Raw genomic sequence first — 56,512 nt, forward strand, 5'->3', positions numbered from 1 at the left:
CTGTGTCGGTAGCCGCGCAATGACCGGCGCATTGACGGCGGATATGCTCGATTTTAGCGAGCCCGGCGGCGAGCGTCTGGGCGACGCCATTCGCCGGGTAGGGGGTACCCCGGAGGCCCTAAATACGCCTTTACGCCGGCAAGGGGATATCGCCGCTTTTTTAGAGCTTCATATCGAGCAGGGCCGCGTGCTGGAAGAGAGCGAGGTGCCGATCGGCGTGGTCAGCGATATCGTCGGTATTCAGCGTTTCGATATCCAGGTGTTGGGCCAAGCCGATCATGCTGGCACTACGCCGATGGCGCTGCGCCGGGACGCGCTGGCCGAGGCCGCAGGGTTGATCAAGGCGATCCAGACGGCGGCGTTTGACGAAAGTGGCGGCGAGCACTATCTCGTGGCGACGGTTGGGCGCCTCGAGGTCTTTCCCAATGCGGCCAACGCGATTGCCGAACGCGCCGAGATGGTATTGGAAGTACGGAGCAACGATGCGCTCCTGCTTGAAAACTTCTTCGCGCCGGTTCTCGAGAAAGCCCGGCGCGAGGCCCAAACGCGAGGACTAGAAATTATCGCGACCCGGCTGAGTGAGGGCCTGCCCACACCCTGTAGCGATTTCGTTCGCGCGAGTATTCAGGAGGCCGTCCAGGCGGTTGGCTTAACCTCTATGAGCGTGACCAGCGGCGCAGGGCACGATGCGGTCTATATGGCAAGCATCGCCCCCATGGGCATGCTGTTCGTTCCTTGCCTTGAAGGAAGAAGCCACTGCCCGGAAGAAAGCATTACCCCGACCCAGGCGGCAAACGGTTGCCGGGTTCTCCAGCACGCGCTCAAAAGCCTCGATCACCGGCTCGCATGATGGGTCTTTCGCGCTACTCACAGACCGATATCCTAAATAGAGGAAGCGCTTTCTTTTCAACGCTTGCAGTTTTTACTGCGTTCGCGAGAGCGGCAGCGCTTGCCTTGCGGTAGATCATTAGATACTACATTGAGGCTCGCCAAACCCAGGGTAATTAGCTTATAGTCGTCGGCTAGAAAAAAAGCCTGGTTTCGGTTAATAACATTAAGGGGTTGTTTGCATGGTTTCGGTGCCACACTTGGCTGTGACAGCTGCCCGAGTCATGGGCGTTTGCGTGATTTTTTCCTTTTTGGCCGGGTGTGCAAGTTCCCAGAATATGGAGCCCCCCGAAGATTATTTCGCAATGACGCTACCGGGATTGAAAAAGGGCGTTAGCCCGCAAATGTCCCCGGTCGATAATACCCTTACCCAAATGCGCAGTTTTCAGACCCCGCCACCTATGATGATCAAGGAAGCACTGCTCGCCCAGCATCAGCGGTGGTCCGGCACCCCCTACCGGATTGGCGGCACGACGCAGCGAGGGGTGGACTGCTCCGGGTTCGTTCGAAACATCTTCCGCGACACGTTCAATCTGGAGCTTCCCCGCTCCACCACCGATCAAGTACATGAGGGACGCTTGATCGACCGCCAGGAACTACAGGCGGGCGATCTGGTCTTCTTCCGGCCCCCGGGCCCCTACAACCATGTGGGCATCTACATGGGTGATGGCTACTTCATGCACGCCTCTTCCTCGCAAGGGGTCATTATTTCGAGCATGAGCAACCGCTACTGGCAGCGCCACTATTGGCAGTCGCGCCGGGCGCTGGAACCCACTCACGTTGCTCAGCTCGGTCGTTTTTAACCGCTCCTTGGGCCGGCCGGCTTAGCGAGGCCTGCCCCGGCGAGCGCCGCTTACCAATGGATGCGCCATGATCGAGGCCAAAACCCGCGCCTGGTGGCGCGCCACCGCCGCACTCTGTTTGGGCTCGTTTCTCGTCTTTATCAATCTCTACGTTCCCCAGCCGCTTTTGCCGGGGTTAAGAGACGCCTACGGGGTTTCCACCCTGGGCGTGAGCCTTTTGATGTCCTTCGCGACGCTGTCGCTCGCCTTTTCGCTTCTGGTATTCGGCCCGTTGTCGGATGCGATCGGCCGCGAGGCGATCATGCGCATTACGCTGGTGATCGCCGGGGTGCTGACCGTTTCATTGGCCATTGCCCCCAATTTCGAAACGCTATTGCTGCTGCGGCTCTTGCAGGGTTTCGTGCTGGGCGGGCTGCCCGCCGTGGCGATCGCCTGGATGGGCGACGAGTTCGACAAGCCCGCGCTTTTAAGCGCCGTGGGGCTCTATATTGGCGCCAACTCGCTGGGCGGAATCAGTGGACGCGTGGTGGGCGGCTTTGCCGCCTCCATGGGCGGGCCCTCGGCGGCGTTTTTGGTCGTGGGGGTGATAACGCTTCTGGGCTGTGTACTCTTCTGGCGGCTATTGCCGCAAAGCCAGGCGTTCGTGCCCAAGGCGTTCCGGCTGCGCCAAGCGGTGCGCGACCTTAAAGGCCACCTCAAGACACCGGCGCTTTTGGGGGCGTACTGCCTGGGCGGCATCAATTTTCTGGTCTTCATCAATCAGTACAGCTATATCACCTTTCGCCTGGCGGCCACGCCGTATCAGCTCGCCGCCGGGGCGCTCGGGCTGATCTTTTTGACCTACCTGGGCGGCACGCTGGGCTCGACGGTGTCCGGAGGGTTGGCGCAGCGCTTCTCGCCTGCGCGCTGTATGTGCGCGGGTATCGTCATTTTGGCGTTGGGCACCGGCGTCACCCTGGCAAGCTCGCTTTCGCTGATCATTCTGGGCCTTGCGATCAACGCCTTCGGTTTTTTTCTCTGTCATTCCCTCGCCTCGAGCTGGGTGGGGCGCTACGCTCAAGGGGCGCGGGGCAGCGCCTCGGCGCTTTATCTGGTGTTCTACTATCTGGGCGCCAGCGTCGGCGGGTTCTGGCTCGAGCCTTTCTGGCGCTGGTCGCAGTGGCAAGGCATCGCGGTGGGGTCGTGGCTGCTGCTCGGGGTTACGTTTTTCATCGCGCTAGGCCTTTGGCGGTTCGAGCGGCGCGCGGGCGATTCATAAAGAGGCGATTATGCAGCGGGTAACGGTGACCCTGGACGATGAGCTGATCAAGGAAGTGGACGCGCTGATGCGTGCCCGCGGCTACCAAAACCGCTCCGAGGCAATACGTGATTTAACGCGTAGCGGGCTCAACCAAGCGCAGACCCCCACCGAGCTCGATAAAGTATGTATGGGGGCACTCGTTTACGTCTTTGATCACGGCGCCCGCGAGCTCTCCCGGCGGCTGACCCGCCACTCGCACGATCATCACGATTTGACGCTCTCTACCCTGCACGTGCACATCAATGCAGAGAGCTGCCTGGAAGTGGCTCTTTTGAAAGGCGAGGGCCGGGCGCTACAGCACTTCGCCGACGAGGTGACTTCTTCACGCAGCGTGCGCCATGGCCAGCTGGTACTGATCCCGGAGACCTAAAACCGATCACTTGCCAGCGCCTGCATGTACCAACGTAAAAAAGGGCGGCCCGTGGGCCGCCCTTTTCGATAGCGTGCAAGCAGAGCGTGTTTAGTGCTCTACGCCGCCTTCGCCGTGCACGTGGCCGTGCTCGGCTTCTTCTGCGCTTGCTTCACGAACGCTGGAGATTTCAACGTCGAAGTTCAGGTGCTGGCCGGCCAGCGGATGGTTGCCATCGACAACGACCGTATCGCCTTCGACCTGCTTGACGGTGACCATCAGCGGGCCGCCTTCGGTCTGTGCCTGGAACTGCATGCCGGGCTCGACGCTTTCAACGCCCTGGAACGCATCCCGCGGCACTTCCTGCATCAGCTGGTCCTGAACTTCACCGTAACCTTCTTCCGGGGTTACCTTGACGTTCAGCTTTTCGCCTTCGTTACGGCCTTCGAGCTCTTTTTCCAGGCCCGGGATGATGTTGCCAGCGCCGTGCAGATAGGTAAGCGGCTCGCGGCCTTCTGAACTGTCTAGCACTTCACCTGCATCGTTGGTCAGGGTGTAGTGAAACGCGACAACCGAGTTCTGCGCAATTTGCATTTGAAAACCTTTCGGTGAGTGCATGTACCTATAATGGTAACGTGTGTGAGCCTGCTTGTCAGGGGGCTACAACGGGTTTTTCACGGTTATGGACCCTGCGGGATGTTGCGTGAAAAAGGGCCGAGCGATACTCTAAGCTCACCTTTTTTCCACTCGTCCATTCTCCTATCGCTTACCGGAGCCGTCATGACCATTCTGTTTTTGTGGATTATCGCTTTTGTTTTAATCGCTTACTTCGCTCACCAGCGTTGGGAAAGCGGCGTTAGCGAAGGGCTCGATAAGCTCTTGCCCAGCGCCCTGAAAAGCCGCGGTGAAAGCCGCTACGTGTGGATTGTGGCGCTGGCGGTGCTGGGTGCCACGGCGCTGGTGAACCCGGTCGAAATCCTGCTGGTCGCCATTTTGCTGGCGCTGATCGGGCTGGTCGTCGTCAAGCTGGCCAACTGGGCAAGCAGCCTTTCGCACTAAAGGCGTTCGACGCTTTGCCAAACGCAAAAATGCCCGGCCGATTGGCCGGGCATTTTTTATGGCAGGGGCTTGGAAGATGATTTAGTAGGGCGCTACTCTCAAATTACCCCCATTGCCGAGAAGGCGAACGCGCTGACCAGCTTGAAATTGTTGATCTGCGCTTTGAACGACAGACCTGATATCGCCACTGTCAGTCTGAACTTCTATTTCATAAGCATTAATGAGGTTCGACCCTTCCTCGATCTTGCTGCCCGCAACCGAACCACCTATGGCACCTGCAGCGGTTGCCAAGCGGCGTCCGCCACCGCCACCTACCTGGCTTCCTAGTAAGCCGCCGACAACGGCGCCCCCGGCAGTACCTAACAAGCCCCCAGCGCGGCTTTCAGCCTGAATTTTGGCCGGCTGAATCGAAGTGATGGTTCCGTAGGTGACACTTTGAGCGGTTTGTGCCTGGCTTCCACGGTAAACGTTTCCGGAATAGGGGGCCGTATTGGCGCAACCTGCAAGTGTTACGAGACCAAGAAGAGCAACGGGTAAAATGCGTTTCATAAAACCTCCAAATCTATTGGCGCGGGTCTGTCAGCACGGGTCTAGCGTTCAAGACGGCTGTCAGGTGCGTCACGGTTATCAAACAGTGTTTTTTAAAAGATAAACAAAGTTAAGGGGTTTGACCAGTCTCGCTTAAAAAAGATCACTTTTATTAGGCAGAAAGGTGTATCGAGTAAGCAATGTGCAGCAAATAAGTACCGCGCGCTCGCTTTATATTCTTTCTACCGGTAAGCAGGCTTTATGAAGCAAGTTGGCCCGCTCAGAATGTAGTGAAAGTACGCTTTTTGTACAAGAGATATATAAGGGGCTAACACTTGGTTGGTCCATACAGGTGCGCCGAGGCGGGGCCTCGGCGCGGGTTCTTCATGGTCGATGCTAGCCAGTGGCTAGAACTGGTTCATGGTGTTGTCCTTCCCGCCGGCTTTTAGTGCGGCATCGCCGTGGAAGAACTCCTTGTGGTCGTCGCCGATGTTGGAGCCGGCCATGTCCTGATGCCTGACGGTGGCAATACCCTGGCGGATTTCCTGTCGCTGAACGCCGGCCACGTAGGCGAGCATGCCTTCCTCGCCAAAGTAGCCTTTTGCCAGGTTGTCGGTGGAAAGGGCCGCCGTGTGGTAGGTGGGCAGGGTGATCAGGTGGTGGAAGACGTGCGCTTCCCTGGCGGCGTCGCGCTGGAAGTTGCGCGTCCATTCGTCGGCAAGCTGGCCCAATTCGGTGGCATCGAATTCGGCGTTCATCAGCTGGTCGCGCACGTACGCCGATACATCCTTGCCCTCTTTTTCCCAGGCATCGAAGACCTGCTGGCGGAAGTTGAGTGTCCAGTTGAACGACGGCGAGTTGTTGTAAACGAGCTTGGCATCCGGCACCACCTCGCGAATGCGGTTGACCATGCTGGCGATCTGGCCCACGTGGGGTTTTTCGGTTTCGATCCAGAGAAGATCGGCGCCGTTTTGCAAACTGGTGATGCAGTCGAGTATGACGCGCTCCTCGCCGCTTCCGGGCTTGAACTGGTAGAGGCCGGAAGCGAGGCGCTTGGGCCGGACCAGCTTGCCGTTTTGCTTGATGACCACGTCTCCATTGTGGATATCGTCGGCGCTTTCGACCGGCTCGCCATCCAAAAAGCTGTTGTACTGATCACCCAGGTCCCCCGGGGTGTGCGTCACGGCAATCTTCTGGGTAAGCCCGGCGCCGAGGGAGTCGGTGCGCGCAACGATCACGCCGTCGTCCACGCCGAGTTCCAAAAACGCGTAGCGAACGGCGTTGATCTTGGCCAAAAAGTCCTCGTGAGGCACGGTGACCTTGCCGTCCTGATGGCCGCACTGCTTCTCGTCGGAGACCTGGTTTTCGAGCTGGATGCAGCACGCCCCGGCCAAAATGAACTTCTTCGCGAGTAGGTAGGTGGCCTCGGCGTTGCCAAAGCCCGCATCGATATCGGCAATGATCGGCACGATGTGTGTCTCGAAGCCGTCGATTTTTTGTGTCAGCTCTTGGACAAGGCGTTGATCACCGGCCTGTTGGGCGTCGTCGAGCTTACGAAACAGGTGGTTGAGCTCCCAGGCATCGGCCTGTTTCAAAAACGTGTAGAGCTCTTCTATCAGTGCCGCTACGGAAGTTTTTTCGTGCATGGACTGGTCGGGCAGGGGGCCGAATTCCGAGCGCAGGGCGGCGACCATCCAGCCAGACAGGTAAAGGTAGCTTCGTTTCGTGGTGCCGAAGTGCTTCTTGATGGCGATCATCTTCTGTTGGCCAATAAAACCGTGCCAGCAGCCCAATGACTGGGTGTACTGAGCGTGATCGCCATCATAGGCGGCCATGTCCGCACGCATGATGCCGGCGGTGTAGCGGGCGATGTCGAGGCCGGTATGAAAACGGTTTTGAGAGCGCATACGCGCGGCGTACTCGGGTTTGATGGCTTCCCACTTGCCGCCCTGGGCCTCGCGTAGCTGCGCCATGGCTTTGATGTCGTCGAGCAGTCCTGTCATGTTGCATCCTCCGGTAGTGTTCGCGGTCTGCACCCGCTTGGGTGGCGTCTCCCCCGCTGCTGTGCGGCGGGCGTGCTCTCACTATCGCTGCCTTGGTGCGGTGCAACAATTGACACTTCGGGGCAGGCGACGTCGTAGTTAAACGACACGGGCTTATTCAAACGGCGCGATTACGTCGTCGTTTTACGCCCGCCAGGGCTCGGGCATAAAAAAAGCGCCGCTTGAAAGCGGCGCTTGCGAGGTAACGCGTATTCAGCGCTACTCGTCTTCTTCTTCGTCCATAAAGCCCAGGCTTCCGGCGTTGACCAGATGCGTGAGCACGCGTTGAGCGTCTTCGAGCCCCAGAACGTCGTCGTACATGGGCGTGGTATCGGCAATGCGGCGGGCCAGCGCCTCGCTGCAGGCCAGGCCGTCGCCATCGAAGAACAGCGTGGTGGTGCCAAACTCCGAGCGCCAGGCGATGCGCGAGCCGGGCATGTGAAAGAGCGGCTCACCCGCGTGTAGTTGCGCGACAAGGGCTTCTTCGGCCAGCGGCTCCTCCAGCGGCATGACCTGGTCCATATACTTTGGTTGGGTCATGGCCCGGCCAAACCACTGGGCAAGCTCTTTGGGCTGGTCCAGCGTTTCGAGGATGAAGTGACGCATCCGCTCGAGCGAAGCGTCGTCGAGCTCCCCGGTATTCTCGGCCGGCGCCATGCTGGCATCGCTGTAGCGCTTCGAGCCTGGCAACTGCTCGCCGAGATAGTCGGCAAACGAGGTGATCGCCTCGTCGGCGGAGGGCGCGCGAAAGCCCACCGAGAAGGTCATGCAGTCCTCGGTTTGGCTCACGCCGTGGTGCGCCCAGCCCGGCGGCAAATAGAGCATGTCGCCCGGGCCCAGCGTCCAGTCGGAGTCGGGCTCGATCTCGAAGGTTTCCAAAATCTTTAAATCGATGCCCTGAATGATCGGCGCGTCATCGGATTGCTTGCCGCCCAGTTGCCAGCGCCGCTGACCCCGGCCTTGCAGCAAAAACACGTCGTACTGGTCCACGTGGGGGCCAACGCTTCCGCCGGGCGGGGCGTAGCTCACCATGATGTCGTCGAGGCGCCAGTTGGGTAGAAAGCTGAACGCTTTCATCAGCGCGGCGACGTCGGGTACGTAATGGTCCACCGCTTGAACGAGCAGGCTCCAGTTACTCTGGGGCAGGCGTTCGAAGGTGGCGTCGTCGAAGGGGCCTTGGGAGACCTGCCAGGGGCCTTCCGGGCCCTGTTCTTCGACCAGTCGCGCCTCGACGCCGGGTTCGCAGGCAAGCCCGGCCAGCTCGTCCGGGTCCAGGGGGCTGACGAAATCCGGCATGGCGCCACGAATCAGCAGCGGTTTTTGCTGCCAGTAGCTTTTCAGAAATTCCTCGGGCGTTAGATCGCCCAGCAGGGTCAGCGGCTCGTTGTGTTGGCTCATGGCGAATTCCTGGTGAGTCGGCGCGGGTTATAGCGCATCGAGGCGCTTGGGTAGTGCTCTAGCCTGGGCCTCGGCGTTACCGATGTAGCTGGCCGGCGAAAGGGCTTTTAGCTCTTGTTTGACCTCATCGGGAAGCTCGAGGGAATCGATGAAGGCGGAGAAGCCTGCCTGGTCGATACGCTTGCCGCGGGTCAGTTCCTTGAGCTTCTCGTAGGGCTTTTCGATGCCAAAACGGCGCATCACGGTCTGGATCGGCTCGGCAAGTACTTCCCAGCTGTTGTCCAGGTCTTCATTCAGGCGCGTCGGGTTGGCTTCGAGCTTGCTGATGCCCTTGAGACTCGCGTGGTAGCCGATCAGCGCGTAGGCCAGGCCCACGCCCAGGTTTCGAAGCACGGTGGAGTCGGTCAGATCGCGCTGCCAGCGGGAAATCGGCAGCTTCTGCGCCAGGTGATTGAGCACCGCATTGGCAAGCCCTAGATTGCCCTCGGAGTTCTCGAAGTCGATCGGGTTGACCTTGTGCGGCATGGTGGAAGAGCCGATTTCGCCTTCCACGGTGCGCTGCTTGAAGTAGCCAAGCGAGATGTAGCCCCACACGTCGCGGTCGAAGTCGATCAAAATGGTGTTGAAACGGGCGATCGCATCGAACAGTTCGGCAATGTAGTCGTGGGGTTCGATCTGGGTGGTGTAAGGATTGAAGCAAAGGCCTAGCCCCTGCACGAAGGTACGTGCGTTGGCTTCCCAGTCGATCTCCGGGTAGGTCGCCAGGTGAGCGTTGTAGTTGCCCACCGCGCCGTTGATCTTGCCCAATACTTCGACGCTTTCGATCTGCTTGAGCTGGCGCTTCAAGCGGTAAGCGGTGTTGGCCATCTCCTTGCCAAGCGTGGTCGGGCTTGCGGTCTGACCGTGGGTGCGCGAGAGCATCGGCTGCGCTGCGTGGGCCACGGCAAGCTCGGCGATGTCGTCGGCTACCTTGTGCAGAGTGGGCAACACGGCCTTCAGGCCATCGGCCAGCATCACACCGTAGGAGAGGTTGTTGATATCCTCACTGGTGCAGGCGAAGTGAATGAACTCGGTGACCGCGTGAAGCTCCGCCTGGCCCTCGATCTTCTCCTTGAGAAAGTACTCCACCGCTTTGACGTCGTGGTTGGTGGTGCGCTCGATCTCCTTGATGCGCTCGGCGTCGGTCACCGAGAACTCGTCGATCAGCGTTTCCAAAAACGCCGTGGCGTCTTGAGAGAGCGCGCTGACCTCGGTGATGCCCTCGTGCTCGGCCAGGCGCTGCAGCCAGCGCACTTCGACGATGACGCGAGCGCGGATCAGGCCGAATTCGCTGAAGTGTTCTCTGAGCGCGGCGGCTTTATCGGCGTAGCGGCCGTCGACGGGAGAGAGAGCGGTCAAAGCGGTGAGTTGCATGGCAAGGTTTCCAGGTATAAAAAGTCGGTGTCTTGAATAAGGCCTAGTTGAGGCTATCGAGGGCGCGGCGCAGCGCCTTGCGCTGAAACATCAGTTTCCAGCGCCGCCCGCCCTGCTGATGCCACAAAAGGGCAAAGCGGATACCGCTCAGCAAACAGGCGCGCACTCGCTCGGGCATCATGCGGGTCTGTAAAAGCGACGGGTCGCCCTGGACGACGATGCGCGTTTTGAACGTCGAGATCGTCTCCTGATAGGTTTCGCCCAGGCTTGCGATCACGTTTTCATGCACCGGGCCGAAGTGCTCCGCCTGGCCCTGAACGTGGTCGAGCTTCTGGCCCAGGGCGTCGAGCATGGCGGTATCGCTGCGCAGCTTGTTCATCAGCATCAGCATCGAAAACCCGTAGCGCAGCACCACCGGGTCGGCCTGCTTGCGTCCCACCAGCGCCTCCAACGTATCGAGCCCGCGGCGCAGGTTGTTGGGGTGGCCGCCGTAGATCGCCTCGAAGCTTGCCGGGTTGGTGTCAAGGGTTGCGTTGATCAACGTCTCCCAGGCGCGGGGCTCGACCTGGCCAGTGCGCGCCAGCTCATCGACCAGGCTTGCGGCCTGAAACACCCCGGCCAGCGCCAGTGCCTGGCGGGCGGAAGGGGAGTCCGGGGCGCGATGAATCGGCGTGGTCGCGCTCATGCGGCGGCCTCGGCGGCGTTCCAGGTAGTGTCGATCACCCCGCCCCCCAGGCAGATGTCGCCATCGTAGAGCACCAGCGACTGGCCAGGTGTGACCGCCCACTGCGGGTCGTCGAAGATGACGTCGACGCCGTTGTCGCTGCGCGTGCGCACAAAGCAAGGGCAGTCGCTCTGGCGGTAGCGGGTCTTGGCCGTGAAGCGGCCCTCGGAAACCGGTGCCACGCCTGCCACCCAGTCCATCGCCTCGGTGGCCAGCGAATCGGTGTATAGGCGCGTATGGGCCTTGCCCTGCACGACCCTTAACACGTTGCGCTCGAGATCCTTGTCCACTACGTACCAGGGTTCCTCGGAGTAGTTGGCCAGGCCCCCGATGCCAAGGCCCTGGCGCTGGCCCAGGGTGTAGTACATCAGGCCCATGTGATCGCCGATCACATCACCTTCCGCGGTTTCGATCTTGCCAGGCTTTGCGGGCAGGTACTGCTGCAAAAAGTCCTTGAAGCGACGCTCACCGATAAAGCAGATACCGGTGGAGTCCTTCTTCTTCGCCGTCACCAGGTCATGCTCTTCAGCCAGCGCCCGCACCGCGGGCTTTTCGAGCTCACCCACCGGGAAGAGGGTCTTGGCGATGGCGGCTTCGGGCACCGCGTGCAGAAAGTAGCTCTGATCCTTGTTGCGATCCAGGCCCTTCAATAGCCGCGGGCGGCCATCGTATTCGCCGCGGCGTACGTAGTGGCCGGTGGCGATCTTGTCGGCGCCGAGCATCTCGGCGTAGTCGAGGAACACCTTGAACTTGATTTCCCGGTTGCACAGGATGTCCGGGTTCGGGGTGCGCCCGGCCTTGTATTCGGCCAGAAAGTGCTCGAAAACGTTATCCCAATACTCCGCAGCGAAGTTGGCGGTGTGCAGCTTGATACCAAGCTTTTGGCACACGGCTTCGGCGTCGGCCAGGTCTTCCTTGGCGGTGCAGTATTCGGTGCCGTCGTCCTCGTCCCAGTTCTTCATGAACAGGCCTTCGACTTCATAACCTTGCTGCAGGAGCAAAAGTGCGGAAACCGACGAGTCGACGCCGCCGGACATGCCGACGATCACCTTGCCTGCGGCCGGCGTTCCGACGGCCGGTGCCAGGGGCGTGCTGTGAGTGGATGTCATGGCCATCCTCGTAAAGTGGTATGCAATTGGCCGCGATTATACACGATGCGGGCCTGGCGCTTCGAGTGCTTCACTCGCTGATCACGCTTAGCGGGTATTGATGCCCGGCGCGGGCGGCCTCGATCCGCCTGACCACCAGCGGGCTTCGAAGCCTTCCCGCGCGCTCGAGGGTTTTGATTTCGTGAAGCGCCAGCCAGTGCGTGGCGTGAATATCGGCGTCCAGCGGCGTTGCCAGGTGGGTGTCCGGCGTGGCGATAAAGCCGTGGCTATGAAAGGTTTTATCCGCAGTGTGAAAGACCCAAAGCCCCAGGTAATGGGTCAGGCGTACCCGCCAGGCGGTTTCTTCTTCGACTTCGCGCAGCGCCGCCGCCATCGGCCCCTCACCGGGTTCGATGTGGCCCGCAGGCTGGTTGAAAAGCGTGGCCGGGCCGCCGCGCTCCTCTTCGACCATCAGGTAGCGCCCATCTTGCTCGATCACGCAGGCGGCGGTGGCGTGGATGCGTTTCATGACGTTTTTTTGCTCCGCGGTTTTTGCCCTGGGCGCTTGTATCCGCCGGGCTTTTGGGGCGCCTTCGGGGCGTGCAGGGTCTCTTTGCGCCACTGGCCCGGCGCTAAATCATCGAGGCGCCAGGCGCCGATGGCGGCGCGCACCAGGCGAAGCGTAGGAAAGCCCACGTGGGCGGTCATACGGCGTACCTGACGGTTGCGCCCCTCGGTAATGGTGAGCTCGAGCCACGAGGTGTTCGGGTGGCGTTTGGGGTCGAGGGGCGGGGTGCGCTCGCCAATAGCCGGGGCGTTGATGCGCCGCGCCTTGGCCGGGCGGGTAGGGCCGTCGTTGAGCGTGACCCCCGCTCTGAGCGCGGCCAGCGCTTTATCGTCGATCACCCCTTCGAGCTGGGCCCAATAGGTCTTGGGCTGCTTGTGGCGGGGGTGCGCGATCTGGTGAATCAGCGCGCCGTCATCGCTTAGTAGCAATAACCCTTCAGAGTCGTAATCGAGCCGGCCCGCCGCGTAGACCCCGGGTACATCGATCACATCGGAAAGCGTCGCGCGGCCTTCGGTGTCGGTAAACTGGGACAGCATCTTATAGGGCTTGTGTAGAAGATAGAGCGTGCTCATCGGGCTCTCATGTGGCGGGGTGAATTTGTCGACAATCGCATAAAGGAGTAAAGTACAGCGCGGAAATACACAAATACTAAACGTTAGAATGGCATCATCGCCTTCGCGCCGCTTTTATCGAAAACGCCGCGATGGTGGCCGTGGCAAACGCGCCGTGCTCAAACTCTTCGCGGCGCAGCTCGATGAGTAAGCCGCCTGGAATTTTTTAGTCACAGCGACAGAAACGAGGTTAACGCAAAATGTCCGAAACGCCGAAGATCATTTATACGCTCACCGATGAAGCCCCCGCGCTTGCAACCTACTCGCTGTTACCGATTATCGATGCGTTCACCGACCCTGCCGGTGTGGAAGTGGAAACCCGCGATATTTCCCTGGCCGCCCGCGTACTGGCGCAGTTTCCCGACCGTTTGAGCAGCGAGCAGCGCGTCAGCGACGACCTCGCCGAGCTTGGCAAGCTTGCCACCACGCCAGAAGCCAACATCATCAAGCTGCCCAACATCAGCGCCTCGGGCCCGCAGCTGAAGGCGACCATCAAAGAGCTGCAATCCCAGGGGTTCGATCTTCCGAACTACCCTGACGAGCCGCAAAACGCCGACGAAGAAGCCATCAAGGCCGCCTATGACAAGGCCAAGGGTAGCGCGGTGAACCCGGTGCTCAGAGAAGGCAACTCGGATCGTCGTGCGCCGAAGTCGGTCAAGAACTACGCGCGCAAGTACCCGCACCGCATGGGCGAGTGGAGCAAGGATTCCGACTCTCACGTAGCGCACATGAGCGAGGGCGACTTCTACGCCACCGAGCAGTCCGCGGTCATCAAGGCGCCGGGCTCGCTCAAGATCGAGCTCAAGCAAAAAGACGGCACGGCGACGGTACTCAAGGAAAGCCTGAAAGTGCTCGAAGGCGAAGTCGTCGACGCCGCCTCGATGAGCAGCCGTAAACTGCGCAACTTCATCGACAGCGAAATCAAGGACGCCAAAAAGCGTAACGTGCTGTTTTCGCTGCACCTAAAAGCCACCATGATGAAGGTGTCCGACCCGATCATGTTCGGTATCGTGGTCGAAGAGTTTTATAAAGACGTACTCGAAAAGCATGCCGGTGCGCTGAAGCTTGCCGGCTTCAATCCGGCCTCGGGCCTGGGCGATCTTTACAGCTCGATCGAGAAACTGCCTTCCGAGCAGTCTGAGGCGATCAGAAGCGACATCGACGCGCTCTACAAAGAACGCCCGCCGATGGCGATGGTCAACTCCCACAAGGGCATCACTAACCTGCACGTGCCCAGTGACGTGATCATCGACGCCTCCATGCCGGCCATGATTCGCGACTCCGGCAAGATGTGGAACGCGGGTGACGAGCTTCAGGACACCAAGGCGGTGATTCCGGATCGCTGCTACGCGACCATCTACCAGAGCGTGATCGAGGACTGCAAGAAAAATGGCGCCTTCGATCCGACCACCATGGGCAGCGTGCCCAACGTGGGTCTGATGGCCCAAAAAGCCGAAGAGTACGGCTCCCACGACAAGACCTTCCACATTCCTGCCGATGGCACCGTGGTCGTCACCGACGAAAACGGCCAGACGCTGTTTAGCCACGATGTGGAAGCCGGCGATATCTGGCGGATGTGCCAGACCAAGGACGCGCCGATCAAGGACTGGGTGAAGCTTGCCGTCAACCGGGCGCGGGAAAGCGGCACGCCGACGATCTTCTGGCTCGACGCTAACCGGGCCCACGATGCCAGGCTGATCGAGAAGGTCGAGACCTACCTTGCCGACCACGACACCGACGGTCTGGATATCCGTATCCTCGCGCCGGTCGAGGCGATGAACCTGTCGCTGGAGCGTATCCGTAAGGGCGAGGACACCATTTCGGTCACCGGTAACGTGCTGCGCGATTATCTGACCGATCTGTTTCCGATCATGGAACTTGGCACCAGCGCCAAGATGCTCTCGATCGTACCGTTGATGAACGGCGGCGGTCTGTTCGAAACCGGCGCCGGCGGAAGCGCGCCCAAGCACGTCGAACAGCTCATCGAAGAGAACCACCTGCGCTGGGATTCGCTGGGCGAGTTTTTGGCCCTGGCCGCCTCGCTCGAGCACCTGGGCAGCACCTTCGGCAACAAGCGCGCCACGGTGCTGGCTAAGGCGCTGGATGAAGCCAACGGGGAGTTTCTGGACAGCAACAAGTCGCCTTCGCGCAAGACCGGCGAAATCGATAACCGCGGCAGCCACTTCTACCTGGCCATGTACTGGGCCGAGGCGCTGGCCGCCCAGGACCAGGACGCCGAGCTTCAGTCGCTGTTCGCGAAGCTTGCGAAAACGCTGCGCGACAACGAGACCAAAATCATGGACGAGCTCAACGGCGCCCAGGGTAAGAAGGTCGACATCAAAGGCTACTTCCACCCGGACCGCGAGCTTACAAGCCAGGCCATGCGCCCGAGCAAAACCTTAAACGACGCACTTGCCATCGTCGCCAAGGGTTAAACGCTTTCGTGGTCACAACCCTCGTCCGCTCGGCGGGCGGGGGTTTTTTGTTTTATCCAGTGTGATAATTTTGTCTTTTCCATGAACCCTTGCTGACTCTGGGCGTCTTAGAGCAAACCTGCTTGCACCATCCGCCTGTCAGCACAGAGACGATACGCCAAGCTTTATGACCAACTTCGAAAGCCCTTGTCTAAATAGTCTGATTTTGGGTATGACGCGCCCGGATAGGCCCGAGTATGACGACGACCTGGATGTGCAGACTTCGGAGCCCGAAGTCGCTCAGCCGCCGTTATATAAAGTGATCCTGCACAACGATGACTACACCCCCATGGAGTTCGTCATCGAAGTGCTCCAGGGCTTTTTCAATATGAACAATGAAAAAGCCGTTGAGATCATGCTCGCCGTGCATACTCAAGGCAAAGCCACCTGCGGCATTTTTACCCGCGATATCGCGGAGACGAAAAGCCATCAGGTCAATGAATACGCCCGCGAATGCGAACACCCGCTTATGAGCGATATCGAAGCCGCCGACTGATCGACCCACGAGCCCGTTAAAGCGCCGTGCGTTGAAAAAAAGTGGTAGCGGGGCTTGCAAGCGGGGCATTTGTACCCGATGTTGAAAGTGCCGGTCGATTACACCGATCCGACGCAAGTCCCGGGTATAAACCACCTTGGGTAGTAGCGAAAAGGGGACTGCCATGCTGAGCAAAGAACTTGAACTGACCCTGAACACGGCCTTTACCGTGGCTCGCTCGAAGCGCCACGAGTTCATGACCGTCGAGCATCTGCTTTTAGCGCTATTGGACAACGCCTCGGCGGTGGACGTGCTAAAAGCGTGCGGGGCAAACCTCGACAAGCTGCGGTCCGATCTGCAGGATTTCATCAATTCCACCACACCTTTGATTCCCGAAGGCCAGAGCGAGCGCGAAACGCAGCCGACGCTCGGCTTTCAGCGCGTGCTTCAGCGCGCGGTATTCCATGTCCAGTCATCGGGAAAAAGCGAAGTCAATGGCGCCAACGTGCTCGTGGCTATCTTCTCTGAGCAGGAGAGCCAGGCCGTTTATTTCCTCAAGCAGCAAAACGTTGCTCGAGTCGATGCCGTCAACTATATCGCCCATGGAATTTCCAAGGTCTCTGGCCACAACGCGCCCAATGCCTCCCAGCAGGAAGGCGAGGACGTGGAAGAAACCAGCGCCGAAGGCGCCGCACACCCGCTTACCGGCTACGCCAGCAACCTCAACGAGCAGGCCAGGCTTGGCAAGATCGACCCGCTGATCGGGCGCGACCATGAGCTCGAGCGCGTGGTGCAGATTTTGGCCCGCCGCCGCAAGAATAACCCCTTGCTGGTCGGTGAAGCGGGCGTGGGTAAAACCGCGATCGCAGAAGGCCTTGCCAAGCGCATCGTCGAAGAGGACGTGCCGGATGTCATCGCCGACGCGGTCGTCTATTCACTCGATATGGGCGCGTTGCTTGCCGGCACCAAATACCGGGGCGACTTCGAGAAGCGCTTGAAAAGTCTTCTGGGCGAGCTCAAAAAGCAGCCCAACGCGATTCTCTTCATCGACGAGATTCACACGGTGATCGGCGCGGGGGCGGCCTCCGGCGGCGTCATGGACGCCTCGAACCTGCTCAAGCCGCTGCTTTCGTCTGGTGAGCTTCGTTGTATCGGTTCGACCACCTTCCAGGAGTTTCGCGGTATTTTCGAGAAAGACCGCGCGCTTGCCCGTCGTTTCCAAAAAGTCGACGTGCCGGCTCCCTCGGTGGATGACACCATCAAGATTCTCAAGGGGCTGCGCTCGCGCTTCGAAGAGCACCACGAGCTCAAGTATACCGACGCTGCGCTCGAGAGTGCGGCGCGGCTGGCGGACCGTTACATCAACGACCGCTTTTTGCCGGACAAGGCGATCGACGTGATCGACGAGGCCGGTGCGCACCAGCGCATGCTGCCTTCCGAGATGCGCGTGGATACCATCGATGTGGATCAGGTCGAGGCGGTGGTCGCCTCCATTGCGCGCATTCCGCCGAAAAGCGTGTCGAGCTCGGATCGTAAGCAGCTCGAAAAGCTCGACCGTGATCTCAAGATGCTGGTGTTTGGTCAGGACGAGGCGATCGACTCGCTTTCGGCGGCGATCAAGCTTTCGCGTGCCGGCCTCAAGGCACCGGACAAGCCGGTGGGTAGCTTCCTGTTTGCAGGCCCCACCGGTGTCGGTAAAACCGAAGTCGCCAAGCAGCTCTCGCACATCATGGGCATCGATCTGGTGCGCTTCGATATGTCCGAGTACATGGAGCGTCACACCGTTTCACGCTTGATCGGTGCGCCGCCGGGCTATGTGGGCTACGACCAGGGCGGGCTTCTGACCGAGGCGGTCAACAAGCAGCCGCACTGTGTGCTACTGCTCGACGAGATCGAAAAAGCGCACCCGGAAGTGTTCAACCTGCTGCTGCAGGTCATGGATCATGGCCGCTTGACCGACAACAACGGCCGCGAAGCGGACTTCCGCCACGTAATCGTGATCATGACCTCGAACGCCGGTGCCGAACAGGCTTCGCGCCGCTCGATCGGTTTCCAGACCCAGGATCACACCACGGATGCCATGGAAGTCATTCGCCGTACGTTCTCGCCGGAATTCCGCAATCGTTTGGACGGCATCATCCAGTTCAGCTCGCTGCCGATTTCGGTGGTACGCAATGTGGTCGACAAGTTCCTGATCGAGCTTCAAGCGCAGCTCGACGAGAAGCGCGTCCAGCTGGACGTGGACGATACCGCAAGAGACTGGTTGGCGGACAAGGGCTACGACCCGGATATGGGCGCGCGCCCCATGGCCCGCCTGATCCAGGAAAAGCTGAAAAAGCCGCTGGCCGAAATGATTCTATTCGGCGAGCTGGCCGAGCACGGCGGTACGGTGCACGTAAGCCTGGAAGAGGGCGAGCTTTCGCTTTCGACCGAGTCCGAGATGGCGGACGCCCCGTAGCAGGACAACGGAGCGATAAGCCGACCTACAGCGCCCTGTCATTGACGGGGCGTTGTCATGTTAAGGCGCCGTATTAAGAATTACGCAGGTAGCTTTACGTTGTGCAAAGCAGGTAGCGCCGGTGTTTAGCGCGAACGGTAAACGATGCGGCCCTTGGACAGGTCGTAGGGCGTAAGCTCTACCTTGACTTTATCGCCGGTCAGGATGCGGATGTAGTTCTTACGCATCTTGCCCGAGATATGGGCCGTCACCACGTGGCCGTTTTCGAGCTCGACCCGAAACATGGTGTTGGGAAGGGTATCAACAATAACGCCTTCCATTTCAATATGGTCTTCGCGTGCCATATAGGCAAATCCTCACTTATTTAACGTCATTAATCGCAGGTAAGCAGCGCTCGTAGTGTACAAGGGCTGTGCGAGCAGCGCTATATTGTGCCGCAAGCCTGGCGTCAAGGCAAAAAAGCACGCCATTTTAACGTATGAGCGAGCGCCATTGGCGCCCATCGAGCACCTCGAGCGGTGAAAAAGCCTGCTTGTAGCGCATCTTTCGACACTCTTCGATCCAGTAGCCAAGGTAAAGGTGGTTCAGCCCTTTTTCATGGCAAAGCTCGATCAAACGTAAGATCGCAAGCGTTCCCAGGGAGCGTCGGTCCAGGGCCTCGTCGGCTTCAAAGAAGGTATAGATGGCCGAAAGACCGTGTTCGAGTTCATCGAAGGCGGCTACGCCGACCAGGGTGTCGTCCAGGTACATCTCTAAAAGCTGCGCGTAGGACTCGTCGAGGGTTAAAAAGGTGCGATACTGCTCCTGGCTCGGCGGGTACATGTCGCCGTCGCTGTGGCGCTCGCGAATGTAGCGGGCGTAGAGCGCGTAGTGGGCGTTATCGAAGCGGGCGGGGACCACGCGCGTGGTAATATCGGCGTTTCGCCGTAGGATCTTGCGTTGGGTGCGATTGGCCTCGAAGTCGGCCACCGGTATGCGCACCGACCGGCACGCCTGGCAATCCTCGCAGTGGGGGCGGTATAAATGGCGCCCGCTGCGACGAAAGCCCAGCAGCGATAGCGCCTGGTAAACGCTCCCGGTCGGGGCTTGCTGGGGGTCGAGAAACAGGGTGGTCGCCTTTTGATCAGGCAGGTAGCTACAGCCGTGGGGCACGGTCAAAAAAAAGCGTAGATCGCGGGCCGGGCCGCGGGGAGTGCTGCTACTCACGGCGGTCTCCTTGTAAGGGGCTAACGGCTTTCAGCGGTGGCCACGGCGGCAAGCCAGGGCGAGGCCGGCACGCTCGGTGCTGCGTGACTGCCTGGCGATAGGCTAAACGCGTTTTTCGGCAGCCACTGTTCAAGATAGCCTACGAAGGTCTGTCGAGCGATGGGGGCGGCGCCCAAACGTTCCAGGTGGGGGGTGTGCATCTGACAGTCGATCAGCGCGCCGCCGTTTTCCGCCATGGCGCGGGCCAGGTGGGCGAGCGCCACCTTGGAGGCGTCCGGGGCGCGGGAGAACATCGACTCGCCAAAAAACACCGGCCCCATGGCCAGCCCATAAAGCCCCCCGGCAAGCTCGCCGTCGCGGTGAACTTCGATGCTATGGGCAATGCCGAGGGCGTGAAGGCGCTGGTAGGCCAGGCGCATATCGGGGTTGATCCAGGTACCCGGCTCGCCTTGACGGGGAGCAGCGCAGGCGTTAATTACCTGTTCGAAGTGTTGATTCAGCGTCACGCTAAAGCCACCATTGCGTAACCGCTTGGCCAGGCTTCGCCGCAGCTTGAAGGCCGCCGGCTCGAGGACCATGCGCGGGTCGGGGCTCCACCAAAGCACCGGGTCGTCATCGCTGTACCAGGGGAAGATACCCCGGCGGTAGGCTTCGACCAGCCAGAGAGGAGAAAGCTCGCCACCGGCGGCAAGCAGGCCGTCGGGCACGTCGAGTGCTTTGGCCGTATCCGGGAAGGCCGGTGTTGGCGAGGAGAGCCAGGGCAGCATCGAAAGGGCTCCTTATGGCTTTGTAAAAAGTGGCCTTTAAATAAAGAGCCTTTGAATCAACAAGGCCCGGGTAGCGTCTTTAAAGAGACCAACGCCTGACGACAAGCGCTGTGATGGCGAAAGGATGCTCGGTATGATGCAAACTCGCAAGTGGATTAACGACGCCACCAGGTGTAAAGGGAGAATCGCTTGAAAGTAAATAAGACGGTAGACAAGCGAACGCAGGGCGGTTCGCGTCGACCTTCATCGTCGGCCCAGCCGGCTCAATCGGCACGGGTCAAAGCGGCCAAGGACAAGGCGCGGCGTTTTGGCCTACGCCTGCAAGGGTCCATGCGCGAAGGCGTGGTGGTGGTCCTGCTCGCGCTCTGCGTATTTTTATTGCTTGCGCTATTTAGCTACCAGCCGGAAGACCCGGGCTGGTCCTACCAGGGGCCGGAAACCGACGTGCGCAACTGGATGGGCCCGGTCGGTGGCTGGCTTGCCGACGTACTCTACTCGTTGTTGGGCGCCAGTGCCCTTTGGTGGCCCGGCATGTTCGGGTTTGCCGCCTGGTGGCTGATGCGCTCGCGCCAGGTGCGCTTCGAGCTCGACCCGGTCGCCATTGCGGTGCACGCCGGGGGGCTGGTGCTTTTGATGTTCGGCACCACCATGCTGGGGGCGCTGCACTTTTATCACCCGGAAAGCATTTTGCCTTACGCCTCTGGGGGTATTCTGGGCGAGGGGCTGGTCGGCACGCTCCGCCCGCTCGTGGGTAGCGGCGGGGTGGGGCTTATCGCCGCCGCGCTGATTTTGATCGGCTTCCCGCTGTTTACCGGCATGTCCTGGCTCAACGTTGCCGATGAACTGGGCAAGCGGTTTTGTCGTTTGGGCGGCTCGCTGCGCGAGCGCCGCGCTCGAGGTAAGCAAAAACGCGAAGACCGCGCCGCGGTCAAGGCCGCCTCCAAAGAAGCCAAGCGCAAGTTCAAGGAGCGCACCCGCAAGGAGCGCGACGACCAGGCGCCGGCATACGAGGAAGAAGAAGAGGCGCCCGTGGCGGCGCGCAGCGAGGCGCCGACGCCCAAACCCGCACGCGCGGGCAGCCGCCGCGAGCCCAGCATGATGGCCTTCGACCAGGAACCTGAGGCCGAAGAGACCACCGACACCTCGATTCCTTGGGAGGTCGCGGCCGGCACTACCCCGCCGCCGAGTGAACAAGCAAGCCCCGTGGCGCCAGCGGATCCCGAGCCGGCCCCCGCGCCACCTGCCAAAGCCGAGCCTACCTTTGAGGAGTCGCCGCGCCCCGCCGCCTGGGCCCCCGACGAGGCTCAGCAGAACGCACCGGCGCACGCCGCGGCGCCAGAGCCCGACGTAGCACCGGAGGAGGTCGCCGAAAAAGCGCCCACGCCACAGGTGCCCGAGCCCGAACGCCCGGCCGCCTTTGTACCGCCGCCGGAAGCGGCGCTCGATGAAGAAGAGAGCGAGCCGGCCGTTTCTGAACCGGCTGTTTCTGAGCCGGTATCGGCGTTTGAAAACCCGCGGCCCTCGAATGCTTTCGCGATCTCCGCCCGCGACGAAGTGTCGGCAGCCGACGCTGCGCCAGCCGATGACACCTCACCGGACCGCGCTGAACCGTTCAGTGAAGCCGCGCCGTTTTACGACGCCGAATCCGCTGAGCAAGCACCGCCGTTCGAGCCGCCCATGCCCGAGCGCGAAGTAGCTGCTCCACACAGCGCCGACGAGGCCGAAGACGAGCCACTGCCGCTGCGCGCCTCTAAATTCGAGGCGGCGCCGGCCAGCGATTCACGTTTTTATATCGATGACGAGTACGTCGACGCGCCGTATGACGATGAAGCGTTCGATGAGACGCCGGATGCCCCGCCCGCGCGCGAAACACAGCCCGCACCGGCCAGCGGCGCTCAACGAGTGCCCGAGGTAGTCCCGGAACCCGTGTGGGAGGATGACGAAGAGCCTGAGCCCGCCCCGGAGCCGCCGGTAGCGCCGCGGCCCACGCGCCAGGAACCCACCTTCGCCTCGGAGCGGGCAGCCCAGGAGCCGGATACCGGGCCAGCGCTCTGGACCGTCGAGCACCTGCAAAACCAGCGCCCAGCGTTCGAGACCGAGGACGAGCCCGAAGGCGATGTGCCGAGCTATCAGCTTCTGACTCCGCCGGAGCCGCACCAGCCCAACTACTCCGACCAGGAGCTCTCGGACATGGCGGAGCTTTTGGAAGTGCGCCTGCGCGACTACGGCGTGAAGGCGGAGGTCGTGGATACCTGGCCGGGCCCGGTCATCACCCGGTTCGAGATCAAACCCGCACCGGGGGTGAAGGTTTCCAAGATCAGCAATCTGGCCAAGGACCTGGCGCGCTCGCTGATGGTCAAGAGCGTACGCGTGGTCGAGGTGATTCCCGGCCGTCCGACCGTGGGTATCGAGATTCCCAACCCGCACCGGGCGATGATTCGCCTGCGTGAAGTGATCGACTCCGAGCGCTACCAGCAGGAGAGCTCGCCGCTCACCATGGCGCTGGGTCAGGATATCGGCGGTGGCCCGGTCGTGGCGAATCTGGGCAAGATGCCCCACCTGTTGGTAGCGGGTACTACGGGCTCGGGTAAATCGGTGGGCGTCAACGCCATGCTGATTTCGATGCTGATGAAGGCCACGCCGGATGAGCTCAAGCTGATCATGGTCGACCCAAAAATGCTCGAGCTTTCGGTGTACGACGGCATTCCACACTTGCTGGCGCCGGTGGTCACCGATATGAAAGAGGCCGCCAACAGCCTGCGCTGGTGCGTGGCCGAAATGGAGCGGCGCTATAAACTGATGGCGGCGATGGGCGTGCGTAATATCGCCGGCTTCAACGCCCGTCTCGATGAGGCCGAGCGCGCCGGCGCCCAGGTGGCGGACCCGCTTTGGGAACCCCAGCCCTGGGAGATGCACCAGACTCCACCGATTCTCGCGAAGCTGCCCTATATCGTGGTGGTGATCGACGAATTTGCCGACATGTTCATGATCGTTGGTAAGAAGGTGGAAGAGCTGATCGCGCGCCTGGCGCAGAAGGCCCGGGCCGCCGGTATCCACCTGATTCTGGCTACCCAGCGCCCGTCGGTGGACGTGGTCACGGGTCTGATCAAGGCCAACATTCCGTCCCGCATGGCGTTTCAGGTCTCGTCACGCATCGATTCGCGCACCATCCTCGATCAGGGCGGCGCCGAGAGCTTGCTGGGCCACGGTGACATGCTCTACCTGCCCGCGGGTTCCGGGCCGCCCAACCGCGTGCACGGCGCCTTCGTGGACGACGACGAGGTACACCGGGTGGTAGAAGACTGGAAGCGTCGCGGTGAGCCTGAGTATATCGACGAGATTCTCTCCGGCGGTGTCTCGGCAGACGCCCTGGCCGGGCTCGAGGCCGAGGGGGGCAGCGACGACGACGCCGAACAGGATGCGCTCTACGACGAAGCCGTGCAGTTCGTCACCGAGACCCGCAAGGCCTCGATCTCTGCCGTGCAGCGCCGTTTCAAGATCGGCTACAACCGCGCCGCGCGGCTGGTCGAGGCGATGGAAGGCGCCGGTGTGGTGTCGTCGATGGGCTCCAACGGCGCCCGGGAAGTGCTGGCGCCGCCGCCGGTTGGCCAGTAACGGCGCGGGCAATCGTGCAACAAGCGTGAAAGTCGCGCCCCGGATGAAACCCCGGGGCGTAAGACGCGTCTGAGTGTGGACAAGGACGTTAAAAGTCCTACCAATCAAGCATTAACGCGGCACTGCGTACTTATCGATTTGAGTGCTTATCAATTTAAGTACTGACCAATTTAAGTACTGACCCGTTTGAGTATCGACTCATTCGAGGATGACCGCTATTTGGCAACACTGCCTAGGGAGTAAGGTTATGAGCGACACAGATACTCGACGTTCTTCTTCGCTGATGCTAGCCGCCAGTGCGCTGGGCCTTGGCTTTGCATCGCCTGTGGCGCTTGCCGACGACGCCGCCGAGCGCCTCACCGAGCGTCTCGAGCCGCTGGAGAGCTATCAGGCGTCTTTCGAGCAGCAAATCAGCGGCAGCGGCGGTGAGCGCCTGCAGCAGGCGCGCGGTGAGATGTGGCTTTCCCGCCCGGGCATGTTGCGCTGGGAAGTCGAAGCACCCTACGCCCAGGTCGTGGTGTCCGATGGCGATGAGGTTTATCTGTACGACCCGGACCTGGAGCAGGTGACCGTGCAGGCGATGGACAACCGCGTCTCGCACACGCCGGCGCTGTTGCTCTCGGGCAGTACCGTCGATCTGACCGAAAGCTACGACGTATTTTATGAGCAGGAAGGGGGCGAGGATATCTTCACCCTGATCCCGACCTCCAACGATACGCTGTTCGAAGAACTGAGCATGGTGTTCGAGGGCGAGACCCTGACCGAACTTCTAATGACCGACAGCACCGGCCAGCGTACCGCGATTGCGTTCAACAACGTGGTTCAAAACGGGCGTGTCGACACCAGTTTGTTCGATTTCGAGATCCCCGAAGGCACCGATGTGATTCGCGAAAGCTACTGACCCGAAACGCGTCCAGCGCCTCTCATTGTTTTGATATCAGCAACCACCGATCAGGCGCCTCAGGGCGCCTGATCGGCTTCTGCGTCTTGGGCTTCGCGCCAGGCCATGATCTCGGCAAAGCGCTTTTCCTGGCCATAATCACTGGGCTCGAAAAAGCGCGTTTTGGGTAGCGCGTCCGGCCAGCAGTCGTGGGCGCTGCCCGCCGGGTAGCCGCCTGGTTCGCTGTGGGCGTAGCGGTAACCTTCGCCGTGGCCGAGTTCCTCCATCAGTTTGGTCGGGGCGTTACGCAAATAGCTTGGCACATCCACCTGGGGCTGGTTGTTGACGAACTGCCGCGCGGCGTTCCAGGCGCGGTCGATCCGGTTGCTCTTGGGCGCTACCGCCAGGTGGATCGCCGCGTGAGCAATCGCCCGCTGGCCCTCATAATCGCCCAGCCGCAAATAGGCATCCCAGGCGGCGATCACCAGCGGAAGCGCCCTTGGGTCGGCGTTACCCACATCTTCCGAGGCGATGGCGCTAAGTCGTCTCACCACGTCCAGCGGGTCGCCGCCGCCCTGAATAAAGCGCGCCATGTATAAAAGTGCGGCGTCCGGGCGCGACGAGCGGATCGATTTGTGAATCGCCGAGAGCAAGTCATAGTAGCCGTCGCCCTGTTTATCGAAGGCGCTGGACTGGTGGCCGATCACATCCGCCAAGGCTTGCTTGTGCAGCACTTCGCGCTCGCCCTCTTGCCGGGTAAAGTCGCAGGCGGTTTCCAAAAGCCCCAGCGCCCGGCGCGCGTCGCCCGCCGCGGCGTGGGCCAGGGCTTCCAGCACGCCCTCTTCCAGGTCGATCGCACGCCGGCCCAGGCCGCGTTCGGTATCCTCCAGTGCCTGGCGCATCACGCCGATCAGCTCCTCCTGGCTGAGCGGTTTGAGCACGTATACCCGGGTACGCGATAAAAGCGCCGAGTTCACCTCGAAGGAGGGGTTTTCGGTGGTCGCGCCGATCAGCGTCAAAAGCCCGGATTCGACGTGGGGCAGCAGCGCATCCTGCTGGCTTTTATTGAGCCGGTGAATCTCGTCCAAAAAGAGCAGCGTCTGCGCCCGAGTTTGTCGGGCGCGCTCGACGACGCCGCGAATCTCCTTGACGCCGGCCATCACCGCACTTAGCTGTTCGAGCTCGGCGCTGGAGGCCCGCGCCAGAAGCTCGGCGAGGGTCGTCTTGCCGACGCCGGGCGGGCCCCAGAGAATCATCGAGCGTACCGTTTGCGATTCGGCCATCTGGCGCAGCGGTTTTCCGGGGCCGACCAGCGCTTGTTGACCCGCGTAGTCGTCCAGGTGACGTGGGCGCATACGAAAGGCGAGCGGAGCGCCCTCGGCAGGTGGTTCAAAGGCGCTTTCAAAAAGGTCCATGTCTACTTCCGTCTTCCGGTGTCAGTCGAGCCCAGGCTTGGGGCTATGGCAAAGCGCGTTGCGGCAGGCTATTTTAGGACGTAATCTGGTAACGCAATGCCTTTGATCACCGCATTTGCAAAGCCGCCCGGCCGGGCGCATGTTCAATCTTATCGTGTTCATTAGCGTAGTAGAAACTGCCTCCCCAGCGCGTTTTTAGGACTTTTACAGGGCGTTGAAGCAAAAGGCTCGACCACACCTCAAGGAGATCGTCATGTTAAATCAGTTGCGTCTGGATCATGCCAATATGGCACGAATGCTTCACGTGCTTCAGCTCAAGCAGAAAACGCTGGCGCTGGGCGAACGGCCCAACTTCAACCTGATGCGCGAAGTCGTCGACTACATTTTGTCCTACATGAATGATTTCGCCACGCCCCTGGAGCAAATCTGTGTGGAGCGCCTGGAAGAGAAAGCGTCGGAAGAGATGCCCTTCATGGAGAAAATGGCCAGCGACTACCGCGAGTTGAAGCCAAGCCTTGCGCAGCTTTCCGACGACATCGACATGATTTTGATGGATAACGTGCTGCCGATGGACCGCTTTAGCGACGACCTGAATACCTACCTGGACGCCCACCGCAGCTACCTTCGCCACGAGCGCGAAAAGCTTTTTCCGCTGATCGACAAGTACTTCACTCAAGAGGACCTGGAAGAGCTAAGCCAGGCGCTTCCCGGCACGGCGCAGCAGGAACTCGAGCGCCTGCAAAATGCCTATCCGGAACTCTACGCCGAGCTTCGCGGCGCCGACGTGCCCAACGTATAGCGGCGTTCGCGCCCAGGCCTTGCGGGCGTGTTAAACTGGCGTCTTTTTAAACACTCGAGGGCGCTGTGGCTAACCCATCTCTCAGGCCGGGCGGGGCGCAATGAGCGGGCCTATCCTGATTTTTGATTCCGGCGTGGGCGGGCTTTCCGTGGCTCGCTCGCTCTACAGACGCCAACCCGATACGGCCATGTGCTACGCCTGCGACAACGCCTGGCTGCCTTACGGGGTACGCGACGATGTCACCCTGGCCCGGCGTATTTTGCATGTTTGCCAGGCGGCGGTAAGCGCCTGTGAGGCGAGTACCCTGGTGGTCGCTTGTAACACCGCCAGCACCTTGGCGCTCGCCGGGCTGCGCGAGGCGCTGAATATTCCGGTGATCGGCACCGTGCCGGCGATCAAGCCCGCCGCGCGCTTGAGCCAAACCCGCCATATTGGCCTGTTGGCCACCAGCGCAACGGTCAATCGCCCCTATACCCAGGATTTGATCGAGCGCTTTGCCAGCGACTGCCTGGTGACCAGGGTGGCCGCGGACGCGCTGGTGGTCGAAGCCGAGGCCTGGCTTGCCGGAACCCCCGTCGACCGAGTGCGCCTCCAGCGTGCGCTGGCGCCTTTGTGGCAGGCGCTCGAAGCGTCTCCACCGCTGGATACCGTGGTGCTCGGCTGTACCCACTTTCCGCTTTTAAAGCCGCTGCTCGAAGAGCTGGCGCCCACCGCGCTTACCTGGGTCGATTCCGGCGACGCGATCGCCCGTCGCGTCTTCGACGTTGCCCCGCGCTCGACCGGCCCGCTCGATGGGCGCTGCTTCACCACTGCCACGGCCGGCCACCTGATTGCCGGTTTTGCCGAGTTTGGCTTCAAGCCCCCCCAACGTTTACGGCTGCCCTGAGTGCCCGGGGCGTTTCTGATTAATGTATAAGGAGCCGTTTTGGCTATTCCCGCTGTCGACCCCCAACGCTATGACGAGCAGCTCAAAGACAAACGTGTCGCCGTCGAGGCGCTTTTCGCACCGTTTTCACCGCCCGCGCTGGAGGTGTACCCGTCGCCGCCCAGCCACTACCGCCAGCGCTGCGAGTTTCGTATCTGGCATGAAGGCGACGACCTTTACTACGCTATGTTCGAGGTCAACCCTGAGGACCCCAAGGACAAGAAGGTCGTGCGCCTGGATCAGTTTTTGGTGGCAAGCGAGCGCATCAATGAGCTGATGCCCAGGCTCAGAGAGGCGTTTTTGCAAAGCGACACGCTGCGCAAACGCCTTTTTCAGGTGGAGTTTCTCACCACACTAAGCGGCGAGGCGCTGGTCACGCTGATTTACCACCGCCCTCTGGACGAGGCCTGGGAGGCCGAGGCCCGGGCGCTCGAGGCCGCGCTTGGCATCATGATCATTGGGCGCTCGCGCAAGCAGCGCCTGGTGTTGACCCGCGACCACGTTTGGGAGCGCCTAAACGTCAACGGGCGCACGTTCGACTACCAGCAGGTGGAAAACAGCTTCACCCAGCCCAATGCGCATATTTGCCAAACGATGCTTGGCTGGGCGATGGAGGCCACCACCGGGCAGAACGAGCGCGACCTGGTCGAGCTTTACTGTGGTAACGGCAATTTCACCATCGCGCTGGCGCAGAATTTCCGCCGCGTGCTGGCCACGGAAATCTCTCGCACGTCGGTGGCAAGTGCTAACGTTAATATCGAGGCTAATCGCATCGACAATGCGTTCGTTGCGCGCATGTCGGCGGAGGAGTTTTCGCTGGCATTGAAAGGCGAGAAGACCGGGCGGCGGGTGGCCGAGATGGATCTGGATGCCTACGACTTCTCGACCGTGCTGGTCGACCCGCCGCGCGCGGGGCTCGATCAGCAAAGCTGCGAGCAGATCAGCGAGTACGATCAGATCGTCTATATTTCATGCAACCCGGCAACACTTGCCGATAATCTGACAACGCTTACCAAAACGCACGCGATCGAGCGCTTTGCCCTGTTCGATCAGTTTCCGTTCACCCACCACTGCGAGTGTGGGGTGATCTTGAAGCGCCGCTAGGCGTGCGTAATGCGAAAGCGACATACTCTATAAGCAAATTGATACAGCAGTAGGGCGGCGCGGCCTATTCGCGTAAGCTAACCGGTATCGTGGCCTTACGGCCTGTAACTGTTCGTTTTTCGGCCCAAGGGCCCAGCAATCGAGGTGATGGATGCACTACGTTGCGAGTGAAGAGAGTCGGCAAGATCTTTTAAAGCAGTTGCAAGAGCGCCTGGAGGCGCGCTTGGAACCCGACCGGGCGGCCCAGGTAGAAACCTTCGCGCGGCACTTTTACGCGACCGTGCCGGTGGAAGATTTCGTTAACCGCCGACTGGACGACCTCTACGGCGCCACGCTTTCGATTTGGCAGTTTTTGCAGTACCACGACCCGGATAGCCCGAAAGTGCGTATCTTCAACCCGGATTTCGAAGAGCACGGCTGGCAGTCCAACCACACCTTCGTGGCGGTGCTGCACGAGGACATGCCGTTTCTCGTCGATTCGGTGCGTATCGAGCTCAATCGCCGGGGCTTGACCGTCCACGCGATTCAAAACGCGGTGTTCGCCGTGGCCCGTGACGCGAGCGATCAACTCGAGACGCTCACCTCGCCCCGCGAGGTCGACGCGCCGGAAGCGAAGGAGTCGCTGATCGTCATCGAGGTGGACCGCCACACCGACCGCCAGGCGCTTTCGAGCATGGAAGAGAAGCTCAACAACGTGCTGCGCGACGTGCGCACCGCCGTTGATGATTTCGATCCCATGTGTAACCAGATCACCTCGGCGATCCAGGAGCTCGAGAAGAACTGCCCGCCCCAGGTCGACCCGGACGACCACGAAGAGGCAATCGCGTTTCTGGAGTGGCTGTTGAAGGACAACTTCACCTTCCTGGGCTACGACGAGTACCACCTGCGCGACGGCGAGCTCCAACGCGACCCCCAGAGCGTGCTGGGGGTCTTCCGCCTCAACCAGGCGCGTTATCGCGAGCGCATCCGCACCGAAGAGGGCGTGGACGAAGACGGCCACAGCTTTGTGTTGGTGCCACAGCTTCTCTCGTTTGCCAAGAGCGCGCACCACAGCCGCGTTCACCGGCCGACCTACCCGGACTACATTACCGTCGACCGCTACGACGACGACGGTAACGTGATCGGCGAACGCCGCTTTTTCGGTTTGTTCACCGCTACGGTGTACAACGAATCGCCGCGCAACATTCCGCTTTTGCGCCGTAAGCTCAAGGCGGTGATGGACATTGCGGGCTTCAACCCCCAGGGCCACAACGGCAAACAGCTTTTGCAGGTGCTGGAAGTCTTCCCGCGGGATGATTTGTTCCAGATCAGTACCGAGGCACTGGCCGAAACCGCGCTGGGTATCCTGAATATCCGCGAGCGTCGCCAGGTGCGTCTGTTCATTCGTACCGACGTGAGTGGCAAGTTTTACTCGTGCTTGGTGTTCGTGCCGCGGGACGTGTTCTCCACTGACCTGCGCCAGCGCATTCAGACCATGCTCTGCGACGAGCTCGACGCGCGCTTTGGCGACTTCAATACCTACCTTTCGGAATCGGTACTGGCGCGTATCCAGCTGATCCTGCGCTTCAAGGGCGACGCGCCCAGCGAGTACGACCTGAAGCGGCTGGAGAAAAAGGTCGCCCGCTTGGCGCGCAGCTGGCGCGACGAGCTCTTCGAGGCCATGACCGAAGGCTTTGGCGAAGAGCGCACCAATAGCTTGATGGGGGAGTTCCAGCAGGCTTTCTCGGCAAGCTACCGGGAGGATTTCAACGCGCGCACGGCGGTGTTCGACATTCAGCACCTGCTAGCGCTCGAAGGCGACAGGAAGCTCTCGCTGTCGCTTTACCGGCCGATGGAAGAGCAGGCTGGCGGCATGAACCTCAAGCTCTATCATCGGGATGATCAGATACCGCTGTCCGACGTGCTGCCGATGATGGAAAACCTCGGTCTTCGCGTGCTGGGCGAGCGCCCCTACGACATCAACGGCCCCAAACAGCGCTACTGGATTCACGACTTCGAGCTCGAGCACACCCGCAGCGGCGTCGACATGAGCCAAATGCGCGATGTCTTCAGCGAAGCGTTTCAGCGTATCTGGGCGGGCGAAGCGGACAACGACACCTTTAACCGACTGGTGCTCGGCGCGGGGCTGGACTGGCGCGAAGTGGCGATGCTGCGCGGCTACGCCCGCTATCTCAAGCAGATTCGCTTCGGCATGTCTCAGGCCTATATCGCGACGACCCTGGCAAGCTATCCCGAGATTACCCAGACCCTGGTCGCGCTTTTCAAGCAGCGCTTCGACCCCGAGGCCGAGTCTCACGATACAGCGGATTGCGAAGCGCGGCTGATCGAGCACCTCGAAGGCGTGGCGAGTCTCAGCGATGACCAGTTGCTGCGCCGCATGATGGAGCTGATCAACGCGACCCTGCGCACCAACTACTACCAGAAAACCCCGGAGGGCGGCTTCAAGGACTATATCGCCTACAAGCTCGAGCCCACTAAAGTCACCGGGATGCCCAAGCCGCGCCCGGTCTACGAGATTTTCATGTGCTCGCCGCGGGTCGAGGGTGTGCACCTGCGTAACGGCAAGGTCGCCCGGGGCGGGCTGCGCTGGTCCGAGCGTCTCGAGGATTACCGCACCGAAATACTGGGCCTGGTCAAGGCGCAGCAGGTCAAGAACTCGGTCATCGTACCGGTCGGCGCCAAGGGCGGTTTCGTGTGCAAACGCATGCCGGAAGACGCTGACCGCGAAACCCAGCAAAAAGAGGGGATCGCCTGTTACCAGACGTTCATCCGTGCGCTTTTGGATGTGACCGACAACCTCGACGGCACCACCGTCGTGCCGCCGCAAAACGTGGTGCGCCACGACGATGACGACACCTACATGGTGGTCGCGGCAGACAAGGGGACGGCGTCGTTTTCCGATATCGCCAATGCTATTTCGCTGGAGTACGGCCACTGGCTGGGCGATGCCTTCGCCTCCGGCGGTGAGAACGGCTACGACCACAAGAAGATGGCGATTACCGCCAAGGGCGCCTGGGAGTCGGTCAAACGCCACTTCAAGAACCTGGATCTGGATACCCAAAAAGACCTCTTTACCGTGGTCGGCATCGGCGACATGGCCGGCGACGTGTTCGGTAACGGCATGCTGCTCTCCGACAAGATCCAGCTGGTCGGCGCGTTCAATCACCTGCATATCTTCGTCGACCCCAACCCGGACGCCGAGGCGGCCTTCGCCGAGCGTAAGCGCATGTTCGACATGGCGCGCTCGAGCTGGGAAGACTATAGCCAGGAGCTGATCTCCAAAGGGGGCGGTGTCTTCAGCCGCAGCGCGAAGTCGATCACGATTACCGAGGAGATGGCCCAGGTCTTCGGTATCGAGGCCGAGAAGCTCTCGCCTGTGGATCTGATCAACGCGATGCTCAAAGCGAAAGTGGACCTGGTCTGGAACGGCGGTATCGGCACCTACGTGAAGGGCTCCAGCGAAACGGACGCCGATGTCGGTGACAAGGCCAACGACGGCCTGCGCATCAATGGCAACGAGCTCAACTGCCGCGTGGTCGGCGAGGGCGGTAACCTCGGACTGACCCAGCGCGGGCGGATGGAAGCCGCGCGTAAAGGCGTGCGCGTCTATACCGACTTCATCGATAACGCCGGCGGCGTGAACTGCTCGGATCACGAGGTCAATATCAAGATATTGATCGACGAGATCGTCAAGCGTGGCGACATGACCGATAAGCAGCGCAACGAACTGCTGGCGGAAATGACCGACGAAGTGGGCGAGCTGGTCATTCTGGATAACTATCGCCAAACCCAGGCGATCGATCTGTCCGAGCGGCTGTCGCGTCAGGGGTCCGGCCCGTATCGGCGCTTTATCAGCGAGCTCGAAAGCGCCGGCCAGATCGACCGTGAACTCGAGTTCTTGCCCTCGGACGAGATTCTCAAAGAGCGCGCAAGCAACAACGAAGGCATGACCCTGCCCGAGCTCTCCGTGCTAATTTCCTACGCGAAAAGCACGCTGAAGGGCGATTTGGTGCAGTCCAGCGTCCCCGATGACCCCTATGTCCACCGCTACCTGGAGCACCTGTTCCCCTCCATACTGGTCGAGCGCTACCAGGACGAGATGTACGAGCACCGCTTGAAGCGTGAGATCGTCGCTACTCAGGTGGCCAACGACCTGGTCGATCACATGGGCATCGTCTTCATGCGCCGGCTGATCGACTCCACCGGTGCCGGCCGGGCGGATATCGCCCGCGCCTACGTCATCGCTCGCGACGCGTTCAACTTCAAGGCGCTTTGGGAGCAGATCGAGGCGCTGGACAACCAGGTGCCCAACCGCGTGCAGTACGCCATGATGCTCGATTTGATGCGTCTGATCCGCCGTGCCACCCGCTGGTTCGTGCGCCTGCACCTGGGTCTTTCTACCCAGGACACCATCGAGTACTTCGCCCCGCGCTTGACCCAACTTCAGGAAGGGATTGGCGAGCTTTTAAGCGGCGATGAGCAAGAGGAGTGGCAACAGCGCCGCGATCAGCTGCAGGAAGAGGGCGTACCCGAAACGCTGGCCTCCACCGTTGCCGGCGCGCCGAGCCTCTACGCCGGGCTCGGCATCATCTATGCCGCGCGTACCACCAACGAAAAACCCCAGCGCGTGGCCGAGGTCTTCTATGAGATCGGCAGCCGTCTGGAGCTTCCCTGGATGACGCGTCAGGTCACCCAGCTCGAGGTGCGCGATGCCTGGCAGGCCCAGGCGCGGGAAACCTTCCGCGACGACATCGACCGTCAGCAGCTGGCGCTGACCATCAGCGTGCTGAAAATGGACGCCGGTAGTCGCGATACCCAGGAGCTGGTCGACCAGTGGCTCGAGCAGCACAAGGACCTGCACAGCCGTTGGCGCAGCCTGGTCGAGGAGGTGCACGGCGGCACCGAGGGCGGCTTTGCGCTCTTCGCCGTCGCCGTTCGCGAGTTGGTGGATCTGGCCGAAAGCGGCAGCGAAGGCTAGAAAAGGCTTTCAAGCTCGAACGCGCCCCGCTCAGCGGGGCGCTTTTTTTTGTGCTGTGTGAGCTCTTGTAAAAGCGCCGGGGCGCGACCCTGCGCCCGCTGGCGCTTTACGTTATAATCGCCGCCCGCCCTCGATGCTTACCGCCCACACCCGCCTGGAGCCCTTGATGTATCAGCTTACCCGTTCGCTGCTGTTCCGCCTGGACCCTGAAAATGCCCACGGCCTCACGCTTCGCGCATTGGATGCGCTCCACAAGGCCGGCGGGGTGGAAAAATTGTACGGCAGCACGGTAAGTGACCCGGTCGAGCTGATGGGCCTGCGCTTTGCCAACCGGGTAGGGCTGGCCGCCGGGCTCGATAAAAACGCCGACCATTTGGATGCGCTGGGCGCGCTTGGGTTTGGTTTTGTCGAAGTCGGCACGGTCACACCCAAGCCCCAGCCGGGCAACGACAAGCCGCGGCTTTTTCGCCTGCCCAAGCACGGCGCGCTCATCAATCGCTTCGGCTTCAATAACAAGGGGGTGGCTTACCTGGTCGAGCAGGTCAAAAAGCGCCGCTATGCGGGGCTGGTGGGGGTCAACATCGGCAAGAATCTCACCACCTCGGTGGATGGGGCGCTGGAGGACTATCTCGTCTGCCTGGACGCGGTGCACGGCGTGGCGGACTACGTCACCGTGAACGTTTCATCGCCCAATACGCCGGGGCTTCGTACGCTACAGTTCGGTGCCCAGCTCGATGCGCTGCTAGGACCCATTCGCGAACGCTGCAACGTGCTGGATTTAGAGGCCGGGCGCAAGGTGCCGCTTTTGATCAAGATCGCCCCGGATATGAGCAGCGATGAAATCGCCCTGGTAGCGCAAAGTATCACGGACAATGGTTTTGACGGCGTGATTGCCACCAACACCACCGTGGAGCGCGCGGCGGTCGAAGGCCACGCCCACGCCGCAGAGGCCGGCGGGCTATCCGGTCGTCCGGTGTTCGAGCCCTCCAACGCCGTCATTCGCACACTCCGTGAGCATCTGCCGACGCTGCCGATCATCGGGGTCGGCGGTATCGACAGCCCGAAAAAGGCCAGAGAAAAGCTTGCCGCCGGGGCGGACCTGGTACAGCTCTATTCCGGGCTCATCTACGAAGGCCCGGGCCTGGTACGCCGCTGTGCCAAGGCAATCGCCGAAGGGGAGAGCGGCGCTTGTGAGTAAGCGCAAGGCATGAAAAAGCCCGCTTGAAAATGAGCGGGCTCGATCGGTTCAATTAGCTTTTGAAGGGGGGATCGTCAGGTGGTGACCATGGGGTTTTTGTGGATGCCGGAAACGCCGGTCATGCCGTCCCACTGGTCGCCGCGACCTTCACGCCAACCGCTCATCCAGTACTCGCGTAAATTGACCTCTTGACTAGGGCAATCGTCCCGGGAGCGACCCGAAACCCCCGCTTTGTAACCATGAACATACGCCCGCTGGAAGCGATCACGTTTTTGTCGTTTCATTGGCTGACCTCTTTTATGAAAGCCTTGGGTATGAAACGGTATGCCGGAGTGAGAAAAGTGGCCGGCCGCCGTTTCGGAGCTTACTTCAAGAGCGAGTTTGATCAGCTGCCAAGCGCTTGGCACTCACGTGCGAAACGGCGGCCATTCAATCCCGACAAGCCATGGGTTTAAAGTGAAACCTTTAAGGCAATCATTTGCCCGGCTATAAACCCTGACAGATTACGCATGCGTTTTCAGTAGCTACTGTCTTATTGTTAGCCCATGATTGGGGCCGCTGTCGACCCAAAATTGTCATTTAATGTAAATACATTTGCCATATATAGGAATTTCGCGCGGTTACGCGCGGCCAGACTTATGACCGAGCCCAGCCAAAACGCCCCGTTGGATTTTTTAGCGACCTGCCCCAAGGGCATCGAAAGCCTGCTCATGGAGGAGCTCGCAGCCCTGGGAGGGGGTGCCTGCAAGGCCACGGTCGCTGGCGTCTATTTCAGCGCCGACCTGGCCTGCGCCTACCGCGCCTGCCTCTGGTCCCGGCTTGCCAATCGGATCGTTTTGATCCTTGGCCGCACACCGCTGGTGGAAAGCGCCGCCGAGCTGTACGACGGGGCGCTTGCCGTGAGCTGGCCGTCGCATATCGCGTCGGGTAAAACCCTGGCGGTCGATTTTCACGGGCGCAGCGAGCAGATTCGCCACACCCGGTTTGGGGCGCAAACGGTCAAGGATGCGGTGGTGGATTCGCTGGCGCTGGCCGGGCTTGCGCGCCCCAACGTGGACACCAAAGCGCCGGATTTGCGTCTTTACGCCCACCTGCACCGGGCGAATTTGACGCTGGGTATCGATCTTTCCGGCGACAGCCTGCACCGCCGGGGCTACCGCAAGGAGGTCGGCCACGCGCCGCTCAAGGAGAACCTGGCCGCCGCGCTTTTGGTGCGCGCAGGCTGGCCCGAGCGCGCCAAACAGGGCGAGGCGCTGGTCGACCCGCTTTGTGGCTCGGGGACGCTTTTGATCGAGGCTGCCCTAATGGCGGCCGACCAGGCGCCGAACCTTCACCGTCAGCGCTTCGGGTTTCAGGGCTGGGCGGGCCACGACGCGGCTATTTGGCAGGAGCTCAAGCGCGAAGCCGAGGCGCGTGCCTCGATTGGGCGTAAGCGCTGCAAAACGACGCTTTACGGCTTCGACCAGAGCCCGGCGGCGCTCTCCGCGGCCCGGGCCAACGCCATGCGCGCCGGCGTGCCCGCACTGATCGAGCTCGACGGGCAGAGTTTGAATAAATTGAGCCGCCCCGAAGCGTTAACGGGTCAAAGCGGGCTACTCATCACCAACCCGCCTTACGGCGAGCGGCTTGGCGAGCTACCCGAGCTGGTAGGCCTTTACGCCACGCTTGGCGATAAAGCCAAGGCGCTGTTCCCGGGCTGGACGCTTGCGCTATTTACCGGCAATCCGGATCTTGGTCACCGGCTGGGGCTTCGCGCCCATAAGCAGTACGCGCTGAAAAACGGCGCGCTGGATGCCAAGCTGCTGCTGATGGCCATTGGCGATGGCAAAGCACCCCCGCGCAGCGCTCAATCGGGAAGCGAGGGCGAAGCCGGCCCGCAGGGTAGCGAAGAGAGCAGGGCGAGCGAGGGTCGTGCTCCTGAGGACGCCAATAAGGCTTTTGATGCCACGACCGAAAGGCACGTTTCCGAAAACGCCCGGATGTTTGCCAACCGGCTGGCCAAGAACCAAAAGCGTTTGAAGAAGTGGCTCAAGCAAAGCGGTGAAACCTGCTATCGCGTGTACGACGCCGATATGCCGGAGTTCGCGCTAGCGGTGGACCGCTACGCTGGCAAGGTGCACGTGCAGGAGTACGCCGCGCCGAAAACGGTCAACGCCGCCCAGGCCCAGAAGCGGCTTTTCGATGCGCTGGAAGTGCTGCCCGAAGCGCTGGGCGTTCGCCCGGCCGATATCTATATCAAGCGCCGCGAGCGCCAAAGCGGCAGCGCCCAGTACCAAAAGCGGGAGGCCAGCAACGAGCGTTTCGAGGTTCGAGAGGGCGGTGCCCGGCTATGGGTGAACCTGCGCGACTACCTGGATACCGGGCTTTTCCTCGACCACCGCCCGGTACGGCGGATGCTCGGCGAAATGGCCTCGGGTAAACGCTTTTTGAATCTGTTCTGCTATACCGCTACGGCGACGGTGCAGGCCGCGCTCGGCGGCGCCAGCGACAGCGTTAGCGTGGATATGTCCAACACCTATCTCGAGTGGGCGAAAGACAACTTCGTATTGAACGATCTCGATCTGCGCCGCCACAAGGTGGTGCGCGAGGACTGTTTTCGCTGGCTGGAAAGCGCGGATACCCGCTTCGATCTGATTTTTATGGACCCGCCGACCTTCTCCAACTCCAAGAAGATGCGCGACACCCTGGATATTCAGCGCGACCATCCGCGGTTGATCGAGCTTGCCATGGCGCGGCTGGCGCCTGGCGGCACATTAGTGTTTTCCAACAACCAGCGCCGCTTCAAGCTCGATGAGGCGGTCAGCGAGCGCTACCAGGTGGAAGAGATCACCGGTAAAACTTTCGACCCGGATTTTGCCCGGCGTACGAACCTTCACCACGTGTTCACGCTTAGCCACAAGGCCTAAAGCGCATCCAGTAGCGAAAGCTGGCGCATGGCGTCCTGGGCCTCCGGCGTATCGTCGGCGGCCTCCAGCACTTTATCGAACCCCCGCGAGGCCTGAATGGTGGCCTCGTCATCGAGCCACATCTGCGCCTGTTCGCGGGTGTCGGCCAACTGATGCTTCAACCCGCCAAACTGGGTGCCGATCTGCCCCCAGGCGCGGCTAAAAATCCAGTCGCCGAACATGTCCTGATGAATATGCACCAGGACATAGTCATGGTCGGTTTCCCAGCGTACGATCACAACACTCTCCTTTGAACCACAACGCTTTTTTCCCGCATATTGTAAAGGCCGGACGCGCAAACGCCTATGAAACTTGTCATTGACGCCAACATTCCCGCTGCCGAGGCCTGCTTTGGCCATTTGGGCACGATTACACGCCGGCCCGGTCGCGATATTACATCCCAGGACCTGGCCGATGCGGATGCGCTGATCGTGCGCTCGATCACCCGGGTCGACGAAGCGCTCCTCCAGGATAGCCCGCTTTGCTTTGTGGGCAGTTGCACCATCGGCGTGGACCATATCGACCTCGATTATTTGCGCAAGCGCAGCATCGGCTTTTCTAGCGCCCCGGGCTGCAACGCCGAGGCAGTAGTGGACTACGTATTGAGCAGCCTGGTGACCCTGGCCGAGCGCGAAGGCTGGCCGTTTTTAGAGCGCCGCGTAGGCGTAGTGGGGGCGGGCAACGTAGGCGGGCGACTGGTCGAGCGCCTGAAAGCACTAGGGCTTGCGCCGCTAGTGTGCGACCCGCCGCGGGCAAAGCGGGAGGGCGGCGGTGGTTTCGTGGATCTCGATACGCTGATCGAGCAAAGCGATGTGATCTGCCTGCACACGCCGCTTGTCCGCCAGGGCGAGCACGCCACCCATCACCTGCTGGGCGGCGAGCGACTCGGCGCGCTCAACCCGGGTACGGTACTGATCAACGCCGGCCGGGGTGACTGCCTGGACGGCGAAGCACTCGCCAAACGGCTTGCCGAGCGTGGCGATATGACCGCGGTGCTCGACGTCTGGGAGAACGAACCCGCCATCGACACGGACCTTTGCGCGCAGGTGTCGCTGGCAACGCCGCACATTGCCGGGCATAGTCTGGATGGGAAGCTGCGCGGCACCTGGATGATCGAGCGGGCGCTTACGCAGTACCTAAAGAGTGCCGAGGGCCCGGCGTTCAGTGAGATCTGCCCGCCACCGGCTTTGGCGGCGATAACGCTGCAAGGTGCGCTATCCGCGGAAGATGCGCTACGGTTGTGTATACGGGCCGTATACGATGTTCGCCGCGATCATGAGGCGCTGGCCTACGCGATACGAAAGGAGGGTGTGGTAAAAGGGTTCGACGCCTGCCGGGCGAACTATCCGCTACGTCGCGAATTTGCCACGCTGCAAGTGAGGCTATCCGGCGAGGCGTTAGCGCTCGAGGGCCTGCTGCGCGGGGCAGGTTTCAACGTACTCCCGGTATGATGCGCTGTAACGTTAAAACATCAAACGGGCAAAAGCCTGCCAACCGACTGGGCAACGTACTTGAAATCGACTAAAAATTAAACTGAGTACAACCAGGTGGTGGACAATCAATGACGACGTTACCGACAGAACCCATTGGCAGCATACCGCGTTTGGATAAGTTGATTCAGGCCCAGCACCGCTTCGATGCCGGCGAAATCGGCGCAGCGGCCATGGATGCCCTTTACGACGAAGCCGTTCAACAAACGATGCGCGAGCTCGAGGCTACGGGCTCGCCCATGATTACCGACGGCGAGCAGCGCAAGACCCATAGCTTTGCGACTTATTCCGTGGAAGGGGGCGATAATTTTGCCTCCGATGGCCTCGAGATTCCCTTTAGCGATGGCCATGTCCGCCGCTTGCCGCGTTTGACCCGTGGCCCGTTTCGCTACACCCTCTCCGCCGCCGATTCCCTGGCGATGGCCAGACCCCATACCGAGCTGCCCATGAAGCAGGCGATTATTTCGGTATCGGCGTTGAGTCTTTTCTATCCTGCCGATGGGATCGAGGGCTACAGCCGCGAAGCATTCCTCGACGACCTGATCGATGAGCAGGAAAAAGAGATACGCGGCTGCTTCGCCGCGGGTGCCCAAAAGGTACAGATCGATTTTACCGAAGGGCGGTTGTCGCTCAAGCTCGATCCCAGCGGCAGCGTGCTCAATAGCTTTATCGAGCTCAATAACCGGGTGCTGGCACGCCTTAGCGATGAAGAACGCCAGTGCCTTGGCGTGCATACCTGCCCCGGGGCCGATCACGACGCCACCCACAGCGCTGACGTGGATTACGCCGAGCTTTTGCCGAGCCTTTTCGAACTCAAGGTCGGTAACTTCTATATCGCGATGGCCTCGGAAAAAGACCCGGAACGCGGCTTGAAAATCATCGCGCGCTATTTGAAGCCCTGGCAGCGCGCCTTTATCGGGGTGATCGATGTCAACGACCCGCACATCGAAACCGCCGAAGAAGTGTGCGAGCGCGTGCTGCAAGCGGCCCGTTTCATCCCCTTGGCGCAGCTGGGTACCACCGACGACTGCGGTTTTTCCCCGTTTTGCGACGATGTCTCGACACCGCGGGAAACCGCCTTTGCCAAGATTCGCGCGCGCGTGGAAGGAACGGCGCTGGCAGCCAAGCGGCTAGGACTGCAGCGCGGCGAACTGCATGAGTAAACCCGGGGCTTTTAACCAAAGCGTCGCTGTTTTCGATGACCGGGGTGGGCTGGTCGATTGGAACTCGGGATTTACGGAAGAGTTTGCCGATGCCGCTACCCTGCTTAACCACGGGGTCAACGCGCGCGCCATTAGCGCCGCCTGCCTGCTTCCCGAGCGGGCGCTGGACCTGTCCTGGAGTCTGGACGGGGAGGCGCCCCCGGCGTTTGAATATATCAATAGCCGCCGATCGATACGGGTCACCCAGCACCCGGGGGCTAACGGCCACGTTTTTCGTATCGCCCAATGCAATCGGATCACGCCACCGCTACACCCGGCCATGGAAGACGAAAGCACGGAGCTTTTGAGGTCGACGGTATTGCAGATTTCCGCCGCCGTACTCAAGCGGCGTGAACAGGAGAACCACCGGCTGCTGGAGCTTGCGCTGCAGGATGGGTTAACGCTCGTTGCCAACCGGCGCTATTTCGATGAACTGCTCAATATCGAGTGGCAGCGTTGTCAAAAGGATGAACTGCCGTTGTCGGTATTCTTTATCGATATCGATTTCTTCAAGCGCTATAACGACATTTACGGCCATCCCTCCGGCGACGAGTGTCTCAAAACCATCGCCTCGACCATAAAAGCGCATTTGAATCGCCCCAGAGATTTGGTCTCGCGCTACGGGGGCGAGGAGTTTACCTGTCTTTTGCCGGCCACCGACCTGGCCGATGCCACGCGCAAGGCAATAGAGCTCGAGAAGGCCATTCGAGCGATGGCTCTTCCTCATATAGGTTCGGAAGTAGCGCCGATCGTGACCATCAGCCTGGGCGTGGCCACGGCGCGGAGCATGGAGGGAGGCGAAGCGTCTTTACTGATAAGAGCCGCCGACCAGCTGCTTTACGATGCCAAGGCCGCCGGCCGGGGGTGTGCACGCTCAGCGCTTTACACCCCCTTCGTTTGACCGCGCTACTGACGGTAGGCGGCTTCTTTGAGCGCGCGAATGCGTTCGTCCAGAGGCGGGTGGCTGGCGAAGAGTTTCTCCATCATCGAGCGGGTCTGGCCCTTGGTAATGGCCATGGCGCGCATGGTGTCCGGCATCTGGTCGGGCATTTCGGTTTCGGCTTTCAGGCGCGTTAGCGCGTTGACCATCGCGCTGGCGCCGGCCAGTCGCGCCCCGGCTTCATCGGCACGGTATTCGCGAAAGCGGGAAAACCAGGCAACGATCGCCGAGGCGATCAGACCAAATACGACTTCCGCCACCATGACCACCGCGAAGTAGCCAATAAAGCCAAGGCCGCCTTCGCTACCGCGGCTTTTCAAAAAGCCGTCGAGCAGGTGCGCCACGGCGCGGGCAAAGAACATCACGAAGGTGTTGACCACGCCCTGAATCAGCGCAAGCGTCACCATGTCGCCGTTGGCTACGTGGCCGATTTCGTGGGCCAGTACCGCGCGCACCTCGTCCGGGCGCATGCGGTTCAAAAGCCCCGCCGAAACGGCGACCAGCGCATCGTCTTTCTTCCAACCGGTGGCAAAGGCGTTGGACTGCTGGGCGGGAAAAATGCCCACTTCCGGGGTTTTGATGCCCGCTTCGCGGGAAAGCTCGGCGACGGTGTCCACCAGCCACTGCTCGGTCGAATTAGAAGGCGATTCGATCAATACGGTGCCGGTCGAGCGTTTGGCTAGCCACTTCGACATCAAAAGCGAGATCAGCGAACCCGCCATGCCGATGATGAAACAAAACAGCAAGAGGCTTGTAAAGTTGATCCCCTGGCCACGTAAGTAGCCCTCCACGCCAAACAGGCGCAGCGTAAAGCTTGCAACCAGCACCACCGCCAGGTTGGTGGCCAGAAACAGCATGATACGCATCATCGTCGTTCTCTCCCTTTAGGCTTGTCGAATCAAGTCTTTAAAACGGTTTTTCGATACGGTTTCAGGCGATGTCTAAAACCGTGCTGTTAGAGTCGTTTGCTGCCCGGCAGTTTCATGGCCTTACTGGCGGTAGCGGGATAAAAAGTTGGCGAAACGGTCCAGAGCGTCGCCGAGCTGGTCCGCCCAGGGCAGGGTGACGATACGCACGTGATCTGTATCCGGCGCATTGAAGGCGCTGCCCTGGACCAGCAAAATTTTCTCCTGAAGTAGCAAATCCAGGACCAGCTGCTGGTCATCCTTGATGTTGAAGATCGTCGGGTCGAGGCGGGGAAAGGCATAGAGCGCGCCCTTGGGCGTCACGCAGGAGACCCCGGGGATCGCGCTGAGCTTCTCCACGGTAATATCGCGCTGGGCCAGCAGCCGCCCGCCGGGCAGTACCAGGTCGTTGATCGACTGGTAGCCGCCCAGCGCGGTTTGAATGGCGTGCTGGGCCGGTACGTTGGCGCACAGGCGCATCGAGGCGAGCATGGTCAGCCCCTGAATGAAATCCCGGGCGCGCTGCTTGGCAAGCGTTCCGGAAATGGTCATCCAGCCCGAGCGAAACCCGGCGCAGCGGTAGCTTTTGGAAAGCCCGTTCATGGTGATCACGAGCTGGTCGTCGTCGGCCAGCGCCCCGGTCGCCGTATGCTCGACGCCGTCGTACAGAATCTTGTCGTAGATTTCATCCGAGAAAACCACCAGGTGATGCTCCTGGGCGACTTTCAAGACTTCCTTGACGACTTCCGGTGGATAGACCGCGCCGGTCGGGTTGTTGGGGTTGATCAGTACGATCGCCCGGGTACGGCTGGTGACCTTGGCACGAATATCGGCGATGTCCGGCGTCCAGTCGGCCTGCTCATCGCAGCGGTAATGAACGCCGTGGCCGCCGGAAAGGTGGGCCGAGGCGGTCCAAAGCGGGTAGTCCGGCGCGGGGATCAGGACTTCGTCGCCATCGTTTAAAAGCGCTTGCATGCACATCACGATCAGCTCGGAAACGCCGTTGCCGATGTAGATGTCCTCGATCCCCACGCCCGGGATATTTTTGCGCTGACACTCCTGCATGATCGCCTTGCGCGCCGAATAGAGTCCCTTGGAATCGCAGTAGCCTTGCGCCGTGGGGAGGTTGCGCATCACGTCTTGCAAAATCTCTTCCGGCGCTTCGAACCCGAAGGGGGCGGGGTTGCCGATATTGAGCTTCAAAATCCGTTGCCCTTCGTCTTCCAGGCGCTTGGCGTGGTCGAGAACGGGCCCGCGGATGTCGTAGCAGACATTATGCAATTTGTGAGATTTCTTGAGCGGCTGGGGCTCTGAGGGCTGCGATTCTACAGGCTGCGGCGTATCCATGAAGTGTCCCAAACTACCTTGATCAGTAGGGTTAGCGGTCAATAGGTCGTTCGCCATTATGCGCTGAGGGGCTTTCGCTGTCTGCGTCAATCTCGGCGTCATCGTGCAAAGGCGTGGCGGGAATGTCGTCCGGCGTTTCCAGCGTAATACGGCCAAGCTTGCCGTCGCGCAGCTCGTGCAGCAGCACCTCGGCACCGCGGTGTAGGTCGACCACACCACCGGCGCGCAGCCCGCCGCGTTTGGCGGCAATTTCTTTTAAAATCGCGTGGCCGTCAAAGCCTGCCAGGGCGAGAAAGTCCGGCCGCGCCGGGCCGTCGGCGTCCACGTCCTGAGGTTTTTCCGGCGCCTCGAAAACGGGCAAGTCCTTGAGCTTGTAGCGTGCGGTGAGCGCCTCGGGGTAGCGCTTGGCAAGCTCGGCGCTGGCGACGATACCGACATCGGTATACTCGATGGCGGTATCGCGGATCGCGCCGCTGGCGGCCAAGCGGTAGGCGCTTGCCTGGTCTTCGATCTTGGGCCAGAGCACTCCGGGGGTGTCGATCAGCGCTACGCGTCCGTCGATACGCACCTTCTGCTGGCGCTTGGTCACCGCGGGCTCGTTGCCGGTCTTGGCGATCTTGCGCCCGGCCAGGCCGTTGATCAACGTGGATTTCCCGACGTTGGGTATGCCCATCACCATCACGCGCACGTCGCGGTCGGCGCGTACGGCGCCGGCCAGGGTATGGCAAAGCGCGGGGATCTGCTTGAGCTCGCGGCTTTGCGTGGTGGTCACCGCCAGCGCCCGGGTATCTGCCTGGGCATCGAAGTAGTCGACCCACTCCTGGGTGCGCGCGGGGTCGGCCAGGTCCGCTCGGGTGAGAATCTTCAGCACCGGCTTGTGGCGTGTTAGCTCGGCCAGCATCGGGTTGGCGCTGGAGTAGGGCAGACGCGCATCGAGGACCTCGATGACCACGTCAATTTCCGGCAGCGCTTCCTTTATCTGGCGGCGGGCCTTGTTCATGTGTCCGGGAAACCAGCCGAGCATGGGTATCTCCTACGAGCTCAAACGTGAGGCAAAAAAACGGGCTGCCATTCTATCAGAATGCCAGCCCGTCGGGGCGTGCCGGGAAGCTCAGGCGCGCTTACTCGTTGGGATGAAACTCAAGCGATACCGAGTTGATGCAGTAACGAAGACCGGTGGACTCCGGCGGACCATCCGGAAAGACGTGACCCAGGTGGGCGTCACAGTGTGAGCAGACGACCTCGGTGCGGGTCATGCCGTGACTCGTGTCGCTGTGCTCTTCTACGCTGTGACTACCCAGCGGGCGGTCGAAGCTTGGCCAGCCGCAACCCGCATCGAACTTGTGCTCGTTTTCGAAAAGCGGCGCATGGCAGCAGGTGCAGTGATAGATGCCTTGTTCGTCGCTGACCTGGTAGTCACCGGTGAACGGGCGCTCTGTGCCTTTCTCCCGCGCCACCCGGTACTGCTCGGCGCTTAGCTCGCTGCGCCACTGCTCCGGCGATTTATCGATTTTGGCCATGGGCGCCTCCCTTTATGTATGACGTACAGCTGTGAAAAATTCTTGCCCGTCAATCAATAGGAATGGATCGACGGCTTATATCAGACCACCAACGGCGGTATGAGGTTCAGTTTAGGCTATAAGCGGCGCTTACCCAAACAGAGGGGGCGAGCACAGCACGCGCCGTTGTTTGAAGTAGTCGATTTGTGTTGGGTAAAGAAGCGTGTAGAGAAAGCGCAGGAGTAGAGTAAGAAGTAAAGGAGGAGGTTGCTTCTTGCCACGTGCGCTCGATACCGGGTTTTCCCCCGAGACCGTTCGGAGCCCAAAGCGCTGTGCTGAAAAGGAAAAGGTCAAATTGACGATGAGTGGCTTGACATAAAAACCTCCTCTGAGTAATATACGCGCCACCTCGACGAGGCAATGAAACGTCCCATTCGTCTAGTGGTCCAGGACACCGCCCTTTCACGGCGGTAACAGGGGTTCGAACCCCCTATGGGACGCCACTTCATCGTCAGGTATCGGAGTGCGGGAATAGCTCAGTGGTAGAGCATCGCCTTGCCAAGGCGAGGGTCGAGAGTTCGAATCTCTTTTCCCGCTCCAATTTGGTAGTGTGGTCAAGCAAGTGCCGGTCGAGAGCTGGAACGCCAGCCCGGTCGAATCTCTTTTCCCGCTCCAAGACGTGTCCCATTCGTCTAGTGGTCCAGGACACCGCCCTTTCACGGCGGTAACAGGGGTTCGAACCCCCTATGGGACGCCACTTCGATTGCGAAAATATGTGAAGCGGGAATAGCTCAGTGGTAGAGCATCGCCTTGCCAAGGCGAGGGTCGAGAGTTCGAATCTCTTTTCCCGCTCCAAGACGTGTCCCATTCGTCTAGTGGTCCAGGACACCGCCCTTTCACGGCGGTAACAGGGGTTCGAACCCCCTATGGGACGCCATTTCGCTGCAACATGCCAGTATTAAGCGGGAATAGCTCAGTGGTAGAGCATCGCCTTGCCAAGGCGAGGGTCGAGAGTTCGAATCTCTTTTCCCGCTCCAATTTAGATCCTTCGATCCCTTCTACGTCGTTTTAATCCAAAGATTTTATCTACCGCCCATCGGCGGCATTTTGCTGTGCGCGCGGTTTATACAATCGTACTCGGCTTTCTCTTCACCCTGCGCCGCGTCCGGGCCGTTGACCGGTCCGGACGCGGGTAGCTTCGCTAACGCTTGGCGGGGGCTGAACTAGCCCAGATGGAAGAAGTTGACGACGCCGTTGAGCGACTGGGAGCGCTGTTTCAGATCCTGTGCGGAGGTTGCCGTTTGCTGAACCATGTAGGCATTGTCCTGGGTGGACTGGTCAAGCTGGGCGATAGCCACGTTGATCTGCTCGATGCCTTGGGTTTGTTCGTGGGTGGCCGCGGTAATGTCTGCAAACAGGCCATTGATGCGCTGAATCTGCTGGTCGATATGCTCCATGCGCTCCCGGGCGGTCGTCACTTTCGAGGCGCCGTGGTCGACCTGAGCGTTGGACGTAGTGATCAATGTCTTGATCTCGCTGGCTGCATCGGCCGAGCGGTTGGCTAGCTGGCGCACTTCGCTGGCGACGACCGCAAAACCGCGGCCATGCTCGCCGGCCCGCGCTGCTTCTACCGAGGCGTTAAGCGCCAAAATGTTGGTCTGGAACGCGATGCTATCGATCAGCGTGACGATATCAGAAATTTTGGCCGCCTCGCTAATGATGGCCTGCATGGAGGTCTCGGCGTCACCCACGGCTTCTTGTCCGGCCTGGGAGGTTTCGCCAGCGCTTCGTACCAGCTCCTTGGCCTGCTCTACGTTATCGGCATTCAAACGCACGGTGGCAGTGACTTCTTCCATGCTGGCGGAGGTTTGCTGAATGGCCGCGGCCTGCTGGTCGGTGCGCGAGGAGAGTTCCTGATTGCTGTCCGCGATATTACCGGAATTGCTATCCACCGCGGCGCTGGTGGCATGGATTTCTTGCATGGTGGTGTGAAGCTTGTCGCGCATTTGCTGAATATCGTGCAGCAGGCTGCTGGTGTCGTTGGCGTTCAGCTCGACCCGGGCGGTCAAATCGCCCTGGGCGATACGCGAGACCACGTTGGCCGCGTAGTCCGGCTCGCCGCCCAGGCGGCGTAGAATCAGTGAGATCATGGCCCAGAAAGCAATCGTGACCAGCGCGCCGGCCACCAGACCGACCAGAATGGTCTTGAGCAGCTGCGCCATGATGGTCTGGCTAATGTCACCCATGAAAACGCCGCTGGCTACGTAAACGTCCCATGGGGTGTAGGCTTCGGCGTAGGTGTGCACCAGGGGCGTGGTATCACTGCCGCGGGCGAAGTTGGAGTAGTAGTCGGTAAAGCCGCTGCCGGTGCCGCGGGTATTGTCCAGAATCGCTTGAAAAAGCAGCGTGCCTTGCGCATCGGTGACCTGAGACAGGTCCTGGCCCCTTGGGCGCTTGGGATGCGCCATCATGTGTAAATCCCCGGACAGCACGAACAGGTAGTTGTCATCATCACCAAAGCGCACATCGCGGATGTTTTCAAAGGCCAGGGTTTTGGCCTCCTCCTGGGTCATCACTCCCTGCTGGGCCATTTCGTCGAAGTGTTCCAGGGTCGACATGGCGATATCCACCGCGGTGACCATGCGCTCTTCACGCTCGTGATAAAGCAGCGCTCGGCTTTGTAAGGCGTTGACCGTAATCATGATGGCGAGTATCAGCCATAGTACGCCTATGCCGATTAACCGCTGCCGACGCAGCGAAATGGCGGCCAGGCCGCGTTGGGTATCGTGAGGGCTCCGGTGGGTCGTTGAGTCTTGGGTGGTAACAGGAGGCTGGGCAGTCATGGTGCTCATTATGTGGCTTTCTCGTTTATGGTTGCTTATTCCCTTGCGCGCTAATCTTTATAACGCTTGGGTATAGACATAATGCTAAAGTATTAGGTCGACTTGCTTATAAGTTTGTGGGTTATCACAAAAAATTACGTTGCTGCCCGCCTGTCGCTTAATAGCGCCGCGCAGAGCACAGTGGTTGAAACAGTGGCTTGAAAAAAGCGCCTCGTGCCCCGATATGGTTGCCTCTAGCGTTTTTTGTGCCCCCTCTTTTGCTGACAGGACATTCCATGGCCGAACCGGCATTGTCTATCCGTGGCCTTACCAAGGTGTATGGCAACGGCTTCCACGCCCTCAAAGGCATCGATCTTGACGTCCAACAGGGCGATTTTTTTGCGCTTCTGGGGCCGAACGGCGCCGGCAAGTCGACCACGCTGGGCGTGGTGTGCTCGCTGGTGCAAAAGTCCGAAGGCAAGGTGTCCATTTTTGGTATCGACATCGATAAGGACTTTGCCAAGGCGAAATATCAGCTTGGCGTCGTGCCCCAGGAGTTCAACTTCAGCCAGTTCGAGAAGGTGCTGGATATCGTGATGGCCCAGGCGGGCTACTACGGCATGAAGCGCAGCGAAGCGCTGCCCCGCGCCGAGCAGCTTCTGACCGATCTGGGGCTTTGGGACAAGCGCAACGGCAGCGCGCGGATGCTCTCCGGCGGCATGAAGCGGCGCCTGATGATCGCCCGCGCCTTGATGCACCGGCCCAAACTATTGATTCTCGATGAGCCGACCGCCGGCGTGGATATCGAGCTCAGACGCAGCATGTGGGAATACATGCGTCGCCTCAATCGCGACGAGGGCACCACGATCATTCTCACCACGCACTACCTGGAAGAGGCGGAGAGCCTTTGTCGTAACATCGCCATCATCAATGACGGTGCAATAGTGCGCGACACCAGCGTCCGCGAGCTGCTGGGCGAGCTCGACACCGAAACCTTCCTGCTCGATTTGGCCGCGCCCATCGAGCACATACCCGAAATAGACGGTTTCGAGATCCAGCAAGTAGAGCCTTCTCAGCTTTCGTTGGCCATTCAGCGCGGCCAGTCGCTCAATACGGTATTCGATGCGCTAAGCGCCCAGGGCATCAGCGTGATTTCGATGCGTAACCGCGCTAACCGCCTGGAGGAGATGTTCGTATCAATGGTGGAAGGCAGCCAAAACTCGATCGATGAAAAGCGCAGCCCGGAGGCGACATCATGAATGCGACCCAAACCCTGATCGCGCTTTGGACGCTGGTGGTCAAGGAGATCAAGCGCTTTACACGCATCTGGCCGCAAACGCTCTTGCCGCCGTCCATTACCATGGCGATGTACTTCATCATCTTCGGCAACCTGATCGGCTCGCGCATCGGCGCGATGGACGGCTTTAGCTACATGGATTTCATCGTCCCTGGGCTGATCATGATGTCGGTGATCACCAACAGCTACTCCAACGTTGCCTCGAGCTTCTTCTCCAACAAGTTTCAGCGCTCGATCGAGGAGATGATGGTCTCACCGATGCCCAACTGGGTGATCCTCTCCGGCTTCATTTTGGGCGGCATGGCCCGGGGCCTGGGCGTGGGGCTGATCGTCACCGTGGTCTCGCTGTTCTTTACCCGGCTGAGCGTCGAGCATCCACTTTTGACCGTGCTGGTCGTCGTGCTGACCTCGGCGCTATTTTCCATTGGCGGGTTCATCAACGCGCTACTGGCCAACAAGTTCGATGATATCTCGATTGTGCCGACCTTCATTCTCACGCCGCTGACCTATCTTGGCGGGGTGTTCTACTCCATCTCGATGCTGCCGGATATCTGGCAAAGTATCTCCATGTTGAATCCGATTCTCTACATGGTGAACGTCTTCCGCTATGGCTTTCTGGGCGTGTCGGACATCCCGGTCGTTTGGGCGCTGGCGGCGATTTTTGCGTTCATCGTCGTGCTGTTTGGCGCTGCGCTGACCATGCTCGAGCGCGGTCATGGTATTCGCAGCTAATCGAAGGAGTCTTTCATGGCACATCGCCCGGATACGTTGGAACACGCGCCCCTGGGGCGCGATTCTGCCTACCCGCAGCAGTACGATGCGGGTCTGCTCTTTGCCATTGCCCGCGCCGCCAATCGCGCGCCGCTAGGCATCGATGACGCCGCGCTGCCTTTCACGGGGGCAGACGAGTGGTACGCCTTCGAGGTCTCCTGGCTCAATGCGCGGGGCAAGCCCGTGGTCGCCGTGGCCAGGTTTACGCTGCCCGCAAGCTCGCCCAACCTGATCGAATCCAAGTCCTGGAAGCTTTACCTCAATAGCTTCAACCAGACCCGTTTCGAGAGCCGCGAGGCGGTCATCGAGGTGCTGACCAGCGATCTTTCCCGCGTGGCCGGGGCAGCCGTTGGCGTTGAGCTTTTCGAGGTCGATGATCAGGCTCTCACGCCTTCACGCTTGCCCGGCGAGTGCCTCGACGACCTGGATATCGCCGTCGATGATTACACGCCGAGCGCCGAGCATTTAAGCGCGGGCACCGAGGTGGTCGAAGAAACGCTTTACTCGCATCTTCTAAAATCCAACTGCCCGGTCACCGGCCAGCCGGACTGGGGCAGCGTCATGATTCGCTACAAGGGCCCCAAAATCGATCGCGAAGGGCTTTTGCGCTACTTGATCGGCTTTCGTCAGCATCAGGATTTCCACGAGCACTGCGTAGAGCACATCTTCACTGACCTTAAGCAGCGTACAGGGCCTTCCGAGCTTTTGGTGCTGGCACGCTACGTACGCCGCGGCGGGCTGGATATCAGCCCCTGGCGGGCAACGCCGGGAATGGCGCCGCCCGGGTCGCTGCGTCTGGCAAGGCAGTAAGGCATTGCGCTAGAGTAGGGCGCTAACGCCCCCTCAAGGCCCAACCCAAGGACCGTAGTATGGATGCATTGACGCTTCTTCACGAGCGAAGCTCTATGGGTAAGCTCACCGAGCCCGCGCCAAGCTTTGAGCAGCTCGAGGCACTTTATCAGGCGGCGCTGCGCGCACCGGACCACCAGGAGCTTCGCCCCTGGCGATTCATCGAGTTCAGTGGAGAAGGGCGCGAGCGTTTGGGCGAGCTATTTGCCGAGGCGGAGTTCCAGGAAGACCCCAGCGCTACGGACGACACCCTGAGCGCCGCCCGCCAAAAGCCGCTGCGCGCACCGATGATCATCGCGGTCATCGCAAGCGTCACGCCGGATATTCCCAAAGTGCCCAAAATGGAGCAGGTGATTTCCGCGGGCTGCGCCGCTCACGGCATCTTGCTGGCCGCCCATGCCTTGGGGCTGGGGGCGATGTGGCGTAGTGGTAAGTACGCGTTTGATCCGGTCGTGCGTAAAGGGTTGAGCCTGGCGGAAGACGACGAGGTCGTGGCATTTATCTACCTGGGCACCCTCGGTGGCCGTCACAAGCCGCTGGCGCAGCATGACACTGCTAATTTTGTCGAGCGCTGGAGCTAGGGAGCCGGGCGCATGAGCAAATCACGTAAGCCCGGGATACCTTACCCTCGGTTAGCGCTTCCCGAGCAGGGCAGGGAAGACCTTGGCGCCTTTCAGCAGTGGCTAACCGAGGCGATTCCCATGGTCGAATCCCTTGGCCTTAAGCAGATGAGCCAAAGCAACGGCCATCTGCTTTGGGAGCTTGCGCTAACGCCTTCGCTCAACGATAAGGGCACCGGCTTTGGCGGGGCATTGACCGCGCAGGCCACTCTGCAGGGGTGGTGCTGGGTCACACTCTGGCTTCGCCAGCAGGGTCTATCCCGCGACGTCGTGGTGGCCGATGCCGGCCAGAAGTTTTTAGCCCCGGTGACCGACGACTATCGCCTCATTTGCAAACCCGCCAAACCGGAAGGGGCAGAGGAGCTTGCCGAGCGCCTTGGAGCCCGCGGCAAGGGCCGTATCGCGCTGGCGCAAGAGCTTTATTGCCACGACGTTCTCTGCTTTCAAGCCACCGGCACCTACGCAGTTCTGGCTTGATTGCGGAAAAGACTTGCCATTTAACGTCTTAGCGCATAGAATACGCGCCGTTCTATAGGGAAAGGCAACGCCTTGCCCAAGAGCGAAAAATGCGGAGGGGTGTCCGAGTGGTCGAAGGAGCACGCCTGGAAAGTGTGTAAGCCGCAAGGCTTCGAGGGTTCGAATCCCTCCCCCTCCGCCAATATTTCTTAAAAACCAGCCACTTACGGCTGGTTTTTTGTTGTGCCCACCATCCAGTCCACCATTAACGAAATGCTTGTTCTGGCTAAGAATCATTGGTATAAATTCCTAAGAAAAAATTTATCCTTTGTTAAAGGTGTTTTATGAAAAAGTCTGTATCACCACTATTCTTGGCGATATTGTTTGGCCACAGTACAGCGGTGCTGGCGGGTATAAGTGATGAAGAGCATCGCTTATGTGCTGCCTCTGGCGATATGGCTGAGGGAGCTATGATGCTTCGATATGATGGGAATAGTCAGGAGGAAACGTTGGAGTTTTTCTCTGAGGCGAGTGAAGGGTTTAGCTCATTTAATGGAGTTAAACTTGAAACAATGGTGGCTGAAGCTTACCAACGTCCATACCATCGTTCTGCTTCGCAACAACGTGCAGAGGCAGACGACTTTGGGCGCGTTTACTATGAGGGCTGTGTGAGAGTTCGAGAGCATCAAAGCCGCTAAATAAAAACCAAGTCAAGCTCTTTGTGCATGAATAAGTTAATACGTTACTTACCCTCCGCCCCCCACCCTTATTTTTAAATATATCGATGTATTAAAGTAACCCTTGAGCTAGCGCGCGAAAATTTTTGAAATTTTCAGTTTGACCAGTTTAATCACTTGGTCTTCGTCCCCCGCTACGTGGTGGTAAGGAGAGAGGATCACTCAAAAACATAATGGTGAGAGGGACTGATTAAACTGATCAAACTGCATCTCATCACTTCCTAAGTCCATAAACAGGTAAAAGCTAGAAATAAAAAATGAAAAAACCGCCACCGAGTTTACGGTAGCGGTATCTTGGCTGCCTCCAGACCCTAAACGTTGTGCCAGTGGCTTAACCATTGTTGTCTCGTCATTGGTGTGGCATCAGTATATCCTTGCTCAGGCGTCCAAGTCCCAAACTCCGCTTCCACCATCCACCAAGCGTATGCATGTCCGATACGATGTCCGCGGGTAGCAAATATCCATTCTCCTATTGCTTCACCGCACCACAGTCTTTCACCGCGCCTAAGTTTTCGGCCAAACACATGCGCCCCTGCAAAGCGTTCCCATGTGGCTGGGTGAATAATTCCCCCCCTCCTCAGCGTGGGCGGATGCAGACTCTGAGTGCAACACACTCATTGGATGGTTGATGGGCTTTCATGGTACTTGGCCATTAGCTCGCTCATCACTTCTATCGGACATTTAAAATCAAAGCGTTTTCGAGGCCGCATATTCAGCTCAAAGGCAATGGCATCCAGCTCTTCCTGGCTATGTAATGAAAGGTCTGTTCCTTTCGGTAAATATTGACGGATAAGTCCATTGATATTCTCATTGGCTCCCCGTTGCCAGGGGCTATGGGGATCGCAAAAGTAAATCGCAACACCGGTTTCTTGAGTAATTTTTGCATGGTGTGTCATTTCACGCCCCTGATCATAGGTCATGCTTTTTCGAGCGGTGGTCGGCATTCGGTTCAGGGCGGCACTAAAACCTGCCACGGCGGATGTGGCGGTGGCATCGTCCATTTTTGCGAGGATCAGATAGCCACTGCTAAGTTCTATCAAGGTGCCAACCGCAGACGCGTTATTCTTACCTTTAATCAGATCGCCTTCCCAGTGGCCGGGCATTTCACGCTTACTGACCTCGGGCGGACGTAAGTGAATGCTGACCATGTCAGGAATCTGACCACGTCGATCCACTTCGCCACGGCGAGGCTTGCGTGTGGTTTTACCTTGTCGCAAGCAGTGAATCAGTTCCTTGCGGAGGTGGCCAACGGGCAAGGCATAAATGGCCGTGTAGATGGTCTCTCGGCAGACGTAGGCATCGCGCAAATCAGGTAGTTTCATCGTCTTGAGCTTGCCGCTAATTTGTTCAGGAGACAAGCGTCGCCGCAACATATGCACGATGAGATCAAATCGCTCGGTGCCTAGCAAAAGCTTACGCGCAGGACGACAGACCACTCGACGCTTTTTTCGCTGACGTTGGGCGTGGCGGGCACAGTAACCGTTCTGGGTCATTTGGTTACGGCGTATTTCACGAGATACGGTTGAAGGAGCTCGCCCTAAGAGCTGGACAATATGCCGAAGGCTCATCCCTTGGGCTTGACCTACTTGGATGCTGGCACGTTCTTCAATGCTGAGTTCGAGGTAAGACATGGGACAACACCTTAGCGAAATACTCAGGTGTTGCACTCAGTTTCTGCGGCCAAGTAGAATAAAAAAGCTCGTATAGTACGAGCTTTTTAATTTTAATAACTTTTTATCAATGAATGACTGTTGAGCTTTTACTTAAAAGTTGTTTTTATATATTGATAGTACTTTTGCTTTTCTTCGTTCGCTTTTGATGACGTAATGGAAAATCCGATGGATAATAATACTCCAATAGTAATTGCTGATGTTGCACCAGTAGTTATAACGCCCATTAAATCACCCGTCATGAGTTTTTCGACCATAACTCCTGAGAATAAAAAAGAAGCTAAACTTGCTGCTAGGTAAGCATAGATAGTCGCACGCCCAAGGTAAGGCCGTTTAATAGGCTTGTTTAAATAGTTATAAGTTGTAAATGTGCTTAAAATTATCATAAGGGAACCTAGATAAGGGAATGCTCCAAAAAGCGATAAATAAATTGTTTTGTCTAAAAGATTACTGGCTGAAATATCATCACCAGAAATTAAATAGCTTTCAGTAGAGACGATATCACCTGTCATTTCGTTTTTTATAAAATCGAGGTATTCTCCCTCAGTTAAAAATAAAGATAGCTCATGGCCCTGGCGGACGCTAAGTTCTGTGTTAACAAGTCGAAGCTTGCTTTCAGAGCCCTCTTTATCTTGATACCAAATGTCTTGGATTTTCCTAACGTTAGTTTTGGAGTTGACGACAGTGTACGGGATTCGAACCATGTCATTGCCAACATATGAAGTAGAGTGTCTTACATCTGTTTCAACACTCACGCTTGAATCATCCCTATGCTGACTTTCAATTGCAGTAACATTTATTCTTGTAACGTTTAAGCTATTTTTTTTATTGCCTGCGCCATCATTTTTAATATGGCTTGTGGAGATTTTGTTATGCTGACCAAATAAAATTGTCGCTATTACTGGTGTTAAGATAACTAAAAGTGTTATCGGACGGAATAATGTATAAAATAGGTCTTGGGTTATAGCTTGCGTAGTAAATAAATAAAAAATAAAAGATATGGCTACACTGACAATTATGTTTTCTTTTTTCGTTTTTGAAACGAAAGATGTAATTATTGTAGGTAAGCCAAATATAATGGTGCTAATTACCCAGCTAAATACCACTGGTAAGTGTATGCTTGTGGCCGAAAAAAAGCCTGCTATTAGTAATTCGATGCAGACAATAGATATTATGAAAGTAAGGGAGGATTTTAAGTACTGCATTTTTTATTTCGCCTTTTTCTAAGAAAATTCATAGTTTAATGTTAGATAAAAACTGCCAGTCTTGTTCAGTGTTTCGTCAAGTCCATGGATGCAAGTTTTAATTTGCATTTTAGCTTTGCTAGTTTATGTTGTAAATATTTTTTATCTATTTATCGACTTTCGCTAAGCGCGGCCCCCTTGCTTCTCAATAACTAAGCGAGCTTGCGAGCGCCTTTTTAAAGCGTCCGCATAGTAAATAGGAAGGGAGAGTAGGCTGGGAGTGTTTTTATAGCATCAAGCTTTTGCTTCGCGCTTGCGCCTTCACTATAAATGTCGAACGTCACTGTACCCGTTTTTTTCCTACAATCGAAGCGATTGTGAGGGGGGGTACATCGTTAGGTTAGAGCATCGTGATTACTGTTTTGCGTATGCTATGAAAAACGTAACGCTCGCTGTATCCTGTTTCTTTTTGAGTCTGCCGCAAGCTTTGCTTATAGAATCAGAGCGGATGCCGTATTTGTTACCGCCTGGACTATGAATCAAGAACCCTTCTTTATCTGCTTTTTCAATCAAATCATCTACAAGTTTTGATATACGGATGAACAGGTACTTTTAGAATACTTACGTCTGTTTTAACCTCTTCAATGTAAAAGCCTCTAATGCCATGGTGGCCTCAATGAGCAAGTGCAACACCGTACCTGATGAGCAACACC

Annotated in this window: 48 protein-coding genes and 7 tRNA genes (1 of these 55 only partly in view); 32 read left to right on the top strand and 23 right to left on the bottom strand. The window is 59.3% G+C overall.

Annotation, left to right across the window (positions count from 1 at the left end; all coding sequences use genetic code 11):
- The 4 genes from ACWHVV_RS05425 to nikR all read left to right on the top strand — a co-directional run.
- On the top strand, positions 1-850 hold the 3' portion of the coding sequence (locus ACWHVV_RS05425) for a hydantoinase/carbamoylase family amidase (protein WP_447928442.1). Its footprint begins 395 nt before the window's first position; the window shows 850 of its 1,245 coding nt (coding positions 396-1,245); its start codon lies beyond the left edge, outside the window; its stop codon occupies positions 848-850.
- Between the two features lie 316 nt (positions 851-1,166).
- Positions 1,167-1,691, top strand: a complete 525-nt coding sequence (locus ACWHVV_RS05430; RefSeq protein WP_447895483.1) for a C40 family peptidase — start codon at positions 1,167-1,169, stop codon at positions 1,689-1,691.
- A gap of 67 nt (positions 1,692-1,758) precedes the next feature.
- Positions 1,759-2,949 (top strand): MFS transporter, encoded by a 1,191-nt coding sequence (locus ACWHVV_RS05435; RefSeq protein WP_447928443.1) that lies wholly within the window; start codon positions 1,759-1,761, stop codon positions 2,947-2,949.
- 10 nt (positions 2,950-2,959) lie between these two features.
- Positions 2,960-3,361 carry a nickel-responsive transcriptional regulator NikR gene (gene nikR, locus ACWHVV_RS05440; RefSeq protein WP_447928444.1) on the top strand — a complete coding sequence of 134 codons (402 nt, stop codon included), beginning with the start codon at positions 2,960-2,962 and terminating at the stop codon, positions 3,359-3,361.
- 90 nt (positions 3,362-3,451) lie between these two features.
- Here the strand turns inward: nikR and ACWHVV_RS05445 are convergent, their stop codons facing one another.
- A complete protein-coding gene (locus ACWHVV_RS05445) occupies positions 3,452-3,934 on the bottom strand; it encodes an FKBP-type peptidyl-prolyl cis-trans isomerase (protein WP_447528158.1) in 483 nt (160 codons plus the stop codon).
- 186 nt (positions 3,935-4,120) lie between these two features.
- On the opposite strand from ACWHVV_RS05445, the gene ACWHVV_RS05450 reads away from it, so the two are divergent.
- On the top strand, positions 4,121-4,399 hold the full coding sequence (locus ACWHVV_RS05450) for a hypothetical protein (RefSeq protein ID WP_447928445.1): 279 nt from the start codon (positions 4,121-4,123) through the stop codon (positions 4,397-4,399).
- An 81-nt stretch (positions 4,400-4,480) separates the two neighbouring features.
- Here ACWHVV_RS05450 and ACWHVV_RS05455 read toward each other — a convergent pair whose 3' ends face one another.
- The 8 genes from ACWHVV_RS05455 to ACWHVV_RS05490 form a co-directional block, all read right to left on the bottom strand.
- Positions 4,481-4,948: a glycine zipper 2TM domain-containing protein gene (locus tag ACWHVV_RS05455; RefSeq protein WP_447928446.1), complete on the bottom strand. Its 468-nt coding sequence runs from the start codon at positions 4,946-4,948 to the stop codon at positions 4,481-4,483.
- Positions 4,949-5,334: 386 nt separating this feature from the next.
- Positions 5,335-6,930, bottom strand: coding sequence for an isocitrate lyase (locus tag ACWHVV_RS05460; protein ID WP_447928447.1), 1,596 nt, complete (start codon positions 6,928-6,930; stop codon positions 5,335-5,337).
- Between the two features lie 258 nt (positions 6,931-7,188).
- Positions 7,189-8,367: a JmjC domain-containing protein gene (locus ACWHVV_RS05465; RefSeq protein WP_447928448.1), complete on the bottom strand. Its 1,179-nt coding sequence runs from the start codon at positions 8,365-8,367 to the stop codon at positions 7,189-7,191.
- 27 nt (positions 8,368-8,394) lie between these two features.
- Positions 8,395-9,780: an adenylosuccinate lyase gene (gene purB / locus ACWHVV_RS05470; RefSeq protein WP_447928449.1), complete on the bottom strand. Its 1,386-nt coding sequence runs from the start codon at positions 9,778-9,780 to the stop codon at positions 8,395-8,397.
- A 43-nt stretch (positions 9,781-9,823) separates the two neighbouring features.
- Positions 9,824-10,465, bottom strand: coding sequence for a high frequency lysogenization protein HflD (hflD, locus tag ACWHVV_RS05475; protein ID WP_447928450.1), 642 nt, complete (start codon positions 10,463-10,465; stop codon positions 9,824-9,826).
- Entirely contained in the window at positions 10,462-11,613 is a 1,152-nt protein-coding gene (gene mnmA / locus ACWHVV_RS05480) for a tRNA 2-thiouridine(34) synthase MnmA (RefSeq protein ID WP_447928451.1), read from the bottom strand. Before mnmA ends, hflD begins: the two co-directional genes overlap by 4 nt.
- A 70-nt stretch (positions 11,614-11,683) precedes the next feature.
- Complete coding sequence (locus ACWHVV_RS05485; protein ID WP_447928452.1) at positions 11,684-12,121, bottom strand: NUDIX domain-containing protein; 438 nt, start codon at positions 12,119-12,121, stop codon at positions 11,684-11,686.
- Complete coding sequence (locus ACWHVV_RS05490; protein WP_447928453.1) at positions 12,118-12,732, bottom strand: pseudouridine synthase; 615 nt, start codon at positions 12,730-12,732, stop codon at positions 12,118-12,120. The genes ACWHVV_RS05485 and ACWHVV_RS05490 overlap by 4 nt, the downstream gene beginning before the upstream one ends.
- A 239-nt stretch (positions 12,733-12,971) precedes the next feature.
- Here ACWHVV_RS05490 and ACWHVV_RS05495 point away from each other — a divergent pair, with 239 nt between their 5' ends.
- From ACWHVV_RS05495 to clpA, 3 genes are all read left to right on the top strand, one after another.
- Positions 12,972-15,206 carry an NADP-dependent isocitrate dehydrogenase gene (locus ACWHVV_RS05495; RefSeq protein WP_447928454.1) on the top strand — a complete coding sequence of 745 codons (2,235 nt, stop codon included), beginning with the start codon at positions 12,972-12,974 and terminating at the stop codon, positions 15,204-15,206.
- A 211-nt stretch (positions 15,207-15,417) separates the two neighbouring features.
- Positions 15,418-15,741, top strand: a complete 324-nt coding sequence (gene clpS / locus ACWHVV_RS05500) for an ATP-dependent Clp protease adapter ClpS (protein WP_447928455.1) — start codon at positions 15,418-15,420, stop codon at positions 15,739-15,741.
- A gap of 163 nt (positions 15,742-15,904) precedes the next feature.
- Entirely contained in the window at positions 15,905-18,178 is a 2,274-nt protein-coding gene (gene clpA / locus ACWHVV_RS05505; protein ID WP_447928456.1) for an ATP-dependent Clp protease ATP-binding subunit ClpA, read from the top strand.
- A 125-nt stretch (positions 18,179-18,303) separates the two neighbouring features.
- Here the strand turns inward: clpA and infA are convergent, their stop codons facing one another.
- From infA to aat, 3 genes are all read right to left on the bottom strand, one after another.
- The gene (gene infA, locus ACWHVV_RS05510) at positions 18,304-18,522 is read right to left on the bottom strand and encodes a translation initiation factor IF-1 (RefSeq protein ID WP_007111068.1); all 219 of its coding nucleotides are present in this window, start codon (positions 18,520-18,522) and stop codon (positions 18,304-18,306) included.
- A 127-nt stretch (positions 18,523-18,649) separates the two neighbouring features.
- Entirely contained in the window at positions 18,650-19,384 is a 735-nt protein-coding gene (locus ACWHVV_RS05515) for an arginyltransferase (protein ID WP_447928457.1), read from the bottom strand.
- Positions 19,385-19,404: 20 nt separating this feature from the next.
- Positions 19,405-20,151, bottom strand: a complete 747-nt coding sequence (gene aat / locus ACWHVV_RS05520; RefSeq protein WP_447928458.1) for a leucyl/phenylalanyl-tRNA--protein transferase — start codon at positions 20,149-20,151, stop codon at positions 19,405-19,407.
- 189 nt (positions 20,152-20,340) lie between these two features.
- Between aat and ACWHVV_RS05525 the strand changes: the two genes are divergently transcribed.
- Together ACWHVV_RS05525 and lolA are read left to right on the top strand one after the other, a co-directional pair.
- Positions 20,341-23,766, top strand: coding sequence for a DNA translocase FtsK 4TM domain-containing protein (locus tag ACWHVV_RS05525; RefSeq protein ID WP_447928459.1), 3,426 nt, complete (start codon positions 20,341-20,343; stop codon positions 23,764-23,766).
- A 247-nt stretch (positions 23,767-24,013) separates the two neighbouring features.
- A complete protein-coding gene (gene lolA, locus ACWHVV_RS05530; RefSeq protein WP_447928460.1) occupies positions 24,014-24,667 on the top strand; it encodes an outer membrane lipoprotein chaperone LolA in 654 nt (217 codons plus the stop codon).
- A gap of 59 nt (positions 24,668-24,726) precedes the next feature.
- Here lolA and ACWHVV_RS05535 read toward each other — a convergent pair whose 3' ends face one another.
- Positions 24,727-26,061 carry a replication-associated recombination protein A gene (locus ACWHVV_RS05535; RefSeq protein ID WP_447928461.1) on the bottom strand — a complete coding sequence of 445 codons (1,335 nt, stop codon included), beginning with the start codon at positions 26,059-26,061 and terminating at the stop codon, positions 24,727-24,729.
- A gap of 253 nt (positions 26,062-26,314) precedes the next feature.
- On the opposite strand from ACWHVV_RS05535, the gene ACWHVV_RS05540 reads away from it, so the two are divergent.
- The 5 genes from ACWHVV_RS05540 (at position 26,315) to ACWHVV_RS05560 (ending at position 35,065) form a co-directional block, all read left to right on the top strand.
- Positions 26,315-26,860 carry a hemerythrin domain-containing protein gene (locus tag ACWHVV_RS05540; protein WP_447928462.1) on the top strand — a complete coding sequence of 182 codons (546 nt, stop codon included), beginning with the start codon at positions 26,315-26,317 and terminating at the stop codon, positions 26,858-26,860.
- A gap of 100 nt (positions 26,861-26,960) precedes the next feature.
- Positions 26,961-27,746 (top strand): glutamate racemase, encoded by a 786-nt coding sequence (gene murI / locus ACWHVV_RS05545; RefSeq protein ID WP_447928463.1) that lies wholly within the window; start codon positions 26,961-26,963, stop codon positions 27,744-27,746.
- A 39-nt stretch (positions 27,747-27,785) separates the two neighbouring features.
- Complete coding sequence (trmA, locus tag ACWHVV_RS05550) at positions 27,786-28,889, top strand: tRNA (uridine(54)-C5)-methyltransferase TrmA (protein WP_447928464.1); 1,104 nt, start codon at positions 27,786-27,788, stop codon at positions 28,887-28,889.
- A gap of 151 nt (positions 28,890-29,040) precedes the next feature.
- Entirely contained in the window at positions 29,041-33,867 is a 4,827-nt protein-coding gene (locus ACWHVV_RS05555; RefSeq protein WP_447928465.1) for an NAD-glutamate dehydrogenase, read from the top strand.
- Positions 33,868-34,033: 166 nt separating this feature from the next.
- Positions 34,034-35,065, top strand: coding sequence for a quinone-dependent dihydroorotate dehydrogenase (locus ACWHVV_RS05560; RefSeq protein ID WP_447928466.1), 1,032 nt, complete (start codon positions 34,034-34,036; stop codon positions 35,063-35,065).
- A 74-nt stretch (positions 35,066-35,139) separates the two neighbouring features.
- Here ACWHVV_RS05560 and rmf read toward each other — a convergent pair whose 3' ends face one another.
- Entirely contained in the window at positions 35,140-35,349 is a 210-nt protein-coding gene (gene rmf / locus ACWHVV_RS05565) for a ribosome modulation factor (RefSeq protein ID WP_447528181.1), read from the bottom strand.
- A gap of 354 nt (positions 35,350-35,703) precedes the next feature.
- Here rmf and rlmKL point away from each other — a divergent pair, with 354 nt between their 5' ends.
- Positions 35,704-37,971 carry a bifunctional 23S rRNA (guanine(2069)-N(7))-methyltransferase RlmK/23S rRNA (guanine(2445)-N(2))-methyltransferase RlmL gene (gene rlmKL, locus ACWHVV_RS05570; RefSeq protein ID WP_447928467.1) on the top strand — a complete coding sequence of 756 codons (2,268 nt, stop codon included), beginning with the start codon at positions 35,704-35,706 and terminating at the stop codon, positions 37,969-37,971.
- Here rlmKL and ACWHVV_RS05575 read toward each other — a convergent pair.
- Complete coding sequence (locus tag ACWHVV_RS05575; protein WP_447528183.1) at positions 37,968-38,249, bottom strand: hypothetical protein; 282 nt, start codon at positions 38,247-38,249, stop codon at positions 37,968-37,970. The genes rlmKL and ACWHVV_RS05575 overlap by 4 nt on opposite strands.
- A gap of 66 nt (positions 38,250-38,315) precedes the next feature.
- Between ACWHVV_RS05575 and pdxB the strand changes: the two genes are divergently transcribed.
- From pdxB to ACWHVV_RS05590, 3 genes are all read left to right on the top strand, one after another.
- Positions 38,316-39,461 carry a 4-phosphoerythronate dehydrogenase PdxB gene (gene pdxB, locus ACWHVV_RS05580; RefSeq protein WP_447928468.1) on the top strand — a complete coding sequence of 382 codons (1,146 nt, stop codon included), beginning with the start codon at positions 38,316-38,318 and terminating at the stop codon, positions 39,459-39,461.
- A 110-nt stretch (positions 39,462-39,571) separates the two neighbouring features.
- Positions 39,572-40,663 carry a cobalamin-independent methionine synthase II family protein gene (locus ACWHVV_RS05585; RefSeq protein ID WP_447928469.1) on the top strand — a complete coding sequence of 364 codons (1,092 nt, stop codon included), beginning with the start codon at positions 39,572-39,574 and terminating at the stop codon, positions 40,661-40,663.
- Entirely contained in the window at positions 40,656-41,603 is a 948-nt protein-coding gene (locus tag ACWHVV_RS05590; protein WP_447928470.1) for a diguanylate cyclase, read from the top strand. The genes ACWHVV_RS05585 and ACWHVV_RS05590 overlap by 8 nt, the downstream gene beginning before the upstream one ends.
- Before the next feature lie 5 nt (positions 41,604-41,608).
- On the opposite strand, the gene htpX is transcribed toward ACWHVV_RS05590, so the two are convergent.
- The 4 genes from htpX to msrB form a co-directional block, all read right to left on the bottom strand.
- The gene (gene htpX, locus ACWHVV_RS05595) at positions 41,609-42,511 is read right to left on the bottom strand and encodes a protease HtpX (RefSeq protein WP_447528187.1); all 903 of its coding nucleotides are present in this window, start codon (positions 42,509-42,511) and stop codon (positions 41,609-41,611) included.
- Between the two features lie 120 nt (positions 42,512-42,631).
- Positions 42,632-43,894 carry a pyridoxal phosphate-dependent aminotransferase gene (locus tag ACWHVV_RS05600; RefSeq protein WP_447528188.1) on the bottom strand — a complete coding sequence of 421 codons (1,263 nt, stop codon included), beginning with the start codon at positions 43,892-43,894 and terminating at the stop codon, positions 42,632-42,634.
- Positions 43,895-43,925: 31 nt separating this feature from the next.
- Positions 43,926-44,918 carry a ribosome biogenesis GTPase YlqF gene (gene ylqF, locus ACWHVV_RS05605; protein WP_447928471.1) on the bottom strand — a complete coding sequence of 331 codons (993 nt, stop codon included), beginning with the start codon at positions 44,916-44,918 and terminating at the stop codon, positions 43,926-43,928.
- A 97-nt stretch (positions 44,919-45,015) separates the two neighbouring features.
- Positions 45,016-45,414, bottom strand: coding sequence for a peptide-methionine (R)-S-oxide reductase MsrB (gene msrB, locus ACWHVV_RS05610; RefSeq protein WP_447928472.1), 399 nt, complete (start codon positions 45,412-45,414; stop codon positions 45,016-45,018).
- 406 nt (positions 45,415-45,820) lie between these two features.
- On the opposite strand from msrB, the gene ACWHVV_RS05615 reads away from it, so the two are divergent.
- From ACWHVV_RS05615 to ACWHVV_RS05640, 6 genes are all read left to right on the top strand, one after another.
- Positions 45,821-45,896, top strand: a tRNA-Glu gene (locus ACWHVV_RS05615).
- A 22-nt stretch (positions 45,897-45,918) separates the two neighbouring features.
- Positions 45,919-45,993: transfer RNA gene (locus tag ACWHVV_RS05620), tRNA-Gly, on the top strand.
- A gap of 81 nt (positions 45,994-46,074) precedes the next feature.
- Positions 46,075-46,150 (top strand) — tRNA-Glu (locus ACWHVV_RS05625).
- 23 nt (positions 46,151-46,173) lie between these two features.
- Positions 46,174-46,248, top strand: a tRNA-Gly gene (locus ACWHVV_RS05630).
- A gap of 6 nt (positions 46,249-46,254) precedes the next feature.
- Positions 46,255-46,330: transfer RNA gene (locus ACWHVV_RS05635), tRNA-Glu, on the top strand.
- Between the two features lie 25 nt (positions 46,331-46,355).
- Positions 46,356-46,430: transfer RNA gene (locus tag ACWHVV_RS05640), tRNA-Gly, on the top strand.
- Between the two features lie 186 nt (positions 46,431-46,616).
- Here ACWHVV_RS05640 and ACWHVV_RS05645 read toward each other — a convergent pair.
- The gene (locus tag ACWHVV_RS05645; RefSeq protein WP_447928473.1) at positions 46,617-48,245 is read right to left on the bottom strand and encodes a methyl-accepting chemotaxis protein; all 1,629 of its coding nucleotides are present in this window, start codon (positions 48,243-48,245) and stop codon (positions 46,617-46,619) included.
- A 266-nt stretch (positions 48,246-48,511) separates the two neighbouring features.
- Between ACWHVV_RS05645 and ACWHVV_RS05650 the strand changes: the two genes are divergently transcribed.
- The 7 genes from ACWHVV_RS05650 (at position 48,512) to ACWHVV_RS05680 (ending at position 52,906) form a co-directional block, all read left to right on the top strand.
- Complete coding sequence (locus tag ACWHVV_RS05650; RefSeq protein ID WP_447928474.1) at positions 48,512-49,474, top strand: ABC transporter ATP-binding protein; 963 nt, start codon at positions 48,512-48,514, stop codon at positions 49,472-49,474.
- Entirely contained in the window at positions 49,471-50,244 is a 774-nt protein-coding gene (locus ACWHVV_RS05655) for an ABC transporter permease (RefSeq protein WP_447928475.1), read from the top strand. Before ACWHVV_RS05650 ends, ACWHVV_RS05655 begins: the two co-directional genes overlap by 4 nt.
- A 15-nt stretch (positions 50,245-50,259) precedes the next feature.
- Complete coding sequence (queF, locus tag ACWHVV_RS05660; RefSeq protein WP_447895509.1) at positions 50,260-51,093, top strand: NADPH-dependent 7-cyano-7-deazaguanine reductase QueF; 834 nt, start codon at positions 50,260-50,262, stop codon at positions 51,091-51,093.
- Between the two features lie 59 nt (positions 51,094-51,152).
- Entirely contained in the window at positions 51,153-51,713 is a 561-nt protein-coding gene (locus ACWHVV_RS05665) for a nitroreductase family protein (RefSeq protein WP_447528194.1), read from the top strand.
- 12 nt (positions 51,714-51,725) lie between these two features.
- Complete coding sequence (locus ACWHVV_RS05670; protein WP_447928476.1) at positions 51,726-52,229, top strand: YiiD C-terminal domain-containing protein; 504 nt, start codon at positions 51,726-51,728, stop codon at positions 52,227-52,229.
- 93 nt (positions 52,230-52,322) lie between these two features.
- A tRNA-Ser gene (locus tag ACWHVV_RS05675) sits at positions 52,323-52,410 on the top strand.
- A 142-nt stretch (positions 52,411-52,552) separates the two neighbouring features.
- Positions 52,553-52,906, top strand: coding sequence for a hypothetical protein (locus ACWHVV_RS05680; protein ID WP_447928477.1), 354 nt, complete (start codon positions 52,553-52,555; stop codon positions 52,904-52,906).
- Between the two features lie 201 nt (positions 52,907-53,107).
- Here the strand turns inward: ACWHVV_RS05680 and ACWHVV_RS05685 are convergent, their stop codons facing one another.
- The 3 genes from ACWHVV_RS05685 to ACWHVV_RS05695 all read right to left on the bottom strand — a co-directional run bounded on the left by ACWHVV_RS05685 (position 53,108) and on the right by ACWHVV_RS05695 (position 55,820).
- A complete protein-coding gene (locus tag ACWHVV_RS05685) occupies positions 53,108-53,284 on the bottom strand; it encodes a hypothetical protein (RefSeq protein WP_447928478.1) in 177 nt (58 codons plus the stop codon).
- Between the two features lie 275 nt (positions 53,285-53,559).
- Positions 53,560-54,576 carry an IS30 family transposase gene (locus ACWHVV_RS05690; RefSeq protein ID WP_447928479.1) on the bottom strand — a complete coding sequence of 339 codons (1,017 nt, stop codon included), beginning with the start codon at positions 54,574-54,576 and terminating at the stop codon, positions 53,560-53,562.
- Between the two features lie 128 nt (positions 54,577-54,704).
- Positions 54,705-55,820 carry a hypothetical protein gene (locus tag ACWHVV_RS05695; RefSeq protein WP_447928480.1) on the bottom strand — a complete coding sequence of 372 codons (1,116 nt, stop codon included), beginning with the start codon at positions 55,818-55,820 and terminating at the stop codon, positions 54,705-54,707.
- Positions 55,821-56,512: the final 692 nt, after the last annotated feature.

It is taken from the genome of Vreelandella sp. EE27, assembly GCF_968206495.1.

Bases quoted from the DNA above. Each gene is read 5' to 3' on its own strand.
- ACWHVV_RS05430 (WP_447895483.1), top strand. From the start codon at position 1,167: ATGGAGCCCCCCGAAGATTATTTCGCAATGACGCTACCGGGATTGAAA.
- ACWHVV_RS05435 (WP_447928443.1), top strand. From the start codon at position 1,759: ATGATCGAGGCCAAAACCCGCGCCTGGTGGCGCGCCACCGCCGCACTC.
- nikR (WP_447928444.1), top strand. From the start codon at position 2,960: ATGCAGCGGGTAACGGTGACCCTGGACGATGAGCTGATCAAGGAAGTG.
- ACWHVV_RS05445 (WP_447528158.1), bottom strand. From the start codon at position 3,934: ATGCAAATTGCGCAGAACTCGGTTGTCGCGTTTCACTACACCCTGACC.
- ACWHVV_RS05450 (WP_447928445.1), top strand. From the start codon at position 4,121: ATGACCATTCTGTTTTTGTGGATTATCGCTTTTGTTTTAATCGCTTAC.
- ACWHVV_RS05455 (WP_447928446.1), bottom strand. From the start codon at position 4,948: ATGAAACGCATTTTACCCGTTGCTCTTCTTGGTCTCGTAACACTTGCA.
- ACWHVV_RS05460 (WP_447928447.1), bottom strand. From the start codon at position 6,930: ATGACAGGACTGCTCGACGACATCAAAGCCATGGCGCAGCTACGCGAG.
- ACWHVV_RS05465 (WP_447928448.1), bottom strand. From the start codon at position 8,367: ATGAGCCAACACAACGAGCCGCTGACCCTGCTGGGCGATCTAACGCCC.
- purB (WP_447928449.1), bottom strand. From the start codon at position 9,780: ATGCAACTCACCGCTTTGACCGCTCTCTCTCCCGTCGACGGCCGCTAC.
- hflD (WP_447928450.1), bottom strand. From the start codon at position 10,465: ATGAGCGCGACCACGCCGATTCATCGCGCCCCGGACTCCCCTTCCGCC.
- mnmA (WP_447928451.1), bottom strand. From the start codon at position 11,613: ATGACATCCACTCACAGCACGCCCCTGGCACCGGCCGTCGGAACGCCG.
- ACWHVV_RS05485 (WP_447928452.1), bottom strand. From the start codon at position 12,121: ATGAAACGCATCCACGCCACCGCCGCCTGCGTGATCGAGCAAGATGGG.
- ACWHVV_RS05490 (WP_447928453.1), bottom strand. From the start codon at position 12,732: ATGAGCACGCTCTATCTTCTACACAAGCCCTATAAGATGCTGTCCCAG.
- ACWHVV_RS05495 (WP_447928454.1), top strand. From the start codon at position 12,972: ATGTCCGAAACGCCGAAGATCATTTATACGCTCACCGATGAAGCCCCC.
- clpS (WP_447928455.1), top strand. From the start codon at position 15,418: ATGACGCGCCCGGATAGGCCCGAGTATGACGACGACCTGGATGTGCAG.
- clpA (WP_447928456.1), top strand. From the start codon at position 15,905: ATGCTGAGCAAAGAACTTGAACTGACCCTGAACACGGCCTTTACCGTG.
- infA (WP_007111068.1), bottom strand. From the start codon at position 18,522: ATGGCACGCGAAGACCATATTGAAATGGAAGGCGTTATTGTTGATACC.
- aat (WP_447928458.1), bottom strand. From the start codon at position 20,151: ATGCTGCCCTGGCTCTCCTCGCCAACACCGGCCTTCCCGGATACGGCC.
- lolA (WP_447928460.1), top strand. From the start codon at position 24,014: ATGAGCGACACAGATACTCGACGTTCTTCTTCGCTGATGCTAGCCGCC.
- ACWHVV_RS05535 (WP_447928461.1), bottom strand. From the start codon at position 26,061: ATGGACCTTTTTGAAAGCGCCTTTGAACCACCTGCCGAGGGCGCTCCG.
- ACWHVV_RS05540 (WP_447928462.1), top strand. From the start codon at position 26,315: ATGTTAAATCAGTTGCGTCTGGATCATGCCAATATGGCACGAATGCTT.
- murI (WP_447928463.1), top strand. From the start codon at position 26,961: ATGAGCGGGCCTATCCTGATTTTTGATTCCGGCGTGGGCGGGCTTTCC.
- ACWHVV_RS05555 (WP_447928465.1), top strand. From the start codon at position 29,041: ATGCACTACGTTGCGAGTGAAGAGAGTCGGCAAGATCTTTTAAAGCAG.
- ACWHVV_RS05560 (WP_447928466.1), top strand. From the start codon at position 34,034: ATGTATCAGCTTACCCGTTCGCTGCTGTTCCGCCTGGACCCTGAAAAT.
- rmf (WP_447528181.1), bottom strand. From the start codon at position 35,349: ATGAAACGACAAAAACGTGATCGCTTCCAGCGGGCGTATGTTCATGGT.
- rlmKL (WP_447928467.1), top strand. From the start codon at position 35,704: ATGACCGAGCCCAGCCAAAACGCCCCGTTGGATTTTTTAGCGACCTGC.
- pdxB (WP_447928468.1), top strand. From the start codon at position 38,316: ATGAAACTTGTCATTGACGCCAACATTCCCGCTGCCGAGGCCTGCTTT.
- ACWHVV_RS05585 (WP_447928469.1), top strand. From the start codon at position 39,572: ATGACGACGTTACCGACAGAACCCATTGGCAGCATACCGCGTTTGGAT.
- ACWHVV_RS05590 (WP_447928470.1), top strand. From the start codon at position 40,656: ATGAGTAAACCCGGGGCTTTTAACCAAAGCGTCGCTGTTTTCGATGAC.
- htpX (WP_447528187.1), bottom strand. From the start codon at position 42,511: ATGATGCGTATCATGCTGTTTCTGGCCACCAACCTGGCGGTGGTGCTG.
- ACWHVV_RS05600 (WP_447528188.1), bottom strand. From the start codon at position 43,894: ATGGATACGCCGCAGCCTGTAGAATCGCAGCCCTCAGAGCCCCAGCCG.
- ylqF (WP_447928471.1), bottom strand. From the start codon at position 44,918: ATGCTCGGCTGGTTTCCCGGACACATGAACAAGGCCCGCCGCCAGATA.
- msrB (WP_447928472.1), bottom strand. From the start codon at position 45,414: ATGGCCAAAATCGATAAATCGCCGGAGCAGTGGCGCAGCGAGCTAAGC.
- ACWHVV_RS05645 (WP_447928473.1), bottom strand. From the start codon at position 48,245: ATGAGCACCATGACTGCCCAGCCTCCTGTTACCACCCAAGACTCAACG.
- ACWHVV_RS05650 (WP_447928474.1), top strand. From the start codon at position 48,512: ATGGCCGAACCGGCATTGTCTATCCGTGGCCTTACCAAGGTGTATGGC.
- ACWHVV_RS05655 (WP_447928475.1), top strand. From the start codon at position 49,471: ATGAATGCGACCCAAACCCTGATCGCGCTTTGGACGCTGGTGGTCAAG.
- queF (WP_447895509.1), top strand. From the start codon at position 50,260: ATGGCACATCGCCCGGATACGTTGGAACACGCGCCCCTGGGGCGCGAT.
- ACWHVV_RS05665 (WP_447528194.1), top strand. From the start codon at position 51,153: ATGGATGCATTGACGCTTCTTCACGAGCGAAGCTCTATGGGTAAGCTC.
- ACWHVV_RS05670 (WP_447928476.1), top strand. From the start codon at position 51,726: ATGAGCAAATCACGTAAGCCCGGGATACCTTACCCTCGGTTAGCGCTT.
- ACWHVV_RS05680 (WP_447928477.1), top strand. From the start codon at position 52,553: ATGAAAAAGTCTGTATCACCACTATTCTTGGCGATATTGTTTGGCCAC.
- ACWHVV_RS05685 (WP_447928478.1), bottom strand. From the start codon at position 53,284: ATGGTTAAGCCACTGGCACAACGTTTAGGGTCTGGAGGCAGCCAAGAT.
- ACWHVV_RS05690 (WP_447928479.1), bottom strand. From the start codon at position 54,576: ATGTCTTACCTCGAACTCAGCATTGAAGAACGTGCCAGCATCCAAGTA.
- ACWHVV_RS05695 (WP_447928480.1), bottom strand. From the start codon at position 55,820: ATGCAGTACTTAAAATCCTCCCTTACTTTCATAATATCTATTGTCTGC.